The 54,912-nt window shown below is 68.2% G+C and carries 54 protein-coding genes and 1 tRNA gene (2 of these 55 running past the window's edge); 39 read left to right on the plus strand and 16 right to left on the minus strand.

All coding sequences use genetic code 11. From position 1 onward, the window contains the following. Nucleotides 1-2,127, minus strand: the 5' portion of a protein-coding gene (locus tag ACFOM8_RS13125; RefSeq protein ID WP_377762022.1) for an indolepyruvate ferredoxin oxidoreductase family protein. 1,263 nt of this gene lie to the left of the window's left edge; 2,127 of the gene's 3,390 nt are visible here — the first part of the coding sequence; it begins with the start codon at nucleotides 2,125-2,127; the stop codon falls past the left edge of the window. 150 nt (nucleotides 2,128-2,277) lie between these two features. Between ACFOM8_RS13125 and ACFOM8_RS13130 the strand changes: the two genes are divergently transcribed. The 10 genes from ACFOM8_RS13130 to ACFOM8_RS13175 all read left to right on the plus strand — a co-directional run bounded on the left by ACFOM8_RS13130 (nucleotide 2,278) and on the right by ACFOM8_RS13175 (nucleotide 12,327). Then, a complete protein-coding gene (locus ACFOM8_RS13130; RefSeq protein ID WP_377762024.1) occupies nucleotides 2,278-3,192 on the plus strand; it encodes a LysR family transcriptional regulator in 915 nt (304 codons plus the stop codon). A 300-nt stretch (nucleotides 3,193-3,492) separates the two neighbouring features. Further along, nucleotides 3,493-5,673: a phosphoribosylformylglycinamidine synthase subunit PurL gene (purL, locus tag ACFOM8_RS13135; RefSeq protein WP_377762026.1), complete on the plus strand. Its 2,181-nt coding sequence runs from the start codon at nucleotides 3,493-3,495 to the stop codon at nucleotides 5,671-5,673. Further along, nucleotides 5,670-6,812, plus strand: a complete 1,143-nt coding sequence (locus tag ACFOM8_RS13140) for a bifunctional 2-C-methyl-D-erythritol 4-phosphate cytidylyltransferase/2-C-methyl-D-erythritol 2,4-cyclodiphosphate synthase (protein WP_377762028.1) — start codon at nucleotides 5,670-5,672, stop codon at nucleotides 6,810-6,812. The genes purL and ACFOM8_RS13140 overlap by 4 nt, the downstream gene beginning before the upstream one ends. A 3-nt stretch (nucleotides 6,813-6,815) precedes the next feature. Continuing rightward, nucleotides 6,816-7,313 carry a phosphatidylglycerophosphatase A family protein gene (locus tag ACFOM8_RS13145; protein ID WP_377762029.1) on the plus strand — a complete coding sequence of 166 codons (498 nt, stop codon included), beginning with the start codon at nucleotides 6,816-6,818 and terminating at the stop codon, nucleotides 7,311-7,313. After that, entirely contained in the window at nucleotides 7,310-7,780 is a 471-nt protein-coding gene (locus tag ACFOM8_RS13150) for a CinA family protein (protein WP_377762031.1), read from the plus strand. Before ACFOM8_RS13145 ends, ACFOM8_RS13150 begins: the two co-directional genes overlap by 4 nt. A 76-nt stretch (nucleotides 7,781-7,856) precedes the next feature. After that, nucleotides 7,857-8,468 (plus strand): holin-associated N-acetylmuramidase, encoded by a 612-nt coding sequence (locus ACFOM8_RS13155; protein ID WP_377762032.1) that lies wholly within the window; start codon nucleotides 7,857-7,859, stop codon nucleotides 8,466-8,468. Then, nucleotides 8,459-8,980, plus strand: coding sequence for a holin family protein (locus tag ACFOM8_RS13160; protein WP_377762034.1), 522 nt, complete (start codon nucleotides 8,459-8,461; stop codon nucleotides 8,978-8,980). The genes ACFOM8_RS13155 and ACFOM8_RS13160 overlap by 10 nt, the downstream gene beginning before the upstream one ends. Before the next feature lie 102 nt (nucleotides 8,981-9,082). Beyond that, nucleotides 9,083-11,044, plus strand: coding sequence for a heme lyase CcmF/NrfE family subunit (locus ACFOM8_RS13165; protein ID WP_377762036.1), 1,962 nt, complete (start codon nucleotides 9,083-9,085; stop codon nucleotides 11,042-11,044). Beyond that, complete coding sequence (locus ACFOM8_RS13170) at nucleotides 11,041-11,496, plus strand: cytochrome c-type biogenesis protein (RefSeq protein WP_377762038.1); 456 nt, start codon at nucleotides 11,041-11,043, stop codon at nucleotides 11,494-11,496. The genes ACFOM8_RS13165 and ACFOM8_RS13170 overlap by 4 nt, the downstream gene beginning before the upstream one ends. Nucleotides 11,497-11,556: 60 nt before the next feature. After that, nucleotides 11,557-12,327: an enoyl-CoA hydratase-related protein gene (locus tag ACFOM8_RS13175; protein WP_377762040.1), complete on the plus strand. Its 771-nt coding sequence runs from the start codon at nucleotides 11,557-11,559 to the stop codon at nucleotides 12,325-12,327. Here the strand turns inward: ACFOM8_RS13175 and ACFOM8_RS13180 are convergent, their stop codons facing one another. From ACFOM8_RS13180 to ACFOM8_RS13190, 3 genes are all read right to left on the minus strand, one after another. Continuing rightward, nucleotides 12,328-13,059, minus strand: a complete 732-nt coding sequence (locus ACFOM8_RS13180; protein ID WP_377762042.1) for a DNA mismatch repair protein MutT — start codon at nucleotides 13,057-13,059, stop codon at nucleotides 12,328-12,330. Next, nucleotides 13,008-13,415: a DUF983 domain-containing protein gene (locus tag ACFOM8_RS13185; protein WP_377762044.1), complete on the minus strand. Its 408-nt coding sequence runs from the start codon at nucleotides 13,413-13,415 to the stop codon at nucleotides 13,008-13,010. The genes ACFOM8_RS13180 and ACFOM8_RS13185 overlap by 52 nt, the downstream gene beginning before the upstream one ends. Before the next feature lie 97 nt (nucleotides 13,416-13,512). Beyond that, nucleotides 13,513-14,898 carry a diguanylate cyclase gene (locus ACFOM8_RS13190; RefSeq protein ID WP_377762046.1) on the minus strand — a complete coding sequence of 462 codons (1,386 nt, stop codon included), beginning with the start codon at nucleotides 14,896-14,898 and terminating at the stop codon, nucleotides 13,513-13,515. Between the two features lie 101 nt (nucleotides 14,899-14,999). Between ACFOM8_RS13190 and ACFOM8_RS13195 the strand changes: the two genes are divergently transcribed. From ACFOM8_RS13195 to ACFOM8_RS13205, 3 genes are read left to right on the plus strand one after another with little or no spacing between them, the layout of a single operon-like run. Further along, the gene (locus ACFOM8_RS13195; protein ID WP_377762047.1) at nucleotides 15,000-15,287 is read left to right on the plus strand and encodes a DUF3572 domain-containing protein; all 288 of its coding nucleotides are present in this window, start codon (nucleotides 15,000-15,002) and stop codon (nucleotides 15,285-15,287) included. A 51-nt stretch (nucleotides 15,288-15,338) separates the two neighbouring features. Further along, nucleotides 15,339-15,851, plus strand: coding sequence for a heme NO-binding domain-containing protein (locus tag ACFOM8_RS13200; RefSeq protein ID WP_377762049.1), 513 nt, complete (start codon nucleotides 15,339-15,341; stop codon nucleotides 15,849-15,851). Continuing rightward, nucleotides 15,848-16,855 (plus strand): GGDEF domain-containing protein, encoded by a 1,008-nt coding sequence (locus ACFOM8_RS13205; RefSeq protein WP_377762050.1) that lies wholly within the window; start codon nucleotides 15,848-15,850, stop codon nucleotides 16,853-16,855. The genes ACFOM8_RS13200 and ACFOM8_RS13205 overlap by 4 nt, the downstream gene beginning before the upstream one ends. Here the strand turns inward: ACFOM8_RS13205 and tpiA are convergent. The 3 genes from tpiA to ACFOM8_RS13220 all read right to left on the minus strand — a co-directional run bounded on the left by tpiA (nucleotide 16,830) and on the right by ACFOM8_RS13220 (nucleotide 18,500). After that, entirely contained in the window at nucleotides 16,830-17,576 is a 747-nt protein-coding gene (gene tpiA / locus ACFOM8_RS13210) for a triose-phosphate isomerase (protein WP_377762052.1), read from the minus strand. The two genes, ACFOM8_RS13205 and tpiA, sit on opposite strands and share 26 nt — an antisense overlap. Before the next feature lie 83 nt (nucleotides 17,577-17,659). Further along, complete coding sequence (locus tag ACFOM8_RS13215; protein ID WP_377762054.1) at nucleotides 17,660-18,031, minus strand: HesB/IscA family protein; 372 nt, start codon at nucleotides 18,029-18,031, stop codon at nucleotides 17,660-17,662. 115 nt (nucleotides 18,032-18,146) lie between these two features. Then, nucleotides 18,147-18,500 (minus strand): SUF system Fe-S cluster assembly protein, encoded by a 354-nt coding sequence (locus tag ACFOM8_RS13220; RefSeq protein WP_377762056.1) that lies wholly within the window; start codon nucleotides 18,498-18,500, stop codon nucleotides 18,147-18,149. A 133-nt stretch (nucleotides 18,501-18,633) separates the two neighbouring features. Here ACFOM8_RS13220 and tgt point away from each other — a divergent pair, with 133 nt between their 5' ends. From tgt to ACFOM8_RS13235, 3 genes are all read left to right on the plus strand, one after another. Further along, nucleotides 18,634-19,764 (plus strand): tRNA guanosine(34) transglycosylase Tgt, encoded by a 1,131-nt coding sequence (tgt, locus tag ACFOM8_RS13225; RefSeq protein ID WP_377762058.1) that lies wholly within the window; start codon nucleotides 18,634-18,636, stop codon nucleotides 19,762-19,764. Nucleotides 19,765-19,873: 109 nt separating this feature from the next. Then, nucleotides 19,874-21,043: a ribonuclease D gene (gene rnd, locus ACFOM8_RS13230; RefSeq protein WP_377762129.1), complete on the plus strand. Its 1,170-nt coding sequence runs from the start codon at nucleotides 19,874-19,876 to the stop codon at nucleotides 21,041-21,043. A gap of 4 nt (nucleotides 21,044-21,047) precedes the next feature. Next, a complete protein-coding gene (locus tag ACFOM8_RS13235) occupies nucleotides 21,048-22,025 on the plus strand; it encodes a GNAT family N-acetyltransferase (protein ID WP_377762059.1) in 978 nt (325 codons plus the stop codon). Here the strand turns inward: ACFOM8_RS13235 and ACFOM8_RS13240 are convergent. After that, on the minus strand, nucleotides 22,022-22,747 hold the full coding sequence (locus tag ACFOM8_RS13240) for a PAS domain-containing protein (protein ID WP_377762061.1): 726 nt from the start codon (nucleotides 22,745-22,747) through the stop codon (nucleotides 22,022-22,024). The two genes, ACFOM8_RS13235 and ACFOM8_RS13240, sit on opposite strands and share 4 nt — an antisense overlap. Nucleotides 22,748-22,991: 244 nt before the next feature. Here ACFOM8_RS13240 and gmk point away from each other — a divergent pair, with 244 nt between their 5' ends. The 10 genes from gmk to ACFOM8_RS13290 all read left to right on the plus strand — a co-directional run bounded on the left by gmk (nucleotide 22,992) and on the right by ACFOM8_RS13290 (nucleotide 33,323). After that, a complete protein-coding gene (gene gmk, locus ACFOM8_RS13245) occupies nucleotides 22,992-23,621 on the plus strand; it encodes a guanylate kinase (protein ID WP_377762063.1) in 630 nt (209 codons plus the stop codon). Next, the gene (locus ACFOM8_RS13250) at nucleotides 23,618-24,139 is read left to right on the plus strand and encodes a gamma carbonic anhydrase family protein (RefSeq protein WP_377762065.1); all 522 of its coding nucleotides are present in this window, start codon (nucleotides 23,618-23,620) and stop codon (nucleotides 24,137-24,139) included. The genes gmk and ACFOM8_RS13250 overlap by 4 nt, the downstream gene beginning before the upstream one ends. Beyond that, entirely contained in the window at nucleotides 24,136-25,248 is a 1,113-nt protein-coding gene (locus ACFOM8_RS13255; protein WP_377762067.1) for a sensor histidine kinase, read from the plus strand. The genes ACFOM8_RS13250 and ACFOM8_RS13255 overlap by 4 nt, the downstream gene beginning before the upstream one ends. A 597-nt stretch (nucleotides 25,249-25,845) precedes the next feature. Beyond that, on the plus strand, nucleotides 25,846-26,607 hold the full coding sequence (gene rpiA, locus ACFOM8_RS13260; RefSeq protein WP_377762069.1) for a ribose-5-phosphate isomerase RpiA: 762 nt from the start codon (nucleotides 25,846-25,848) through the stop codon (nucleotides 26,605-26,607). Further along, on the plus strand, nucleotides 26,604-28,001 hold the full coding sequence (gene gorA, locus ACFOM8_RS13265; RefSeq protein ID WP_377762071.1) for a glutathione-disulfide reductase: 1,398 nt from the start codon (nucleotides 26,604-26,606) through the stop codon (nucleotides 27,999-28,001). Before rpiA ends, gorA begins: the two co-directional genes overlap by 4 nt. A 105-nt stretch (nucleotides 28,002-28,106) precedes the next feature. Continuing rightward, nucleotides 28,107-29,342 carry an FtsH protease activity modulator HflK gene (gene hflK, locus ACFOM8_RS13270; RefSeq protein WP_377762073.1) on the plus strand — a complete coding sequence of 412 codons (1,236 nt, stop codon included), beginning with the start codon at nucleotides 28,107-28,109 and terminating at the stop codon, nucleotides 29,340-29,342. Further along, nucleotides 29,342-30,583 carry a protease modulator HflC gene (locus ACFOM8_RS13275; RefSeq protein ID WP_377762075.1) on the plus strand — a complete coding sequence of 414 codons (1,242 nt, stop codon included), beginning with the start codon at nucleotides 29,342-29,344 and terminating at the stop codon, nucleotides 30,581-30,583. The genes hflK and ACFOM8_RS13275 overlap by 1 nt, the downstream gene beginning before the upstream one ends. Nucleotides 30,584-30,753: 170 nt before the next feature. Beyond that, nucleotides 30,754-32,307 (plus strand): Do family serine endopeptidase, encoded by a 1,554-nt coding sequence (locus tag ACFOM8_RS13280; protein ID WP_377762077.1) that lies wholly within the window; start codon nucleotides 30,754-30,756, stop codon nucleotides 32,305-32,307. Between the two features lie 88 nt (nucleotides 32,308-32,395). Then, nucleotides 32,396-32,929 carry a 2'-5' RNA ligase family protein gene (locus tag ACFOM8_RS13285; protein ID WP_377762079.1) on the plus strand — a complete coding sequence of 178 codons (534 nt, stop codon included), beginning with the start codon at nucleotides 32,396-32,398 and terminating at the stop codon, nucleotides 32,927-32,929. 70 nt (nucleotides 32,930-32,999) lie between these two features. After that, on the plus strand, nucleotides 33,000-33,323 hold the full coding sequence (locus ACFOM8_RS13290; RefSeq protein WP_377762081.1) for a 2Fe-2S iron-sulfur cluster-binding protein: 324 nt from the start codon (nucleotides 33,000-33,002) through the stop codon (nucleotides 33,321-33,323). On the opposite strand, the gene hisA is transcribed toward ACFOM8_RS13290, so the two are convergent. Then, nucleotides 33,324-34,040 (minus strand): 1-(5-phosphoribosyl)-5-[(5-phosphoribosylamino)methylideneamino]imidazole-4-carboxamide isomerase, encoded by a 717-nt coding sequence (gene hisA / locus ACFOM8_RS13295; RefSeq protein ID WP_377762083.1) that lies wholly within the window; start codon nucleotides 34,038-34,040, stop codon nucleotides 33,324-33,326. Between the two features lie 140 nt (nucleotides 34,041-34,180). On the opposite strand from hisA, the gene ACFOM8_RS13300 reads away from it, so the two are divergent. Together ACFOM8_RS13300 and ACFOM8_RS13305 are read left to right on the plus strand one after the other, a co-directional pair. Beyond that, complete coding sequence (locus ACFOM8_RS13300; protein ID WP_377762085.1) at nucleotides 34,181-34,564, plus strand: DUF2147 domain-containing protein; 384 nt, start codon at nucleotides 34,181-34,183, stop codon at nucleotides 34,562-34,564. A 116-nt stretch (nucleotides 34,565-34,680) separates the two neighbouring features. Beyond that, entirely contained in the window at nucleotides 34,681-35,511 is an 831-nt protein-coding gene (locus ACFOM8_RS13305; RefSeq protein WP_377762088.1) for a M48 family metallopeptidase, read from the plus strand. Nucleotides 35,512-35,559: 48 nt separating this feature from the next. Here the strand turns inward: ACFOM8_RS13305 and ACFOM8_RS13310 are convergent, their stop codons facing one another. The 4 genes from ACFOM8_RS13310 to choX form a co-directional block, all read right to left on the minus strand. Beyond that, a complete protein-coding gene (locus ACFOM8_RS13310; RefSeq protein WP_377762090.1) occupies nucleotides 35,560-36,723 on the minus strand; it encodes an NAD-dependent epimerase/dehydratase family protein in 1,164 nt (387 codons plus the stop codon). A gap of 106 nt (nucleotides 36,724-36,829) precedes the next feature. Further along, nucleotides 36,830-37,858: a choline ABC transporter ATP-binding protein gene (gene choV, locus ACFOM8_RS13315; protein WP_377762092.1), complete on the minus strand. Its 1,029-nt coding sequence runs from the start codon at nucleotides 37,856-37,858 to the stop codon at nucleotides 36,830-36,832. Beyond that, on the minus strand, nucleotides 37,855-38,703 hold the full coding sequence (gene choW, locus ACFOM8_RS13320) for a choline ABC transporter permease subunit (RefSeq protein ID WP_377762094.1): 849 nt from the start codon (nucleotides 38,701-38,703) through the stop codon (nucleotides 37,855-37,857). Before choW ends, choV begins: the two co-directional genes overlap by 4 nt. Before the next feature lie 44 nt (nucleotides 38,704-38,747). Further along, the gene (gene choX, locus ACFOM8_RS13325; protein WP_377762096.1) at nucleotides 38,748-39,689 is read right to left on the minus strand and encodes a choline ABC transporter substrate-binding protein; all 942 of its coding nucleotides are present in this window, start codon (nucleotides 39,687-39,689) and stop codon (nucleotides 38,748-38,750) included. Nucleotides 39,690-39,773: 84 nt separating this feature from the next. Here choX and betI point away from each other — a divergent pair, with 84 nt between their 5' ends. The 3 genes from betI to betA are packed head-to-tail and all read left to right on the plus strand — an operon-like array spanning nucleotide 39,774 to nucleotide 43,408. After that, nucleotides 39,774-40,340 carry a transcriptional regulator BetI gene (betI, locus tag ACFOM8_RS13330; RefSeq protein WP_377762098.1) on the plus strand — a complete coding sequence of 189 codons (567 nt, stop codon included), beginning with the start codon at nucleotides 39,774-39,776 and terminating at the stop codon, nucleotides 40,338-40,340. Then, a complete protein-coding gene (betB, locus tag ACFOM8_RS13335) occupies nucleotides 40,337-41,782 on the plus strand; it encodes a betaine-aldehyde dehydrogenase (RefSeq protein WP_377762100.1) in 1,446 nt (481 codons plus the stop codon). Before betI ends, betB begins: the two co-directional genes overlap by 4 nt. A 9-nt stretch (nucleotides 41,783-41,791) precedes the next feature. Continuing rightward, entirely contained in the window at nucleotides 41,792-43,408 is a 1,617-nt protein-coding gene (gene betA, locus ACFOM8_RS13340) for a choline dehydrogenase (RefSeq protein ID WP_377762102.1), read from the plus strand. 59 nt (nucleotides 43,409-43,467) lie between these two features. On the opposite strand, the gene ACFOM8_RS13345 is transcribed toward betA, so the two are convergent. After that, complete coding sequence (locus tag ACFOM8_RS13345; protein WP_377762104.1) at nucleotides 43,468-44,208, minus strand: DsbA family protein; 741 nt, start codon at nucleotides 44,206-44,208, stop codon at nucleotides 43,468-43,470. A gap of 201 nt (nucleotides 44,209-44,409) precedes the next feature. Here ACFOM8_RS13345 and ACFOM8_RS13350 point away from each other — a divergent pair, with 201 nt between their 5' ends. The 3 genes from ACFOM8_RS13350 (at nucleotide 44,410) to ACFOM8_RS13360 (ending at nucleotide 49,371) form a co-directional block, all read left to right on the plus strand. Next, on the plus strand, nucleotides 44,410-45,546 hold the full coding sequence (locus tag ACFOM8_RS13350) for a pyridoxal phosphate-dependent aminotransferase (protein WP_377762131.1): 1,137 nt from the start codon (nucleotides 44,410-44,412) through the stop codon (nucleotides 45,544-45,546). Then, entirely contained in the window at nucleotides 45,543-46,739 is a 1,197-nt protein-coding gene (locus ACFOM8_RS13355; RefSeq protein ID WP_377762105.1) for an N-acetylmuramoyl-L-alanine amidase, read from the plus strand. Before ACFOM8_RS13350 ends, ACFOM8_RS13355 begins: the two co-directional genes overlap by 4 nt. Before the next feature lie 82 nt (nucleotides 46,740-46,821). Then, nucleotides 46,822-49,371, plus strand: coding sequence for a penicillin-binding protein 1A (locus ACFOM8_RS13360; protein WP_377762107.1), 2,550 nt, complete (start codon nucleotides 46,822-46,824; stop codon nucleotides 49,369-49,371). On the opposite strand, the gene ACFOM8_RS13365 is transcribed toward ACFOM8_RS13360, so the two are convergent. Beyond that, nucleotides 49,365-49,877 (minus strand): MgtC/SapB family protein, encoded by a 513-nt coding sequence (locus ACFOM8_RS13365; RefSeq protein WP_377762108.1) that lies wholly within the window; start codon nucleotides 49,875-49,877, stop codon nucleotides 49,365-49,367. The genes ACFOM8_RS13360 and ACFOM8_RS13365 overlap by 7 nt on opposite strands. A gap of 140 nt (nucleotides 49,878-50,017) precedes the next feature. Between ACFOM8_RS13365 and prfB the strand changes: the two genes are divergently transcribed. The 3 genes from prfB (at nucleotide 50,018) to ACFOM8_RS13380 (ending at nucleotide 52,837) form a co-directional block, all read left to right on the plus strand. Continuing rightward, the gene (gene prfB / locus ACFOM8_RS13370; protein ID WP_377762110.1) at nucleotides 50,018-51,145 is read left to right on the plus strand and encodes a peptide chain release factor 2; all 1,128 of its coding nucleotides are present in this window, start codon (nucleotides 50,018-50,020) and stop codon (nucleotides 51,143-51,145) included. A gap of 474 nt (nucleotides 51,146-51,619) precedes the next feature. Further along, entirely contained in the window at nucleotides 51,620-52,708 is a 1,089-nt protein-coding gene (locus tag ACFOM8_RS13375; protein WP_377762112.1) for a patatin-like phospholipase family protein, read from the plus strand. A gap of 53 nt (nucleotides 52,709-52,761) precedes the next feature. Next, nucleotides 52,762-52,837 (plus strand) — tRNA-Val (locus ACFOM8_RS13380). Here the strand turns inward: ACFOM8_RS13380 and ACFOM8_RS13385 are convergent. Beyond that, nucleotides 52,825-53,319, minus strand: a complete 495-nt coding sequence (locus tag ACFOM8_RS13385) for a hypothetical protein (protein WP_377762114.1) — start codon at nucleotides 53,317-53,319, stop codon at nucleotides 52,825-52,827. The two genes, ACFOM8_RS13380 and ACFOM8_RS13385, sit on opposite strands and share 13 nt — an antisense overlap. A 42-nt stretch (nucleotides 53,320-53,361) precedes the next feature. Here ACFOM8_RS13385 and ACFOM8_RS13390 point away from each other — a divergent pair, with 42 nt between their 5' ends. Further along, nucleotides 53,362-53,595 (plus strand): hypothetical protein, encoded by a 234-nt coding sequence (locus ACFOM8_RS13390; protein ID WP_377762115.1) that lies wholly within the window; start codon nucleotides 53,362-53,364, stop codon nucleotides 53,593-53,595. Continuing rightward, nucleotides 53,564-54,912 carry the 5' portion of a phage terminase large subunit gene (gene terL, locus ACFOM8_RS13395; protein WP_377762117.1) on the plus strand. 112 nt of this gene lie beyond the right edge of the window, so only the first 1,349 of its 1,461 coding nucleotides appear in the window; the start codon lies at nucleotides 53,564-53,566; the stop codon falls past the right edge of the window. Before ACFOM8_RS13390 ends, terL begins: the two co-directional genes overlap by 32 nt.

Raw genomic sequence — 54,912 nt, forward strand, 5'->3', positions numbered from 1 at the left:
GCCGCTGATCGCGGGCAGGGCGGGCAGGGGCAGGTCGGGGATGTCGAAGGCTTCGGCCTGCGGTTTCTTCAGCTTGCCGCCCTGAACGGTGACGAAGCTGGGGCAGAAGCCCTTGAGGCAGGAATAGTCCTTGTTGCAGGACGACTGGTCGATCTGGCGCTTGCGCCCCAGTTCGGTGTCCAAGGGCACGATCGACACGCAGTTCGACTGGACGCCGCAGTCGCCGCAGCCTTCGCAGACCTCGGGGTTGATCCAGACGCGGCGGTCGGGGTCGGGGAAGGTGCCGCGCTTGCGGCGGCGGCGTTTTTCGGCGGCGCAGGTCTGGATGTAAAGGATCGCGCTGACGCCCTCGGTTTCCGCCAGTTCGCGCTGCACGGCCATCAGTTCGGCCCGTTCCTCGAAGCGCAGGCCCGCCGGGAACTGCTTGGGGTCCACGTCCTCTTTCTCGTCATAAACAACCACCAGGGGCTTCACGCCCATGGCGACCAGTTCGGCTGCGATCTGCTGGGCCGTCAGCCCGCCTTCGTTCGGCTGGCCGCCGGTCATGGCGACCGCGTCGTTGAACAGGATCTTGTAGGTGATGGTGGTTCCCGCCGCGATGGCCGCGCGGATCGCCAGCGATCCCGAATGGTTGTAGGTGCCGTCGCCCAGGTTCTGGAAAACGTGCCTGGTCTTGCTGAACGGCGCCTCGCCCACCCAGTTCACGCCTTCGGCGCCCATATGGGTGAAGCCGGTGGTTTCCCGGTCCATCCACTGTACCATGTAGTGGCAGCCGATTCCCGCATAGGCGCGGCTGCCGTCCGGCACCTTGGTCGAGGTGTTGTGCGGGCAGCCCGAACAGAACCAGGGCGTGCGGGTCGCGATCTCGGGGGCGTTGTCGGCGCGGCGCACCTCGGACAGGCGGGTGAGGCCCGCCTTGATGTGGTCGGTGCCGCGGCCTTCCTCGATCAGGATCTCGCCGATCTTCTGGGCGATCATCACCGGGTCAAGGGCGTAACGGGTGGGGAACAGCTCGGCCCCGGTGCGGTCGTGCTTCCAGCCGTGGACGCGGCGGCCGTGGCGGTTGTCGAAGATCGCTTCCTTCAGCTGCACCTCGATCAGCTTGCGCTTTTCCTCGACGCAGACGATCAGTTCCAGCGTTTCGGACCATTCCTGGAAGGATTTCATGTCCAGGGGCCAGGTCTGGCCGACCTTGTAGGTGGTCAGGCCCAGCCGTTCGGCCTCGGCCTCGTCGATGCCCAGCAGGGACAGGGCATGGACCAGATCCAGCCAGTTCTTGCCCGCCGCGACAAAGCCGATCTTGGCGCCGGGCTTGCCCCAGATCTTGCGGTCGATCTTGTTGGCGCGGCCAAAGGCCTCGGCGGCCCAACGCTTGTAGTCGATCATCCGCGCCTCGGACGCGACGGGCGTGTCGTGCAGGCGGATGTTCAGCCCGCCTTCGGGCATCTGGAACTCGGGGGCGACAAAGGACAGCCGGAAAGGATCGCCGTTGACGACCGAGGTCGCCTCGACCGTGTCCTTCATGGTCTTCAGGCCCGTCCAGACGCCCGCAAAGCGCGACAAGGCAAAGGCGTAAAGCCCGTAATCCAGGATTTCCTGCACCCCCGCCGGCGACAGCACCGGGATATAGCGGTCGATCATCGCCCAGTCCGACTGGTGCAGCACCGAGGAGCTTTCGCCGGTATGGTCGTCGCCCATGGCCATCACGACCCCGCCGAACTTCGACGTGCCCGCCATGTTGGCATGGCGCATCACGTCGCCCGAACGGTCCACGCCCGGACCCTTGCCGTACCACAGCGCGAAAACGCCGTCGTATTTGCCCTCGCCGCGCAGTTCCGCCTGCTGGCTGCCCCAGATGGCGGTGGCGGCCAGATCCTCGTTCAGGCCGGGCTGGAACAGGATGTTCCGTTCCGACAGCCGCTTGCCTTCGCGCATCATCGCCAGATCGACGCCCCCCAGCGGCGATCCGCGATAGCCGGTCACAAAGCCCGCCGTGTTCAGCCCCGCCGCCCTGTCGCGGGCGGCCTGCATCAGCATCAGCCGGACCAGAGCCTGCGTGCCGTTCAGAAGCACCTGCGGCTTTGCCAGATCGAAGCGGTCGGCTAGCGAGAATTCCTGCTTGCTCATTCCAATATCTCCTCCACCGGTCCCCAGTATAGGTCAGCTTTGCTGACCGACCAAAGGAAAAAATGCCGCGGCGGCTTTCTCTTGCCGGGATGCGGCATTCGGGATAGGTCTGCAAAAAACGCATGGCTGACACGGCAGGATTGTAACAGCATGGACTGGGACAAGCTCAGAATATTTCACGCCGTTGCCGACGCGGGCAGCCTGACCCATGCCGGCGACACGCTGCATTTGTCGCAATCCGCCGTCAGCCGGCAGATTCGCGCGCTGGAAGAATCGCTCGGGACGACGCTGTTCCACCGCCACGCCCGGGGACTGATTCTGACCGAGCAGGGCGAACTGCTGTTCGAGGCCACCTCGGCCATGGCGCGCAAGCTGGACACGGCAGCCGCCCGCATCCGCGACAGCGAGGAGCATGTCTTCGGCGAGTTGCGCGTCACCGCCGCCGTGGGCTTCGGGACGCTGTGGCTGGCCCCGCGGCTGGTCAAGCTTTACGAGAAATACCCCGACCTCAAGATCGACCTGATGCTGGAGGAACGGCTGCTGGACCTGCCCATGCGCGAGGCCGATGTGGCCATCCGCATGAAAGAGCCCAGCCAGTCCGATCTGATCCGGCGCCGGTTGCTGAACATCCGCATGCGCCTGTACGCGACGCAGGATTATCTGGAAAAGGCCGGCGTTCCCCAAACCATGGCCGACCTGTCCACGCACCGGCTGATCTGCCAGAAGCCCGACCAGCCGCAGGTCGCGGCGGGGGCGCGGCTGGTCCAGGAAATCATGGCCCAGAACATCGGATCCACGCTGACGGTGAACAATTACTTCGGCGTGTTGCAGGCGGTGCTTGCCAACCTGGGGATCGGCGTGCTGCCCGATTATCTGACCGCCGACCACAAGCAGCTGGTCCGCGTGCTGCCCGATGTCGAATCCGGCGAGGTGCCGGTGTTCCTGGCCTATCCCGAGGAGCTGCGCCAAACCCGCCGGGTCGCCGTGTTCCGCGATTTCGTGCTGGAGGAAATCCAGGATTACCGCCGCCGCCAAAGCGAGGCGCTGATCACCGCCGCGAAATAGCGGCTGTCGCTATGCAAACTGTGGCAAAAAGACAACTTCCGCGTGCAGCTATTCGGCAACTGCATGTCCGCTATGCTGCGGTTGCGGCATGATCCCTCTTGAACCGTTAACGCCCTGCCCATAAATCGGGCTTCGAAGGCGATGGTCAGCGTAATCGCTCATCACCTTCTACCTCCCTGTTGGACTTAGGCCGGGCCTCGTGCCCGGCTTTTTTTTGCCCGCGTCCTCCGGGCGGTCCCTTCCCATGCCGTGCGTCACGTCCTAGAAGGCGCCAAACCTCTCGCGCAGGAAGGCACCACGATGCAGGAACCGACGATCACCCCCGACCTGATCGCCGCGCACGGGCTGAAGCCCGACGAATACGACCGCATCCTGGACATCATCGGGCGCGAACCCACCTTTACCGAGCTGGGCATCTTCAGCGCCATGTGGAACGAGCATTGTTCCTACAAATCCTCGAAGAAATGGCTGCGCACCCTGCCGACCAGCGGCCCCCAGGTGATCTGCGGCCCGGGCGAGAACGCGGGCGTGGTGGACATCGGCGACGGTCAGGCGGTGGTCTTCAAGATGGAAAGCCACAACCACCCGTCCTATATCGAGCCGCACCAGGGCGCCGCGACCGGGGTGGGCGGCATCCTGCGCGATGTCTTCACCATGGGCGCGCGGCCCATCGCCGCCATGGACGCGCTTTCCTTCGGCCGCCCCGAACACCCCAAGACCGCGCATCTGGTCAAGGGCGTGGTCGAGGGCATCGGCGCCTATGGCAACGCCTTCGGCGTCCCGAACGTGGGCGGGGAAGTGCGTTTCCACCGCAGCTATGACGGCAACTGCCTGGTCAACGCCTTCGCGGCGGGCCTGGCCGACGCGGACAAGATCTTCTATTCCGCCGCATCGGGCATCGGAATGCCGGTGGTCTATCTGGGCGCCAAGACGGGGCGCGACGGCGTTGGCGGCGCGACCATGGCCTCGGCCGAGTTCGACGACACCATCGAGGACAAGCGCCCCACCGTGCAGGTGGGCGATCCCTTCACCGAGAAATGCCTGCTGGAAGCCTGCCTCGAACTGATGCAGACGGATAGCGTCATTTCCATCCAGGACATGGGCGCGGCGGGCCTGACCTGCTCCGCCGTCGAGATGGGCGACAAGGGCGGGCTGGGCATCAAGCTGATCCTCGACGCCGTGCCGCAGCGCGAGACGGGCATGACCGCCTACGAGATGATGCTGTCGGAATCCCAGGAACGGATGCTGATGGTTCTGAAGCCCGAGAAGGAGGCCGAGGCCCGCGCCATCTTCGAGAAATGGGATCTGGACTTCGCCATCGTGGGCGAAACCATCGCCGAGGACCGCTTTCTGATCATCCACGGCAACACGGTCAAGGCCGACCTGCCGCTGTCCAAGCTGTCCTCGAACGCGCCGGAATACGACCGGCCCTGGGTGGAAACCCCCGCCGCCGGAGCCATGCCGGACCTGCCCGCGATCACGCCGATCAAGGCCCTGCGCGCGCTGATCGGCTCGCCCAACTACGCCCACAAGGGTTGGGTTTGGGAACAATACGACACCCAGGTCGGCGCCGACACGATCCGCCGTCCCGGCATGGGCGCGGGCGTGGTGCGGGTCCACGGCACGGACAAGGCGCTGGCCTTCACCAGCGACGTGACGCCGCGCTATGTCAAGGCGAACCCCTTCGAGGGCGGCAAGCAAGCCGTGGCCGAGGCTTACCGCAACCTGTCGGCCGTGGGCGCGCTGCCGCTGGCCACGACCGACAACCTCAACTTCGGCAACCCGGAAAAGCCCGAAATCATGGGCCAGTTCGTTGGCGCCGTCAAAGGCATCGGCGCGGCCTGCGCGGCGCTGGATTTCCCCATCGTGTCGGGCAACGTGTCGCTTTACAATGAAACCGACGGCAAGGGCATCCTGCCCACCCCCACCATTGGCGGCGTGGGTCTGATCGACGACCTGTCGAACCTGATCGCCGGCCTGCCGTCGGAAGGCGACGTGGCCATCGTCATCGGCGAGACGCGCGGCCATCTGGGCCAGTCGGCGCTTGCCGCCGAGGCCTGGGGGATCGAGGAAGGCGACGCGCCCCCCGTCGATCTGGCGGCCGAACGCAGGCACGGCGAGTTCCTGCGCGCCAACCGCGCCCTTGTGACATCCGCGACCGACCTGTCCGACGGCGGCCTGGCGCTTGCCGCCTTCGAGATGGCCGAGGCGGCGGGCATCGGCATCCGCCTGGACAGCGGCGACATCGCGCGGCTGTTCGGCGAGGATCAGGCCCGCTATCTGGTCGCCTGCACCGCCGAAGGCGCGGACGCGCTGCTGAAGGCCGCCGAGGCCGCGGGCGTTCCTGCGGCCCAGGCGGGCGTCTTTGGCGGCATGGCCGTGCAGATGGGCAGCGATGCGGGCGATCTGGCGGAATTGTCGGGCCTGTATCGCACCGCCTTCGCCAAGGCGATCCGGGGCGACATGCCCGACCACGCATGACGGTCAAGGCTCCGGCGGGTTACGCCGCCATCGTCACCGCCGCGGGCCGCGGCACCCGCGCGGGCGGCGAGCCGAAGCAATGGCGCGACCTGGCCGGCCGCAGCGTGCTGGCCCGGTCGCTGGAGGCTTTCGCGGGCTTCGGCCGCGTGGTGCTGGTTGTCCATCCCGACGACATGGCCCGCGCGATCCGCGATTTCGCGGGCGGCGTGACCATCGTGACGGGGGGCGACACGCGCGCGGCCAGCGTCATGGCGGGGCTGCAAGCTCTGGAAGGCCAGGCCACGCATGTCCTGATCCACGACGGCGCGCGGCCTCTGGTCAGCGATGCCGTGATCGGGGGCGTGATCGACGCGCTGCAAGCGGGCGCGCCCGCCGCCGCCCCGGCGCTGCCCGTGACCGACGCCCTGTGGCGCGGCCAGGACAGCGCCGTGACCGGCACCGCCCGTCGGGAAGGCCTGTTCCGCGCGCAAACCCCGCAGGGTTTCACCCTGGACCAGATCTCCGCGGCACACCGCCTGCACCCGGACAATGCCGCCGACGATGTGGAACTGGCCCTCAAGGCCGGGATCGCGGTTGCGATCACCCCGGGGTCCGAGGACAATCTGAAGATCACCTTTCCCGCCGATTTCGCGCGGGCCGAACGCATCCTGGGGGGCGCGATGGATATTCGCCTTGGCAACGGTTACGACGTTCACGCCTTCGGGCCGGGCGATCATGTCTGGCTGTGCGGCGTGCGGATCGCGCATGACGCGGGCTTGGCAGGCCATTCCGACGCCGATGTGGGAATGCACGCCCTGACCGACGCCCTTTACGGCGCATTGGCCGAGGGCGACATCGGCCGCCATTTCCCGCCGTCCGATCCGCAATGGAAAGGCGCCGACAGCGCGATCTTCCTGCGCCACGCCGCCGATCTGTTCCGCAGCCGCGGCTTCGCGCTCGGCAACGCCGACGTGACCCTGATCTGCGAGGCCCCGAAGATCGGCCCCCATGCCGCCGCCATGCAGGCCCGCCTGGCCGCGATCATGGATGTCGAGGCCAGCCGCGTCAGCGTCAAGGCCACCACCTCGGAACGGCTGGGCTTCACCGGGCGGCGCGAAGGCATCGCCGCCATCGCCACCGCCGCGCTGACGAAAGCCTGACCCATGATCGCCATGATCACCACCGTTTTCGGCATCGGCCGCCTGCGCCCCGCGCCCGGCACCTGGGGGTCGGCCGCCGCCGTCCTGCTGGCCGTTCTGGTTTGTCAGGCCGGGGGCGCGCTGCTGATCCCCTTGGGCGCGGTTCTCGCGGCACTGATCGGCTTCTGGGCCGTCCCGCAGGCGCTGCGCGCGACCACCGACGAAGATCCGTCCGAAATCGTCATCGACGAGGTGGCGGGCCAGTGGCTGGCCATGTCCTTCACCGTGATCCCGTTGTGGCGGCACGGGATCCCGATCCTCGACGCCTGGCCCGCCTTTGTGGTGCCCTTTCTGCTGTTCCGCCTGTTCGACATCTGGAAGCCCTGGCTTGTGGGCCGTGCCGACCGGCAGGGCGGGGCCGTCGGCGTGATGATGGACGACCTGTGGGCCGGGCTGTTCGCGGGCCTGGGGTCCGCCGCGCTTGCCGGCCTTTACCATGCCGTGCTGGAGCCGATGCTGTGAGCCTTGCCGCCGATGTCCTTGACGCCGCCCGCGCGCGCGGCGTGATGATCGCCACCGCCGAAAGCTGCACCGGCGGCCTGATCGCGGGCGCCCTGACCGAGGTGCCGGGATCGTCGGACGCGGTGGACCGGGGTTTCGTCACCTATTCCAACCCCGCCAAGCGGCAGATGCTGGGCGTGCGCCCCGAAACGCTTGACGCGCATGGCGCCGTCAGCGAACAGGTCGCGGCCGAGATGGCATCCGGCGCGCTGCGCCATTCGGATGCTGGCATCGCCGTCGCGGTCACCGGCATCGCCGGTCCCGGCGGATCCGAACACAAGCCCGAAGGCCGCGTCTGCTTCGGCATCGCCGAACCCTTCGGCACCCGCACCGAAACCGTCGAGTTCGGCGCCATAGGCCGCCGCCAGGTTCGCGCCGCGACCGTGGATCACGCGTTGCAGATGCTGCTGGACGCGTTGCGCCGCTAGCAACGCCCGGTGGGTTAACGGCCCCTTAACGCCGCCCGGCCACCCTTGTGCCTTCTTTTGCAGGACGGGGGTGTCTATGCCAAGCGTTGAGGAAATCGCGGCCCAGATCGTCGCGCGGGAAGGCGGATACGTGAACGATCCCGACGATCCGGGCGGGGCCACGAACTACGGCGTCACCGTGGGGACCATGAAATCGCTGGGCCTGGACCTGAACAAGGACGGGCGCATCGACGCCGCCGATGTCAGGATGCTGACCCGCGCGCAGGCCCAGCAGATTTTCGTGGACCACTACTTCAAGCGCCCGCGCCTGGCCGAACTGCCCGAAGCCGTGCAGGCCAGCGTCTTCGACATGTATGTGAACGCGGGCGCCAACGCCGTGAAGATCCTGCAACGGCTGGTCGCGCGCATGGGCTTTGCGGCGTCCGCCGACGGCGTGGTCGGCCCGCAGACCATCGCGGCGGCCCACGACGCGGCGGCGGCGGCACCGGATCATTTCGCCGACGCCTACGGGATCGCGCGGCGCAACTACTACTACGCGCTGGCCGACCAGCGCCCCGCCAGCCGCAAATACGCCCGCACCAGGGCGGGCGGCAAGGGCGGCTGGATCACCCGGGCCGAGGAGTTCATCAGCCCCCGCTATCGCCTGACCGAGGCCGAGCATCGCGAAAGGACCGCCAAATGGGCATGATCGACCGCTTCATCGGCCTGGGCCAGGGCGTCACCGCACTTGGCAGCGCCGCGACCGGCATGGCCGAGGTCTTTACCCAGAACGCCACCCGCAAGATGGAGCTTGAGGAGGAAGCCTATGCCCGCGCCATCGGCCAGCTGGGGCAGGAATTCCAGGCCGTGCGCACTGGCTTTTTCGACAGCTTCGTGAACGGCCTGAACCGCCTTCCCCGGCCGCTTCTGGCCCTGGGAACGATGGGCCTGTTCGTTTATGCCATGGTCGAACCGCAGGGCTTCAGCCTGCGCATGGTCGGCCTGCAACAGGTGCCGGAGCCGCTTTGGTGGCTGCTGGGCGCCATTGTCGGCTTCTATTTCGGCGCACGCGAGGCGCATCATTTCCGCCACCGCGTCTGGCCCGCGCAGCAGGTGCAGACCAGCGTCACGACGACCGGCCAGGTCGCGGTCCAGCGTCCCGAGGACGATTTCGCCGACAATGCCGCGTTGCGGGACTGGCTGGCGACCCTGCGCGAATAGGCCGCAGCCCGTGGCCCACAAAAGAACGGGAAGCGACCAAGGGGGGACTTTTCCCCCCTTTTGCATGGCCCTATGCTGGGCGGAACCCAAGGAACCGCCGCCATGACAGCAGAATTCGGCCATTTCGCCCTGATCCTCGCCTTTGCGGTCTCGCTGTTTCAAACGGTGGTGCCGATGGTCGGGGCCTCGAAAGGCTGGGGGGGCTGGATGGACAGCGCCCGTCCCGCCGCCGTGGCGCAGTTCGGGCTTGTGGGCCTGTCCTTCGCCGCGCTGACGGTGGCCTTTGTCACCTCGGACTTCTCGCTGAAGCTGGTTTACGAGAATTCGCACACCGCCAAGCCGATGCTTTACAAGATCAGCGGGGTTTGGGGAAACCACGAAGGGTCGATGCTGCTGTGGGTGCTGATCCTGGCGCTGTTCGGGGCGGCGGCGGCGGCCTTCGGCGACAACCTGCCGCCGGCGCTGCGGGCGCGGGTGCTGGCGGTGCAGGCGTCCATCGGCGCGGCGTTCTATGGCTTTATCATCTTCACCTCGAACCCGTTTCTGCGGCTGGCAAGCCCGCCCTTCGACGGGCGCGACCTGAACCCGCTGCTGCAAGACCCCGGCCTGGCGTTCCATCCGCCGTTCCTTTACCTGGGCTATGTGGGCCTCTCGATGGCCTTTTCCTTCGCCGTCGCCGCCCTGATCGAGGGGCGGGTGGACGCCGCCTGGGCGCGGTGGGTGCGGCCCTGGACGCTGGCCGCCTGGGTGTTCCTGACGGTCGGCATCGCGCTTGGCAGCTGGTGGGCCTATTACGAGCTTGGCTGGGGCGGCTTCTGGTTCTGGGATCCTGTGGAAAACGCCAGCTTCATGCCCTGGCTGCTGGCCGCCGCCCTGCTGCATTCCGCCATCGTGGTCGAAAAGCGCGAGGCGCTGAAAAGCTGGACGATCCTGCTGGCGATCATGGCCTTTGGATTTTCCATGATCGGGACGTTCATCGTGCGGTCGGGCGTGATCACATCGGTCCACAGCTTTGCCAGCGATCCGGCGCGGGGGGTGTTCATCCTGGGCATTCTGGTCGTGTTCACCGGCGGCGCGCTGACGCTTTATGCCGCCCGCGCCACGCAGATGACGGCCAAGGGCGTCTTTGCGCCGGTGTCGCGCGAAGGGGCGCTGATCCTGAACAACGTCCTGCTGGCGGTGGCGGCCTTTGTGGTCTTCATCGGCACCATGTGGCCGCTGATCGCCGAGCTTTTGTGGGCGCGCAAGCTGTCGGTCGGCGCGCCTTTCTTCAACAAGGCCTTTACGCCCTTCATGATCGTGCTGGCGGTGGCGCTGCCTTTGGGCGCGATCCTGCCGTGGAAACGGGCGGCCCTGGGCCGGGCCGTCCGGCCCTTGTGGCCCGCCCTGGCGCTGACCGGGGCGGTGATGGCGCTTGTCTGGGCGGTTTCCACCGGACGCTCGGCGATTGCCGTCATCGGCGCGGGCCTGGGCGCCTGGATGATGTTCGGGGCGATCGCCGAACTGATCCACCGCACCGGCCAGTCCGGCCTGTCGCGCCTGGCCCGCCTGCCGCGCGCCGACTGGGGCAAGGCCACCGCCCATGCGGGCCTGGGCGTGACCTTTATCGGCATCGCCCTTTTGACCGCCTGGCAGGTCGAGGACGTCCGCGTGGCCCAGGTCGGCCAGCCCTTCCGGGTCGGCGGCTATGACATCACCCTGGCCCGCGTGGACGAGGTGGAAGGGCCGAACTACATCTCGACCACGGCCAGGCTGGAGGTCGCGCGGGACGGGCGTCCCGTGGCGGTGCTGCATCCCGAAAAGCGCGTTTATCCGGTCCAGGCCATGCCCACGACCGAAGCCGCCATCGACAACGGCATCTTCCGCGACATCTATCTGGTGATCGGGGACGCGCAGGCCGACGGCGGATGGGCGGTGCGCATCTACATTAAGCCCTTCGCCAACTGGATCTGGGCGGGGGCGCTGCTGATGGCGCTTGGCGGGTTGATCAGCCTGTCCGACCGCCGTTATCGCGTCGCCGCGGGCGCCCGCCGCGCGCCCGCGAAAACGGTGGCCGCGGAATGAGGCGGCTTGTTCTTCTGATCGCCCTGTTGCTGCCCTTGTCGGCCTGGGCCGTGCAGCCCGACGAGGTGCTGCCCGATCCTGCCGCCGAGGCGCGGGCGCGCGAGATCGGCCAGATGCTGCGCTGCCCGGTTTGCCAGGGCGAGAATATCGACGAATCGAACGCACCGGTCAGCCGCGACCTGCGGCTTTATGTCCGCGAACGCATCGTGGCGGGCGACAGCAATGACGAGGTGATCGACGCGGTGGTTGACCGGTTCGGCGAATTCGTGCTGTTCCAGCCCCGCGCCCGGGGCGGCAATCTGGTGCTGTGGCTGGCAGGCCCCGTCATGCTGCTGGCGGCGCTGCTGGGGGCCTGGCGGTTCTTGCGCAGCCGCGCGACCGCCCGTCCCGAGGAAACGGAGGCGCTGAGCCGGGCCGAGCGTGACCGCCTGGACCAGATCATGCGCGACTGACGCCGGGTCGCGCTTTTCCCCCGGCCGTTTTGCGTCATGATGCCCCGCAAGGGGGACGCCATGATCTATGAAACCATCCAATCCGCTGTCCGCGAGGGCGTTGCCACGCTGACGCTGAACCGCCCGCAGGTGATGAACGCGCTGAGCAGCCGGATGCGGGCCGAGATCACGGACGCGGTCGCGACCCTGCCCGAGGACGCCCGCTGCCTGGTCATCACCGGGGCAGGGCGCGGCTTCTGCTCGGGCCAGGATCTGACCGACCGGGCGGCGGCGGCGGATCTGGAAGGCACGCTGCGCGACGAATACGAACCCATGCTGCGCGCGATCCGGGCCTGCCGCGTTCCGGTGATCGCGGCGGTCAACGGCGTGGCGGCCGGGGCGGGGGCGAACCTGGCGCTGGCGGCGGATGTGGTCATCGCCGCCGAAAGCGCCACCTTTATCCAGGCTTTCGCGCGCATCGGGCTGGTTCCCGACGCCGGCGGCACCTTTGTGGTTCCGCGCGCGGTGGGAATGGCGCGGGCCATGGGCATGATGCTATTCGCCGAACCCGTGGGGGCGCGGCAGGCCGCCGATTGGGGGCTGATCTGGGAAGCCCTGCCGGATGCGGATTTCGCGGCCGGCGTGGACGCGCGCGCGCGGCAGTTGGCGCAGGGTCCGACCGCCGCCTATCGCGCGATCCGGGAAGCGGTTGCGGCCTCGACGCGGAACGACCTGGACGCGCAGCTTGCGCTGGAGGCGCGGCTGCAAGGCGCGGCGGGCCGGACGGCGGATTTCGTCGAAGGGGTGACGGCCTTTCTGGAAAAACGCCCGGCGCGGTTCTGCGGGCGCTGATCAGGCAATCTGCGCGAAACGGGGTGCAGCCGTGCGGTTGTCGAAAAAGGGCACCGTATCGGGCACCGGCACCGGCGCGTCGGAGGCCAGGCCCGCGATCAGGTCGGCCAGTTCGGCCAGCACCACCTCGGTAATGAAGGGCAGGTCCAAGGCGCGCGCCGCGGGCAGGGGCACCCAGTGCAGGTGCGAAAGCTCGTCGCAGGCGCGGCTGAAATCGTCGGGGTCGGTGGCAAGGCAGGCGGCATCGGCCACGAAGAAATGCGCATCGAACCGGCGCGGCCGGCCCGGCGGCGTGATCGCGCGGAACAGATAGGTCAGGGGGGCGGCATCGGGGGCAAGTCCGGCCTCGGCGAAGCCCGGCCAGAGGCTCGGGCCCGGGCGGCCGATCAGCTGGCCCGTTTCCTCGGCCAGTTCGCGCAAGGCGGCGGCGGCGATGGCGTCGGGATCGGGCGCGTTTCCGGGCCGGGGTTCCCGCGCAAGACGGCTGCGATGCGGCTCGGCCAGGGGGGCGGCCAGCGTCGCCGCGGTGTCCGTCGGGTCCACAGCGCCGCCCGGAAAGACGTATTTCGACGGCATGAAGACCGCGCCCGCACCGCGCATTCCCATCAGCACCGAGACCCCCGCCGCCGTTCTGCGCAGCAGGATGATCGTCGCGGCGTCCCGGATGGGGGTGCGGTCGGTCACGCCGGCGTCGCCGGTTCCGCGCCGAAGCCGTGCATCCGCCGGGCCCATTGCAGGCCAACAAAGGCGCCCTTGATGCGCGGCAGCAACAGCAGCGACAGGATCACCGCGCCCAGGCCGAAGGTCCAGACCATCGTCATGGCCGAAGGCCGCCAGGCGACATAGCAGGCCAGCAGCAACGGCGCCCCCAGATGCGAGACCAGCAGGATCGTCAGATAGGCCGGGCCGTCGTCGGCGCGCTGGTGATGCAGGGCTTCGCCGCAGGCCGGGCAGTGATCGGCGACCTTCAGGAAGGACCGGAACAGCTTGCCCTCGCCGCAGGCCGGGCAGCGGCCCATCGCGCCGCGCAGCATGGCCTGGCCCGTCGGCCGTTCGGTCGGATCGCTGGGGCCGAGGTGTCGGGGCATGGCAATCTCCGGGAAAGAACGGAGCCAATGTAGGCGCTGCCCGGCGGTCCTGCCAGCCCCCGGAACGGCAAAAGCCTGCGCCTTTGGTCGCAGGCCGTCAGTGAACGGGCTGCATCGGCGCCATCAGCACGCGGTTGCGGCCCAGCGACTTGGCCGCGATCATCGCCCGGTCGGCCCGCTCCAGGGCGATCTCGGCCAGCACTTCGGGGCGGCTGATATGGAAGGGCGCCTGTTCCAGCGCCACGCCGATCGAGACGGTCGCCTGCACCTGACCCCCGCCCGAGATGCGCGGCAGCAGCGTCGGGCGCGCCTCGACCGCGCGGCGGATCTCCTCGGCCAGGCGGAAGGCATCGGGTTCGGTGGTGTCGGGCAGCACGACCAGGAACTCCTCTCCGCCGAGGCGGGCGGTCAGGCCCCGGTTCGCGACGGTTTCCTCGACCCGGCGGGCGATGTCGCACAGAACCGCGTCGCCCGCGGCATGGCCGAAATTGTCGTTGATCGTCTTGAAGCGGTCCAGATCCAGCGCCATGACCGCAAAGCCGGACTGCCGCCGCATGGCGCATTGCGCGATCTCGGCCAGTTGGGGATGGGCGTAGCGGCGGTTGTAAAGGCCGGTCAGCGGATCGGTCATGGCCCAGGCCATGTTGCGCTTCATCTCCTCGCGCCGGTTGTCGGCCCGGCGCTTGCGGTCCAGCTGGTTGCGCAGCGCCAAGGCCGCGATTTCGGCGTTGTTGTCGCCGGCGGGGTCCAGGGGCAGCACCTCGCTTGCGCCCAGATCCAGCGCGATGGCGCACAGATCCTCGCGCTCGGGCGCGACAAGCACGGCAAAGCCCGCCTCCTTCGAGCCATTGCGCGACCGCAGTTCCGACAGCAGCCGCAGCCCGTCGCCTTTGCGGTCTATGTCGGCGGCGATGATGTAAAGGTCCGCGCCGTCGCCATGGGACGCCGCGCTCAGCGTCTCGTCAGGGCTGGAGATCGCAAAGCGGCAGTTCAGGCGCGGTTGCAGGATGTGCCGCCAGCGTTGCGCCCGCGCGGGCTGGTCGGCCACAAGGACGACATTGCCCGAGGGCGCATGGGCAAAGCCCGAGGCGGCCTCGGCCATGGCGAAGTTCGGCACGTCGCCGGTCTCGGAGTCGCGCAAAAGGCCGCGCACGCGGGCCAGCAGCATCTGCTCCTCGACCCGGGGGTCCAGCACGGCCGAGGCGCCCGCCTCCAGCGCCTCGACCCGGCGCTGGCCGTCGGCAAGCGCCAGCACGGGCGTGCGGGGCCGCTCCACCCCGACAAGCTGGAAGAACTCGGCCAGCGGCAGATCGAAAAAGCCCGGCCCAAGCAGAACCAGGTCGGGGCGTCCCGACCGCAGCTGCGACACCAGTTCCTCGGTCGTGGCGGCCGACAGGACATCATAGCACGCCCCCGACAGCCTGACCTTCAGGGTGATCCGGCTTGTCGCGCTGCTTTCTGCAATGAGGATACGCGCAGTCATGAATGACGCCCCCTTTCGACGGCCTTTCGGAAGATTGTCATTGAATCCTTAACAAACCGTTTCCAAACAGTCGGAGAGCGAGTCGGAACAAGGCGCAGGCGATGACATATACGCGAGAATCCGCTCAGGAGCTGGCAACGTCCGCCCTGCTGTACCTGGCCGGGCGGCCCGACCTGGTCGAGGAGTTCCTGGGCGCGACCGGGCTTCGGCCGCAGGATCTGCGCCGGGTGGCGAGCAGCCCCGACATGGCGCTGCACGTTCTGGACTATCTGCTGGAGGACGACCGGCGGGTCATGGATGCCGCGGCCGGGCTTGGGATCGCCCCGGGCGAGCTGATGCACGCGCGCACGGCCCTGGCCGGTCCCGGCAGCCATGGCTGGCAGGTCTGAGTTTGCGATTTGTTCACCTCTTGCGTCTAGACAGGGCGCCGGAGGTGACGCATGCACGATCTGGTCAACCGCGCGATCGAGAGATTTCTGCAAGACGAATCGGTCCAGGGGATCGAGGCCGGGCTGCTGCCTCCCCGTCTGATGCTTCGGGACGCGGCAGAGCAACTGGGCAAGCCCGCCGACGAGCTGATCGAGGATCTGGGCGCCTGGCTGGTGCGGCAGGACGAGATCTGGCGGCTTCTGCGGTTCTGCGGCAGCGATTTCCTGGACTTCCTGCTGCGGCTGGACGAACTGCCCGAACGCATCCGCCTGATCACCGATGACGTGGATGTGCCGGAAATCGCCCTGTCGCGCGGCGCGGATGGTCTGGTCTGGGTCACGATCGGGGGCGGCTCGCCGGTCTGGACGGCGCTGCTCAGCGGCTTGCTGCGGGCGATGGCCGACGACTACGGCACGCTTTGCGTGATCACCCGCAGCGCCGAAGGGATCTGCATCGACGTGTCGGACGCAGCCTTTGCCGAGGCGCGGACCTTCCGCCTTTCCGCCCGGACCGGCCAGGCATGACCCGCGCCCTGACCCTGGGGCAGGATGCGCTGGACCGGCTGATGCCCATGCACCTGTGCCTGGCCGAGAACGGCGCGATCCGTTTTGCCGGGCCGACCATGCAAAAGCTGCTGCCCGCCGGCGCGCGGGTGGCCGAGGACATCTTTGTCGAGGCGAAGGGCGGCGGGACGGGCCGCGTGATGTCCCGGATCCGGGCCGCCGGGCCGGGCGGGCGGCTGTCCCTGCGATTGCGCCGCCACCGCCCGATCGTGCTGCGCGGCCATGTCGTGGAGCCAGGCTTCGGGGAGCTGCTTCTGAACTTCGGATTCGGGGTGTCGCTGTCCGATGCCGTCGCGGCTTTCGGCCTGACCGAGAACGACTTCGCCCCCACGGAGCTGGCGCTGGAGCTGATGTTCCTGCAAGAAGCGAACCGCGCCATCCAGGGAGAGCTGGCGCGTTTCAACCGCCATCTGATGCTGGCCCGCCAGGATGCGGAGCGGGAAGCCCATACCGATCCCCTGACCGGCGTGCTGAACCGGCGCGGGCTGCTGGCCGCGATGCGGGGCGCGCTGGATCCGCGCGGCGGCCAGGGCTTTGCGCTGATCCATCTGGATCTGGACAACTTCAAGCCGGTGAACGACCGATTGGGCCATCCGACCGGCGACCGCCTGCTGCGCGACGTGGCGCAGGTGCTGGGCCGAATGACCCGTAGCCGCGACCATGTGGCCCGGATCGGCGGCGACGAATTCGTGCTGATCCTGGGCGGATCCTGGACCTGCCAGGCGCTGACGGGCATCGGGCAGCGGATCATCCGAGGGATCGAGCAGGTCTCGCCGGGGGATTGCGGCGTATCGGCCAGCCTGGGGATCGTCCTGTCGGCGGGCTATGGCCCGGACGAGATCGACCGGATGCTGAACGATGCCGATGTCGCGCTGTATCGGTCCAAGAACGCGGGCAAGGGGCGGGTCTCGGTGGCGCCCCTTCCCGTGGACAACGCCCTCAGGCCGCTTCCAGGGCCGCGATGATGGCGCCGAAATCCGCGGCCTTCAGGCTGGCACCGCCGACCAGAGCGCCGTCCACATGGGGAATGGCAAAGATCTCGGCCGCGTTGCCCGGCTTGACGCTGCCGCCGTAAAGCAGCCGGACCGCCGCGCCGTCCCCGATCTTGCCCGCCAGGCGTTCGCGCATAAGGGCGTGGACCTCGGCGATCTGGTCGTTGGTGGGGGTGCGGCCCGTGCCGATGGCCCAGACCGGCTCATAGGCGATCACGGTGTTCGCGGCCGTGGCCCCCCCGGGGATCGAGCCGTCCATCTGCGCGGCGATCACGTCCAGCGTTTCCCCGGCGTCGCGCTGCGCTTCGGTCTCGCCCACGCAGATGATCGCGGTCAGCCCGGCGGCGCACGCGGCGGCGGCCTTGGCCGCGACCGCCGCGTCCGTTTCGCCATGATCGGCGCGGCGTTCGGAATGGCCCAGGATCACGTAGGCGGCCCCGACATCCTTCAACTGCCCCGCCGCGATGTCGCCCGTATGCGCGCCCGAGGGCTTGGCATGGCAGTCCTGCCCGCCAAGCGCGACCGGCCCGCCGCCGATCCGCCGCTTCATGGGGTGCAGCAGCACGGCGGGCGGGCAGACCAGAACCTCGCAGCCGGGGGCGGGGTGCGCCGCGATCAGGGCGTCGATCTCGGCCAAGGCGGCCAGATCGCCGTTCATCTTCCAGTTTCCGGCTGCCAGTTTGCGCGGTGCCATGCCATTCCTCCAAAGCTTTGCCGGTGGCTTAGGATGACGGGCAAGGCTGCGCAATCATGATAGCGCCGCAACCGGGCCGGAAATCATTCCCCGGCGCGGCTGCCTTCCAGCGGCTCGAACCGGACCGATTCGCCGCAGCCGCAGGCATCGGTCACATTGGGGTTGCGGAACCGGAAGCCGGATTCCAGCACCCCGTTCTCGTAGTCGATCTCGGTTCCGAACAGGAACATCTGCGCCTTGGGCGCGATCACCACGCGGGCCGCGCCTTGTTCCACGACTTCCTCGTTCGGCCCGGCGGCCTCGACCAGATCCATGGTGTATTCCATGCCCGCACAACCGCCCTTCTTCAGTCCGATCCGCAGGCCGAAGGCGTTCCGCCCCGCCATCAGCCGGGCGATCTGGCGTTCGGCGGCGGGCGTGATGGTGACCGGAACCGATCCGGGAATGGCAAACATGGCGCGTTTCCTTTTGTCCGCCCCAGAAGATAAGCCCGCGCGCCGGGTCCATCAAGACGCGGGCTTTCCACCTTTGTCCAAAACCCCCTCGGGGCTTCGAAGCGCCCCGGCCGATCTACATGAAGCCCAGTTCCAGCCGCGCCTCGTCGGACATCATGTCCATGCCCCATTGCGGCTGAAAGGTCATCTCGACATCGACCTGCTTCACGCCCGGAACGGCCTCGACCGCGTCGGCGACCCAGGAGGGCATCTCGCCCGCGACGGGGCAGCCGGGCGCGGTCAGGGTCATCACGACGCGAACCTCGCTCTGGTCGTTGATGTTGATCGTGTAGATCAAGCCCAGATCGAAGATGTTGACCGGGATTTCAGGGTCGTAGACGGTCTTGCAGGCCTCCACGACGCTGTCGTACAGCGGATGGTCGGTGGTCGAGGGCGCGATCAGCGGGGCGCCTTCCTGCAATTCGGTCATGGCGGGATCCTGGGCGTGTTCCTGTCGATTTCGCCTTCATATAGGCGCGCGCGCCCCTCAGGTCCAGAGAGAGCGGATTGCGGAGCCGGCCTCCCTTCGCTAGACACGGCCGGTTCCAGCGGCAGGCACCACCATGAGCGAGCGTTTCCACTTCACCCTTCACGCGACCGACGGACGGGCGCGGACCGGCACCATCCGCACGCCGCGGGGCGAGATCCGCACGCCCGCCTTCATGCCCGTGGGCACCGCCGCCACCGTCAAGGCGATGTTGCCGGAATCGGTGCGCGCGACGGGGGCCGACATTCTGCTGGGCAACACCTATCACCTGATGCTGCGCCCCGGCGCGGAACGCATCGCCCGGTTGGGCGGGCTGCACCGCTTCATGAACTGGGACGGGCCGATCCTGACCGATTCGGGCGGCTTTCAGGTGATGTCGCTGGCCGCCCTGCGCAAGCTGACCGAGGATGGCGTCACCTTTTCGTCCCATATCGACGGGTCGCGGCATCTGCTGTCGCCCGAAACCAGCATGGAGATCCAGCGCCTGCTGGGCAGCGACATCGTGATGTGCTTCGACGAATGTCCGGCCCTGCCCGCCGCGCCCGAGGACGTGGCGAAGTCCATGCGCCTGTCGATGCGATGGGCGCAGCGGTCGCGCGACGCCTTCGGCGATCGTCCGGGCCACGCGCTGTTCGGCATCATGCAGGGCGGCGTCACGCCCGAACTGCGCCGGGAATCGGCGGAAGCCCTGACATCCATCGGCTTTGACGGCTATGCCATCGGCGGCCTGGCCGTGGGCGAGGGGCAGGAGGCGATGTTCGGCGTCCTGGATTACGCGCCCGGCTTTCTGCCCGCCGACAAGCCGCGCTATCTGATGGGCGTGGGCAAGCCCGACGACATCGTGGGCGCCGTGCAGCGGGGGGTGGACATGATGGATTGCGTGCTGCCGTCCCGGTCGGGGCGCACAGGGCAGGCCTGGACGCGGCGCGGTCCGGTCGCCATCAAGAACGCGCGCCACGCCGACGACCCGCGCCCGCTGGACGAGCATTGCACCTGCCCGGCCTGCACCGGCTATTCCCGCGCCTATCTGCACCACGTCTTCCGCGCGGGCGAGATGATCAGCGGCATGCTGCTGACCTGGCACAACCTCCATTACTTCCAGGAACTGATGGCGGGCCTGCGCGGCGCCATCGCCGAAGGGCGGCTGGACGATTTCGTGGCCGATTTCCATGCAATCCGGGCGCAGGGCGATATCGCGCCGCCGTGATCCGTCAGCGCGGTTGACCAAAAACGCTTTCCATCGCGGAAACTTGGGCTTATCCGTTTCCAATTGGCGGACGAACCGCCCGGTTTGAAAGACTCTCATGAGCGACGAAATAACCATCATCACCAGGACCGAGGATCTTGCCCGCTTTTGCGAGGCCGCGAAATCCGCCCCATACGTCACCGTCGATACCGAGTTCCTGCGCGAGCGGACCTATTGGTCCAAGCTGTGCCTGATCCAGCTGGCCCTTCCCCCCGCATCGACCCCCAAGACCCCGGGGGGCGAGGCCGTGCTGGTCGATCCCCTGGCCGACGGGTTGTCGCTGGAGCCGCTTTACGGCCTGTTCCGCCACCCCGGCACCGTGAAGGTGTTCCACGCCGCCCGCCAGGATCTGGAGATCTTCTTTCACGACGCGGGCCTGTTCCCGCAGCCCTTGTTCGACACGCAGGTCGCGGCGATGGTTTGCGGCTTTGGCGAGCAGGTCGGCTATGAAACCCTGGTGCGCAAGATCGCGCGGGCGAACCTGGACAAGTCCTCGCGCTTCACCGACTGGTCGCGCCGCCCCCTGTCGGACGCCCAGGCGGCCTATGCGCTGGCCGACGTGACGCATCTGCGCGTGATCTACGAATTCCTGGCGGCCGAGCTGCGCAAGAACGGCCGCGAAAGCTGGCTGGCCGAGGAAATCGCGGTTCTGGAAGACCCCGAAACCTATATCACCCGCCCCGAGGAAGCCTGGCTCAAGGTCCGCACGCGCACAAACTCGCCCCGCTTCCTGGCGATCCTGCGCGAACTGGCGCGCTTCCGCGAGGCCTATGCCCAGGAACGCGACATCCCCCGCTCGCGCGTGTTCAAGGACGATGCCATGATCGAGGTCGCCTCGACCAAGCCCGCGACCGAGGCCGATCTGGGCCGGTCCCGCCTGCTTCTGCGCGAGGCGCGCAAGGGCGAGATCGCGGGCGGGATCCTGGCCGCCGTGAAGGCGGGGCTGGAGACGAGGGATCTGCCCCAGGCCAAGGCCGAGGAACCCGGCAAGCCCGGCAATGCCGCGCTGTCGGACCTTTTGCGCGTGCTGCTCAAGGCCAAGGCCGATGCGGCGGGGGTGGCGCCCAAGCTGATCGCCTCGTCCGCGGAGCTGGACGCCATCGCCCAAGGCGAACGCGACCTGCCCGCGCTGAAGGGCTGGCGGGCCGAGGTCTTTGGCCAGGACGCCCTGCGCCTTGCGGCCGGAGAGATCGCGCTGTCCGCCAAGGGCGGTTCCGTGCGCGTCGTTGCCGTGGGCTAGGGCAATGCCCGCGCCGCTGATCCTGACCCGTCCGCGGCCCGAAGACGCCCCCGCCATTGCCGAGGCGCTGTCGGACTGGCAGGTGGCCCGCTGGCTGACCGCCGTGCCCTGGCCTTATCGTCCGGCGGACGCGGCGGCCTTCATCGACGATGCGGGGCTGGACGAACACGCCGTGCGCCAAGGCGACCGGCTGGTCGGCATGGTGCGCGCCTCGGGCAGTTTCGGCATCTGGATGGCGCCCTTTGCGCAGGGGCGGGGGTTGGCCGAACGCGCTGCCGTGCTGGCCTTGTCGCGCCGCTTCCGGGGCGGCGGCGCCTGGATCGAGGCGAACCACTTGCAGGACAACACGGCCTCGGCCGCGCTGCTGGGGCGGCTTGGCTTTCGGCCCACGGGGCAGGTGATGCTGTGGTCGCAGCCGCAGGGGCGCCATCTGCCCGGCCTGTCGCTGCGGCTGACGCGCGAGGATTTCGCCCGCCGCCATGCCGTCCGCCTGGCAACGCCCCGCCTGCTGATCGAACCGTTCCGGGCGGACGACCTGCCCGACCTGCACCGCATCGCCACGCTTCCCGATGTCGCCTCGAAGCTTCTGCTGTTTCACCCGGAAATGACGCAGGACCAGATGGCGCCGCTGTTCCGGTCCGACGGGTTGCTGCCGCCGATGCGGCTGACCGTGCGCCATGGGGGGCGCGTGGCCGGGTCCATCGGCATCAGCGCGGGCGATCCGCCGCGGATCTTCTATTTCCTGGATCCCGCCCTGGCGGGGCAGGGCCTGGGCGAGGAGATGGGCCGTGTTTTCCTGGCCGAAATCCAGGCCCGCTTCGATCCCCCCGAACTGCTGGCGGATGTGTTCCTGGACAACCAGCCGTCGCGGCGCTTGCTGAAGAACCTGGGCTTTCAGCGGGACCAAGACCAGATGCTGACCTCGCTGGGCCGCAGCGCGCCCGCGCCCGCCGCGGTTTACCGCTGGCGCAGGCGCCCTTAGCTCTGGTTCGTGCCGGTGGGCTGCGCGGCCTGGGGCAGGGCGATGACCTTGAACAAGGCCCGCCGCGATTCGGGGCTGTCGGTCCGCCTGGCGGGGCGTTCCCCGGTCGTCAGCGGCAAAGGCTTCAGGCCGCGCCGGTCCCCCCCCTCAAAGCCCGAGGGCGAGGGCGCCAGCGTCTTGCCGCCCTTCAGGATCGGCATCACTTCGTCCTGGGTCAGGTCGAACCGGCGGGGCGCAATGCCGACCTGGCCTTCGGCGATGATGCAGCCGAGCGCCCGGGTCACGTCGCCCAAATCCGATGTCAAGGGCAGCAGCAGCATCCGCGCCGACAGTTCGGGCCGGGCATAGTCGGCCTTGGCGTGCAGCGTCATCTGCGCCAGCTGGGGCGCGCGGAACACCGATTCCAGCACATCGGACAGCCGCCCGCGCGAACTGGGATTGGCCAGCGAACAGAAGGCCATGCCGCGCACCTCCATGCCCATCAGGTCGATCAGGTGCTGGCCCGCAAGGCGGAACCGGGCGGCGCCCGGCGCGATGCGTTCCAGAATAAAGGCATAGTCCAGCGCGCGGCGGATGCCCTGCGGTTGGATGTCCGACCGGGCCGGAACCGCGCGCGACCCCCTCAGGCTGTCCCAATAGGCGTGCACGTCGCCGAGGATCCGGGCAGGCTGCGTCGGACTGAAGTCCGCAAGATGCAAGATCTGGCCCGTCCGATCCGCCACGGGCGGATGCGACGCTGCGTCGTCCTGGCAGTTCGACAATGTCGTACCCTCGTTACCAATACGCATCCAGACACACGGATGCATTGTTACTCCAAGAGCATGATAAACATAACTTCGCGTCGTGCCGAGTCGTTTTCCTAACGAATGGTTAAATCCCTTCGGATGAGCCGGGCGGCGGCCCGGGTCTTGACCGCCCGGCGGTGCTGGTCCATCCCCCCGTCACGCCATCAAGGAAAGACGCCTCATGGACCGCACCGGCCTGCTGATCATCCTGTCATCGCCTTCGGGGGCGGGGAAATCGACGCTGGCCCGGCGGCTGATGGACTGGGATCCCAGCCTGCGCTTTTCGGTATCCGCCACCACGCGCCCGCCGCGTCCGGGCGAGGTCGAGGGGCAGCATTACTATTTCACCACCCCCGGCGCCTTCCGCCAGATGGTCGAGCAGGGCCAGATGCTGGAATATGCCGAGGTGTTCGGCAACCTTTACGGCAGCCCCCGCGCCCCGGTCGAGGCCGCGATGCGCGACGGGCGCGACACGCTGTTCGACGTGGACTGGCAGGGCGGCCAGCAGATCCGCGCCTCGGCCCTGGGCGGGCATGTGGTGTCGATCTTCGTGCTGCCGCCGTCCTTGCCGGAACTGGAACGGCGCCTGCGCGCGCGCGGGCAGGACAGCGACGCGGTGATCGCCTCGCGGATGGAGAAAAGCCGGGCCGAGATCAGCCATTGGGCCGAATACGATTACGTCCTGATCAACGACGACCTGGACGAGACCGAACACCGCCTGCGCGCCATCCTGACCGCCGAACGGCTGCGCCGCGACCGGCAGGGGGGCCTTGGCCGCTTTGTCAAGAACCTGATGGAGGAGGACGCATGATCTGGAACCTGGACGGCATCGCCCCGCGCATCGCGGCGGATGCCTGGACCGCGCCCGACGCGCAGGTGATCGGCAATGTGGTGCTGGAGGAAGGCGCCTCGGTCTGGTGGGGCGCGGTGCTGCGCGGCGACACCGAGGAAATCCGGGTCGGGCGCGGCAGCAATGTCCAGGATCTGTGCGTGCTGCACACCGATCCGGGCTGTCCGCTGGTGATCGGCGCGGATTGCACGGTCGGCCATCGCGCGATCCTGCACGGCTGCGCCATCGGCGACGGCGCGCTGGTCGGCATGGGCGCCACGATCCTGAACGGCGCGCGGATCGGCGCGGGCGCCCTGATCGGCGCGGGCGCCCTGATCGCCGAGAACAAGGAGATCCCGCCCGGCGCCCTGGTCATGGGCGCGCCGGGCAAGGTCGTGCGGATGCTGGACGAGGACGCGCGGGCGGGGCTGCTGCGGTCCGCCGAACGCTATCGCGCCAACGCCGCGCGGTTCCGCGCCGGGCTGCGGCAGGCCGGATGACGCCGGACGCGCATCGCCGGGCCTCGGATCTGCTGGAGGGCGTGCCGGTGCCGATGCTGGCCGTCGACGGCAAGACCCGCACCATCGGCGCCAATCGCGCGGCGGTGGCGCTGTTCGGAGGCGGCGACCTGCTGAACCGGCCCTTTGTGACGGTGGTGCGCCATCCGGCGGTTGTCGCGGCGGTGGACTGGGTGCTGGATCCCGACCGTCATCCCGCGCCGGTGCCCGATCCGTCGCTGCCCGCGCTGGCCGATGGCGTGGTCCGGCTGCACGCGGCGATCCTGGCCGACGGGCGCGACATCGCGGCGGACATCACGGTGGCGCGGCTGCCCTCGCCCCTGGGGCGGGGCGCGACCATCGCCGTGCTGGACCGGTCCGAAGCCGAGGAAGCCGAGCAGATGCGCCGCGACTTCGTGGCCAATGTCAGCCACGAGCTGAAAACGCCGCTGACCGCGATGATCGGCTTTATCGAAACGCTGCGCGGTCCGGCCCGCGACGACGCCCGCGCCCGCGACCGCTTCCTGGACATCATGGAACGCGAGGCCGCCCGCATGAACCGCCTGGTCAGCGATCTTCTGTCCCTCAGCCGCGTCCAGGCCGAGGAACGCCGCCGCCCCTCGGGCCAGGTCGATCTGGCGCTGCTGCTGCGCGGCGTGCTGGCGACGATGGACCCCGCCGCCAAGGCCGCGGGCGTCACCGTCGAGACGCAGGGCATCGCGGGCAGCCGGCGCGTGCCGGGCGATCCCGACCAGCTGGTGCAGGTGTTCCAGAACCTGATCGAGAACGCGCTGAAATACGGCGGCCAGGGCGGCTACCTGGGCGTTTCCATGCGCCGGATCGACCACGAGCCCCTGCTGCGCGGCCCCGCCTGGGCGGTCGAGATCCGCGACCGGGGCGAAGGGATCGAGGGAATGCACCTTCCCCGCCTGACCGAGCGTTTCTATCGCGTGGACACCCACCGGTCCCGCGCCCAGGGCGGCACCGGCCTGGGCCTGGCCATCGTCAAGCATATCGTGAACCGCCACCGGGGCCGGCTGCGCATCGACAGCGCCAAGGGCCAGGGCAGCGCGTTCACGGTGATCCTGCCGGAAGGCGTAAGCCGGAGCTAGGCTTTGCCGGAGGTCACGGCGGCATAGGCGGCCCCATGGCCGGCACGGCGATGATCGGTTTCCCAAGGACTTGCGCGAAGGCCCCGGCCAGGCCCGGCAGGCAGGCGCCAGCCAGGGTTCGACCGGCGCGGTTCGCGTCCCGGCCTCATGGACATGCCGGGCGACAGCGACGGAAACGACCGGTAGCGCCTGCGTTCCGATGCTGGCCTTCGGACTGGCCCTGGCTGGTCTCGGCTTGCTTTCGGGCGCTTTCCGGGCAGCGGGGATCGGATCAGGCCGCCAATCCTCGACAACGCCCGCCGTGCCGCAGCCGATGCACGGGTCGTGCCGCCGCGTGCCGCCGCGGCCGGTTCCGCCGCAGGCCATGCACCCCGCCCCGGGCGACTTCAGCGGGCCGGACGGCCGCCATCGACGTAACCCCAAGGCCAGCAACAAGGACATGGCCGCGACGCGTCCATCGCGGGCATCCGCGGCAGGCGGGATTGCAATTCGCACGATCCCACAGTTTCCTGAAACATCAAGGCTGTTCTGGCGCAGACCTCTCGCCCTTTCGCGTCCCTTGTCCTATAAGCCTTGCAACGATGAACGGAGGTTCCCATGCCGCAGCACCCCGAACCCGATCCCGCCAAGCTGGCCGCCGCCCGCGCCGCCGTGGCCCTTGTGCGGAACGGCATGAAGCTGGGCCTTGGCACCGGATCGACGGCCAGCGTCATGGTCCGCGAACTGGCCGCGCGGGCGCGCGCCGAGGGGCTGTCGCTGCGCTGCGCCGCCACCTCGAAGGCCACCTGCGAGCTGGCCGAAAGCCTGGGGCTCGCCATCGAAAGCCTTGACGAGATCGGCTGGCTGGACATGACCATCGACGGCGCCGACGAGGTCGATCCCGACCTGCACCTGATCAAGGGCGGCGGCGGCGCGCATCTGCGCGAAAAGATCGTGGCGGCGGCCAGCAAGCGGATGGTGGTGATCGCCGATCCGACAAAGGTCGTGGAACAGCTGGGCGCCTTTCCCCTGCCGGTCGAGGTCTTGCGGTTCGGGTTCGAGACCACCCGCACCCTGATCCGACGCGCCCTTGACGATCTGGACCTCGGCGACCGCGAGGTGCTGCACCGCCTCAAGGGCAGCGAGCCCTGGGTCACGGACGAGGGCAACTGGATTCTGGACCTGCACCTGAAATGCATCCCCGATCCCGTCGCGCTGGCCCGCGCGCTGGCGGCCATTCCGGGCGTGGTGGAACACGGGCTGTTTCTGGGCATGTGCAGCCTTGCCATCATCGGCAAGCCCGACGGCACGGTTGTCCGGCTTGACCGCAATGCCGACATCGACGCCGACATGCTGGCGGGCGAGGGGGACCAGCCATGAGCTTCGACTATGACCTGTTCGTGATCGGCGGCGGCTCGGGCGGGGTCCGCGCGGCGCGCATCGCGGCGGGCGAACACGGCGCCCGCGTGGCCCTGGCCGAGGAAAGCCGCATGGGCGGCACCTGCGTCATCCGCGGCTGCGTTCCCAAGAAGCTGATGATCTTCGCGTCCCAGGCCGGGCTGATGGCCGCCGAGATGCGCGGCTATGGCTGGGACGGGGCCGGGGCGGGCCGCTTCGACTGGGAGGTGTTCCGCCACAAGCTGGATGCCGAACTGACCCGGCTGGAGCTGATCTACACCGCGAACCTGGAAAAATCCGGGGTCGAGATCTTTCACCGGCGCGCCACGGTTGTCGATGCCCACACGGTCGCGCTGGCCGATGGCGCGCGCAAGACCGCCAAGCACATCCTGATCGCGGTCGGCGGCCGCCCCGCGCTGCCGGGCATCCCGGGCGAGGAGCTGGGCCTGATCTCGGACGACCTGTTCACGATGGACAGACTGCCGGGCCGCGTGCTGCTGGTCGGCGGCGGCTATATCGCCTGCGAATTCGCCACCATCCTGGCGGGCCTGGGCTGCGAGACGGTGCAGGCCTATCGCGGCGACGCGGTGCTGCGCGGCTTCGACCGGCAGGCCCGCGACATGGCGACGGTGCAGCTGAGCGACATCGGCATCGACCTGCGGCTGAACGTCGTCCCCACCGCGCTGGAGCGGGCGGGCGAACGCATCGGCGTCACCTTCAACGACAACAGCCGCGAGGATTTCGACGCGGTGATCTGGGCCACGGGCCGCGCGCCCTATACGGCCGATCTGGGGCTTGAGAACACCGGCGTCCATCTGCGCCCGAACGGCGCCGTTGCCGTGGACGAATGGTCGCAAACGGCGGTGCCCTCGATCTTCGCGGTGGGCGACGTGACCGACCGGGTGAACCTCACCCCCGTGGCGATCCGCGAAGGCCACGCCTTTGCCGACACGGTTTTCGGCGGGCGGCCGCGCAAGGTCGGCCATGCCACCATCGCCAGCGCGGTTTACCTGCGCCCCCACGAGGTGGCGCAGATCGGGCTGACCGAAGAACAGGCCTGCGCGCGCTGCGATGTCGATGTTTATGTCACGGTTTTCCGTCCGATGCGGTCGATGTTCGCGGGCAGCAATGCCAAGGTGATGATGAAGCTGCTGGTCGATCCCGGCACCGACCGGGTTCTGGGCTGCCACATCTTCGGCCCCGACGCGGGCGAGATGATCCAGCTGGCCGCGATCCCCATCACCATGGGCGCGACCAAGGCCGATTTCGATGCGACCATGGCTGTCCACCCGACCGCGGCCGAGGAACTGGTCACGATGCGCCAGCCCGCCCGGCGGCACCGGCTGGAAATTCCTGCACAGGCTGCAACGGCCTGACAATTGCGACAGATCGGCGCGGGCGGCGGACCGTCGGGTTGACTTTTCCCGCCGCTGCACCAGTTTTCAAGCAACGGAATTCCGAAGAAGAAAGAAGGACCACGGATGGCAAGTCAGGGCCCTTGGGGCGGCGGAAGCGGCGGAGGAGATGACGAGGATCGCGACAAGCGTCCGGCGAACCGCCCCTGGGGACAGCAGCAACCGCCACGGGGTCCGCAGCGCCCCGGCGGCCCGCAGCAGATGCCCGAGATCGAGGAGCTGATGAAAAAGGGCCAGGAACGCCTGCGCGTTCTGATGGGCGGGCGCGGCAGCGGCAATGGCCCGAACGGCGGCGGACGCCGCGGTCCTTCGGGCGGACCGGGCTTGCAGATGAACCGCTCCACGCTGACCATCGGCGGGCTGGTGCTGGTCGCGCTTTGGGCATTCGCCAGCTTTTACCGGGTCCAGACCAACGAACGCAGCGTCGAGTTCCTGTTCGGCCGCGCGGTCGATGTCGGGACCGAGGGTCTGAACTTCGCCCCCTGGCCGGTCGTCACCGCCGAGGTGATCCCCGTCACCAACGAACGCGTGACCGAGATCGGCACCGGCCGCGAAGGCGAGATGGACAACGGCCTGATGCTGACCCGCGACCAGAACATCGTGGACATGGAATACCAGGTCGTCTGGAACATTTCGGACCCCGAGAAATACCTGTTCAACCTGGCCGATCCCGCCGACACCATGCGCGCCGTGGCGGAATCCTCCATGCGCGACATCATCGCGCGCAGCGAACTGGCGCCGATCCTGAACCGCGACCGCGGCGTGATCGCAAACGACTTGCAGACCTCGGTGCAGGAAACGCTGGACGCCTATCAGTCGGGGATCAACGTGATCCGCGTCAACCTGGACCGCGCCGACCCGCCGTCCGAGGTGATCGACGCCTTCCGCGAGGTGCAGGCCGCCCAACAGGAACGCGACCGCCTGGAGAAAGAGGCCGATGCCTATGCCAACCGCGTGCTGGCGCAGGCCCGCGGCGACGCGGCGGCGACCCTGGAACAGGCCGAGGCCTATCGCGCCCAGGCCGTCAACACCGCCCAGGGCGAGGCCGCGCGCTTTAATTCGATCTACGAGGAATACGTGAAGGCGCCCGAAGTGACCCGCCGCCGGATGTATCTGGAAACCATGGAAAACGTCCTGGGCCGGGTGGACAAGGTCATTATCGGCGAGGGCGTGGACGGCCAGGGAACGGGCGTGGTTCCCTTCCTGCCGCTGGATCAGCTGCGCCGCAGTGGCCAAAGCAATACCGGTACCGGCACGAACACCGGCACGAACACCGGCACCAACACCGGAGGAAACAACTGATGGCCGCGCGTCGCATCACCCTGTCCACGCTGGCCATCCCGCTGCTGATCGTGGTGGCCGTGCTTGTCGCGGCGTCCCTGTTCATCGTGGATGAACGCGAAAAGGCCCTGGTTCTGCGCCTTGGCCGCGTGGTCGATGTCAAGGAGGAGCCGGGTCTGGGCTTCAAGGTGCCGTTCCTGGACAATGTCGAAAAATACGACGGCCGCATCCTGGGCCTGCCCACCGTTCCGCTGGAGGTCACGCCGCTGGACGACCGCCGCCTGATCGTGGACGCCTTCGCCCGCTGGCGCATCACCGACGTGGTCCGCTTCCGCCAGGCCGTCGGCGCGGGCGGCATCCAAGGCGCGCAGGGCCGGCTGGAGCCGATCGTGCGCAACGCCATCCGCGAGGTGCTGGGCACGGTGCCGTCCACCAGCGTGCTGTCGGACGACCGCACCGCCCTGATGAACCAGATCCGCGACGAGGCGCGCGCGAACTCGGAAGGCTTGGGGGTCGAGATCATCGACGTGCGCCTGACGCGCACCGACCTGCCCGAGCAGAACCTGAACGCGACCTATGCCCGGATGCGCGCCGAACGCCAGCGCGAGGCCGCGGACGAGATCGCGCGCGGCGGCGAGGCCGCGCAGCGCGTCCGCGCCGCAGCCGACCGGACCGTGACGGAACTGACCTCGGAAGCGTCCAAGCGCGCCGAGATCGTGCGCGGCGAGGCCGACGCGCAACGCAACGCCATCTATGCCGACGCCTTCGGCCGCGACCCCGAGTTCTTCGCCTTTACCCGGTCGATGACCTCGTATGAACGCTCGCTCAGGGGCGAGAACAGCGCCCTGGTCCTGCAACCGAACGGCGAGTTCTTCAGCTATCTGCGCGACGACGGCGCAGAGCGGGCGAACCCCGCGCCCACGCCGGTCCCGGCGGGCAATTCGGCCGGGGCGGCTGCCGTGCCGCCCGCGCAGACGGACGAGGAACTGGTGACGCCCACCGTCACCGACCGCGAGGGCAACCGCCTGGGCGAAAGCGCGGGCGTGACGCTGACGCCCGTGCCGGAAATGCTGACCACGCCGCCGCAGGAAAGCGAGGCCGTGACCGCCCCCATCGCCGGTGACGCTCCGCCGGTGGAACCGGGCCAGGCGCCGGCCACCGATCCGGCCGCCGATCCGGCCGCCAATCCGGCCGTCGGAGACGCGGCCGCACCTGCGACAGACGGGGCCGATCCGGCTTCCCCGGCCGAACCGACGGAATAAGAATGAAAGGGGCGGGTGGCAGCATCCGCCCTTTCTGAAATGAAAGTCACGATCAGTTCACTGCCCGAGAGCGTGGTTTATTTGCAACGCCGCCCTATTTCTTCTTCATAACACCAGCGGTCCCCGGCCCTTCGTCGGACCGACGAACTGCGAAAGATGAGGACATCCGCATGAAGACGTTTTCTCCTCGGCACCTTCTGACCGCTTCGGCCCTGGCCGTGACCGTCGGCCTGGGATACGCGGCCGCGCAGGACGCGCAGCCCGACATCTCGCCCGAGGCGAGCCAGCAGGCGCAAGAGGCGGCGAACAACAACGAACCGCTGTCTGCCCCTGCGACGGGTTCGTCCCAGGTCATGCCCGACAGCTTCGCCGATCTGGTCCAGCAGGTCGCGCCCGCCGTCGTGAACATCACCACCAGCGCCGTGGTCGCCCAGCCGACCGGCGGCGAAGGGGGGCCGATGTTCCCCGAAGGCAGCCCGTTCTCGGACCTGTTCCGCGACTTCGGCATTCCCGGCGTGCCGGGCCAGCCCGGTCCCGGCGGTCCCCGGATGCCGCAGCGGTCGAACGCGCTCGGCTCTGGCTTCGTCATCTCGTCCGACGGCTTCATCGTCACGAACAACCACGTGATCGAGGGCGCCGACGAGATCGAGGTCGAGTTCTATTCGGGCGAGGTGCTGGCCGCCAAGGTCGTGGGCACCGACCCGAACACCGATGTGGCGCTGCTCAAGGTCGAAAGCGACGAGGCGCTGCCTTTTGTGAAGTTCGGCAACTCGGACGAGGCGCGCGTGGGCGATTGGGTGCTGGCGCTTGGCAACCCCCTGGGTCAGGGCTTCTCGGCCAGTTCGGGGATCGTGTCGGCGCGGAACCGCGAATTGTCGGGCACCTATGACGATTATCTGCAAACTGACGCCGCCATCAACCGCGGCAACTCGGGCGGCCCGCTGTTCAACCTCCAGGGCGAGGTCGTGGGCGTCAACACCGCGATCCTGTCGCCCAACGGCGGGTCGATCGGCATCGGCTTCTCGATGGCGTCGAACGTCGTGTCCAGCGTGGTCGAGCAGCTGCGCGAGTTCGGCGAAACCCGCCGCGGCTGGCTGGGCGTCAAGATCCAGGACGTGACCCCCGACATGGCCGAGGCGCTTGGCCTGACGGCGGAAAGCGGCGCGATGGTGACGGACGTTCCCGAAGGCCCCGCGAAGGAAGCGGGAATGCGCGCGGGCGACGTGATCACCAGCTTTGACGGATCCCCGGTCGAGGATACCCGCAGCCTGGTCCGCCGCGTGGCCGAGGCGCCTGCCGGCGAGCCGGTCGAGGTGGTGGTGCAGCGCCAGGACGGGCCGGTCACGCTGTCCGTGACCCTGGGCCGGCGCGAGACGGCGGAAGGCACCGGCGGTTCCCCGCAAGCGGAAGGCAACGCCACGCCCGAGGACATCCTGGGCATGTCGCTGTCGGTCCTGACCCCCGAGATGGCGCAAGAGATGGGTCTGGACGGCGACGTGAGGGGCCTGGTGATCCGCGAGATCGATCCGGCCAGCGAGGCCGCCGAAAAGGGTCTGGCCCCAGGCGACATCATCACCGAGGCGGGCCAGCAGCCCGTTGCCTCGATCCGCGACCTGAACGCCCGCATCGACGAGGTGCGCGAGGCGGGCCGCAAGTCGCTGCTGGTGCTGGTGCGCCGCAACGGCGAGCCGCGCTTCGTGGCGCTGCCGGTCGGCGAAAGCTGAAGGCGCCGGCTTCCTGCGCATGTCTGACCAAGGCGGCTCGCATGCGCGGGCCGCCTTTTTCCATTCCGGTTCCACAAGGCGACCGCCCATGTCCGACGACGCGCCGCTGATCCTGACGCTCGGGTTTGACGATGCCAGCTTTGACCGTTTCCAGGCCATGCGGCAGCGGCATTTCCCGCCCGCCCGCAACCACATCCCGGCGCATCTGACGCTGTTCCACCACCTGCCCGGCGCCCGCATCGGCTGGATCACGCAGGAACTGGCCCGGACGGCCCGGAACACGCCGCCGATGACAGGCCTTGTGACGGGCCTGCGGTTCCTGGGCAAGGGCGTGGCCTACGATCTCGACTGCCCCGAGATCGGGCGGCTGCGGGCGGCGTTGTCCGGCATCTTCGCCGACCACCTCGGCGCGCAGGACCGCCAGCGGATCAGGCCGCATGTGACTATCCAGAACAAGGCCGCCCCGGATGATGCCCGCAAGCTGTTCGACGACCTTTCCGCAGGCTTTCGACCCTTTCCCTTCGCTGCGACCGGCCTGCTGCTGTGGCGCTATCGCGGCGGGCCTTGGGACGCGGCGGGGCGGTTTGCCTTTGAGGAACCGGGCGGGACAGGGCGCCCCTGATGCCTTGCGCCCCTTTTCTTCGCGGGGCCGATGGCCTATCTGCCCCCTGCACAGCAAAGGACACTCAGCCATGGCCCGCATCACCTATATCGAGCACAACGGAACCCGCCACGAGGTGGACGTGAAGCCCGGCATGACGGTGATGGAAGGGGCGCGCGACAACGGCGTGCCCGGCATCGACGCCGATTGCGGCGGGGCCTGCGCTTGTTCGACCTGCCATGTTTACGTGGATCCGGCCTGGGTGGACCAGCTTCCCCCGAAAGACCCGATGGAGGAGGACATGCTGGACTTCGCCTATCAGCCCGACCCCGGACGGTCCCGCCTGACCTGCCAGATCAAGGTCACCGAGGCCCTGGACGGCCTGGTCGTCCAGATGCCCGAACGCCAGATCTGATCAGCGCAGCAGCGCCAGCGCCTCGGCCAGGTCGATGGCGCCGTCATACAGCGCCCGGCCCGAGATCGCGCCCGCGATCACCCGCGTTTCCGCCAGCGCCCGAAGATCGTCCAGCGAGGACACCCCGCCCGAGGCGATCACCGGAATGCCGACGGCGCGCGCCAGGGCTTCGGTCGCGGCGATGTTGGGGCCCTGCATGGCGCCGTCGCGGTCGATGTCGGTATAGATGATGGCCGCGACGCCCGCGTCCTCGAACCGGCGGGCGAGGTCGGTCGCCGTCACCTCGGTTTCGGTCGCCCAGCCACGGGTGGCCACGCGGCCCGCGCGCGCGTCGATGCCGACCGCGATCCGGCCCGGAAAGCGCACCGCCGCCTGGCGCACCAGGTCGGGGTTCTCGACCGCCACGGTGCCCAGGATCACCCGCGACAGCCCCTTTTCCAGCCAGCCCTCGATGGTCGCCAAGTCGCGGATGCCGCCGCCAAGCTGGGCGGGGATGTCGATGGCGGCCAGGATCGCCTCGACCGCCGCGGCGTTCACGGGGCGGCCCGCGAAGGCGCCGTTCAGGTCCACCAGGTGCAGCCATTCCGCCCCCGCGTCCTGAAAGGCCCGCGCCTGCGCCGCCGGGTCGGTGCCGAAGACGGTCGCCGCCTCCATCTCGCCGCGCAGCAGGCGGACGCAATTGCCGTCCTTCAGGTCGATGGCGGGGTAAAGGATCATGGCGCTCTCCGGTGTTCGCAGGTCGCGCCCGCTTTGCCACGGGGACGCGCGGAACGGAAGGGCGGGCGCGACCTCACGTCAGGCTTGCCAGAAGCCTTGTGCCCCGCGCAGCATCCCCACATTCTTGAGGGAGGAAACCCATGCGCCACATCATCGCCGCTGCAATCTTGGCCCTGGCCGGCACCGCCGCCACGGCCGACCCTATCGAGGGCGTCTGGCAGACCCAGCCGGACGAGGGATCGTTCGCCCATGTCACCATCAGCCCTTGCGGCGGGGCGTTCTGCGGCACCATCAGCCGGACCTTCCAGGGCCAGTCCGAGTTCCAGTCGCCGAACCTGGGGCGCCAGATCGTCATCGACATGGCCCCCCAGGGCGGCGGCGCCTATGCCGGCAAGGTGTGGCGCCCGGCCAACAACAAGATCTACAACGGCAAGGCCAGCGTCCAGGGCGACCGGATGAGCCTGTCGGGCTGCGTCGCGGGCGGGCTGATCTGCAAGAGCCAGACCTGGGCGCGGGTGCAGTAAGGATTTCTTCATAAAGGAAACCGCACGGTTTCTATAATAATTTGAGGGACTTGGTGATTGATCGCGCGCATTCGGGCGGCTAGTCGAATGGCATTTGCATAGCTCAGGACCATTCCATGACTTCTGCCCGGATTTTGCGCGCCGCCTTGGCCTTTGGCCTTGTCGCTTCGGTTTCGGCCTGCGGCACCACCTATTCGCTGCCCGATGTGGACAATTCCGCGAATGCCAGGGCATCTGCCATGTTCGCCGAGGCCAAGGCCGCTCCGCCGCGCCGGCATGCCCCTGTCGGCACCGCAGAAGCACGATTCGCCCGCGTGGCAGCGCATGTCCAGCCGGTCGCCGAACGACTTTGCAAGACGGAGCTGGCGGCCAAGGGCGCCAACTGTGGCGTGGCGTTGCAGCTTGACCGGCAACTGGCCGAACGGAACGCCTATTTCACCTATGACGGACCCGGCAACAGCAATCCGGTGATCCGGTTCAGCCTGCCCCTGTTGCAGGATGTCGAAAACGACGACGAGGTCGCCTTTATCCTTGGCCATGAATACGGCCACCTTATCGGCCAGCATATTGTCAAGCGGCAGCAGCAGGCAGCGGCCGGTGCGCTGATCCTGGGCGCACTGACGGCCTATGGCAATGCGCAGGCGGCTTCGGCAGGTCAAAGCTATGACCCGAATGCCGTCAGCCGGAACATGGAAATCGGCGCGGCGGTGGGGCAGGTCGCCTATTCCCAGACCTACGAACTGGAAAGCGATATGCTGGGCACGCGGATCGCGGCTGCGGCCGGATACGATCCGGTCAAGGGCGCCCGTTACTTTGCCCGCGATGAGGCGGCACGGTCCGACAGCGGCACGCTGTCCTTCTGGGGAACGCATCCTGCGGATGCCAAGCGGATTGCCGTCGTTCTGGCCACCGTCGATCAGATGAAGGCCGCCGCTGCAAGCGAGTAGGCAAGGCCGCTGCGCCTATCGCTCTGGACCGGCGTGATGCCGCCCGCCTTAGGCCGTCCGCCATTGCGACACGCAGGGGATCTTTTCCCGGTCGCAGCGGTCGGCGTATTTGCGGGCGATCTCCTGAACCTCGGCCAGCAGTCCGTCGGCCAGCTTGATCGGCTCCAGCCCCAGGCCAAGGAAGCGGTCGTTGGCGACATGCAGGTCGTTCTCGTCCGCCTCGTTGCGGGGGTTCTTGAGGAAAGCCACCTCGACCCCGGTCTGGTCGGCGATCATCCGGGCCAGATCGCGGACGCGGTGCGTTTCGGTCATCTGGTTCAGGATGCTGACCCGGTCCCCGCGCGCGGGCGGGTTCATCAGCGCCAGCTCGATGCAGCGGCAGGTGTCCTGGATGTGGATAAAGGCGCGGGTCTGCCCGCCCGTGCCATGCACCGTCAGCGGATAGCCGATGGCCGCCTGCATCAGGAAGCGGTTCAGCACCGTGCCGTAATCGCCGTCATAGTCGAAGCGGTTGATCAGCCGGTCGTCCAGGCGCGTTTCCTCGGTCTGGGTGCCCCAGACGATGCCCTGGTGCAGGTCGGTGATCCGCACGCCGTCGTTCTTGTTGTAATAAAAGAAGAACAGCTGATCCTGCGTTTTGGTCATGTGATAGATCGACCCCGGGTTCGCGGGATACAGGATTTCCTGCGTATGGGGGCCGTTCTCGGTTTCCACCACGACGTTCAGATAGCCTTCGGGGATCTTCATGCCCGCCGTGCCATAGCCATAGACGCCCATCGTGCCCAGGTGGACCAGGTGGATGTCCTGGCCCGATTCGACGATGGCCGCCAGCACGTCATTGGTGGCGTTCAGGTTGTTGCTGACGGTGTAACGCTTGTGCCAGCTGGATTTCATCGAATAGGGCGCGGCGCGCTGTTCGGCGAAATGGATCACCGCATCGGGCTGTTCGCGCTGCAACAGGGTCAGCAGGCGGTGGTAATGCTCGCCCACCGTGAAGTTCTCGACCCGGATGGAGTGGTTGGTCAGCTCGTGCCAGGCCCGCACGCGCTCGCCCAGGGGGCGGATCGGGGTCAGGCTGCTGACCTCAAGCTCCACGTCGATCTTGCGGCGCGACAGGTTGTCCACGATGATCACGTCATGCCCGCGCGCCGAAAGATGCAGCGCCGTCGGCCATCCGCAGAAGCCGTCTCCGCCCAGAACGATGATCTTCATGAACCTGCCTTTATAGGACCGCGTTTCGCCGCCTTGTAGAATGACGGCATGGCGGATGCCATAGCTGCCACGCTGCTGACATGCGGCTGTCGCAATCGGCCGCCTGTCAGCCGCGCGGGTCGATCAGCCGGGCCAGCACCGCGTCGCGGGTGATGCAGCCGCCGCCCTGGACGGGCAGGGCGGTCCGGTCGGCCAGCAGGCCCATGACCTCGCGCACCGGCATGTCGCGCGGGACGGGATCGTTCCCCAGGTCTTCCGCCGCCGGACCAGGCTGGACGACATCGGCGGCGGTCAGCACGCCGAGCGGGTTCATGTGGGCCACGAAATCGGCGACGTATTCGCTGACCGGGTTGGCGATGATGTCGCGGGCGGTGCCGATCTGGACGATGCGCCCGCCTTCCATCAGGGCGATGCGGTTGCCCAGCTTGAACGCCTCGTCCAGGTCGTGGCTGACGAAGATGATGGTGCGCTGCGTCTTGGCCTGGAGTTCCAGCAATTCGTCCTGGAGGCGGGTGCGGATCAGCGGGTCCAGCGCGCTGAAGGGCTCGTCCATCAGCAGGATCGGCGCCTCGGTCGCGAAGGCGCGGGCCAAGCCCACGCGCTGCTGCATGCCGCCCGACAGGTCGCCCACCTTGCGTTCGGCCCAGTCGGTCAGGCCCACTGTTTCCAGCTGCCGGTCCACGCGCGCATTGCGGTCGGCGGCGGGCATTCCCGCCAGTTCCAGCCCCAGTCCCACATTCTCGCGCACGGAGCGCCAGGGCAGCAGGCCGAACTGCTGGAACACCATCGCCACATGGCGCAGCCGGATGTCGCGCAAGGCGCGTTTCCCCGCCCCGCTGACCGAGATCATGCCGTTGCCGTCCCAGACCCGCACCTCGCCCCGGCAGACGTGGTTCAGCGCGTTGACCGCGCGCAGCAGCGTGGACTTGCCGGAACCGGACAGGCCCATCAGCACCAGGATCTCGCCCTGCCGGACGGTCAGGGAACAATCGTGGACGCCCAGCACCTGGCCGGTGGCCGCGCGGATTTCGCCGCGTTCCTTGCCCTGATCCATCAGCGGCAGGGCGGCCTCGGGGCGGTCGCCAAAGACGATGGAAACCCGGTCGAACTCGACCGCATTGGGAACGGTGTTCATCTGCGACCCTCCATCCGCAGCATCCGGTCCAAAAGGATCGCGACAACCACGATCACGAAGCCGGATTCGAAACCAAGCGAGGTGTTCACGCTGTTCAGGGCGCGGACCACCGGCACGCCAAGGCCGGACGCGCCCACAAGCGCGGCGATCACGACCATCGACAGCGACAGCATGATCGTCTGGTTCAGCCCGGCCATGATCTGCGGCAGCGCGCTTGGCAGTTCCACCTTCCACAACAGCTGGCGCGGGGTCGCGCCGAAGGCGGTTGCGGCCTCGACCAGGGCCGGGGGCGTGGAGGCGATGCCGAGCTGGGTCAGCCGGATCGGCGCGGGCAGCACGAAGATCACGGTCGCCAGCAGCCCCGGCACCATGCCGATACCGAAAAAGACGATGGCCGGGATCAGGTAAACGAAGGTCGGCAGCGTCTGCATCAGATCCAGCACCGGGCGCATCCACGCATAAAGGCGCGGCCGGTGCGCGGCGGCGATGCCCACCGGGACGCCGATCGCCATGCAGACCAGGCAGGCCGCCAGCACAAGGGTCAGCGATTGCAGCATCTCGTCCCAATAGCCCTGGTTCAGGACGAACAGCAGGCCCAGCACGACCAGCAGGCAGGTCTTCCAGCTGCGCTGCAAGGCCCAGGTCAGCGCCGCGGCCAGCAGGATGAACAGCAGGGGATGGGGCGCCTCGAGCCCGGCAAGGATGCGGCCGATCAGCCATTCCAGCGCGCCCGAGATGGTGTTGAACAAGCCGGCCGCATTGGCGTTCAGCCAGTCGAAGACGTCCTTGGCCGTCCGTCCGACGGGTATCTTGTTGTCGGTCACAAGCGCCGTCAGCTGCTCCATGCGGTCTCCTTGGGATGTGATTGGCGTGGATGGCGGCCCGGCGGTCAGCCGGACAGCGCCTCGGTCAGGGCGGCCTGCGCGTCGTTGCCGTCAAAGGTCGTCACGCCCTCCAGCCAAGGCATCGCGGCGTCGGGATTGGCGGACAGCCATTCCTTGGCGGCGGCCATCGGATCCTGGCCGTCGTTCAGGATCTTGCCCATCACCTCGTTTTCCATGGGCAGGGTGAATTCCAGGTTTTGCAGGAACTTGCCCAGGTTCGGGCATTCGGTGACGAAACCCTGGCGGGTGTTCGTGCGCACCTCGGCCCCGCCCAGGTCGGGGCCGAAGATCTCGTCCCCGCCGGTCAGGTAGGTCATGTCGAACTGGGCGTTCATCGGATGCGGCTCCCACCCCAGGAAGACGACCGGCTGGCCGGCGGCATCGGCGCGGGCGACCTGGGCCAGCATCCCCTGTTCGCTGGATTCGACCACCTCGAAGGTGCCCAGGCCGAACTTGTCGTTCGCCACCATCTCCAGCAGCAGGCGGTTGCCGTCGTTGCCCGGCTCGATCCCGTAGATCTGGCCCGACAGCGCGTCCTTGTGTTCGGCGATGTCGGCGAAATCGGCGATGCCCAGGTCCGCGCCCGCCTTGTTGGTGGCCAGCGTGTATTTCGCGCCCGTCAGGTTGGTGCGCACCGTGTCCACCGTGCCCGCGTCGCGATAAGGGGCGATGTCGGCCTCCATTGTGGGCATCCAGTTGCCCAGGAAGATGTCCACGTCGTCGGTGGACAGCGCGGTATAGGTCACGGGCACCGACAGCAGCTTGGTTTCCGTCTCGTATCCGATCGCCCGCAAGACGGTCGAGGCCAGCGCGGTTGTCGCGGTGATGTCGGTCCAGCCCACGTCGGAAAGGACCACCTGCCGGCAATCCTCGGGTTCGGCCGCAGGGGCGGGACCGGCAAGGGCCGTGGCGATTGCCAGGGCCGCGGTCAGGCTTTTGCGGATCATGCAACACTCCCAGTTCTTGATTGGTTGATCAATTAACGATACACGGGCTTCGAATAGCAACAGTTTCTTTGCGCAGGTGCCGCCTTGCCCAAGATTGGGGCCGAGCCTATCCGAAAAGCCGCGTTAATCAACGCCACGATCTTCGAGGTCGGGCGAACGGGGTCCTTGGACGTGACCGTGGCGCAGATCGCCAGGCGGGCGGGCATGTCGCCCGCCCTGGCGCATCACTATTTCGGATCGAAGGAACAGATCTTCCTGTCCGCGATGCGCTACATCCTGCGGGTTTATGGCCGTTCGGTCGCCGAACGGCTGCCGGGAAACGGGGCGCGGGGACGGTTGAACGCCATTGTCGGGGCCAGTTTCGCGCCGCAGAATTTCCAGCGCGAAACCGTCAGCGCCTGGATCAATTTCTATGCATTGGCGCTGATCAACCCCGAGGCGAGGCGGCTTTTGCGCGTTTATCACCGCCGCCTGCGGTCGAACCTGATCCTGGCGCTGCGGCCCCTGGCGGACGATCCGGCCCGCGTGGCCGGGACGGTGGGCGCGCTGATCGACGGCGTTTACCTGCGCGCGGTGCTGAGCCCCGGCGGAATCGCCGCGGAAGCTGCCGAAAAGATGATCTTCGATTACCTGGACGAGGCCCTGTCGTGACCCTCAACGCCCAACCCGCAGCCAGCCTGTTCATCGACGGCGCCTTTGTCGAGGGCGAGGGTGCGGCGCTGCCGGTCCTTTATCCCTACACGGGCGAGCAGATCGCATCCCTGCGCGAGGCATCCGCGAATCAGGTGGCCCTAGCCTGCCAGGCGGCCGCGCGCGCGCAGCCCGCCTGGGCGGCGATGATGCCCGCCGACCGGGGCCGGGTGCTGTCGCGCGCCGCCGCGATTATCCGAGAGCGCAACAAGGAACTGTCGCGGCTGGAAACGCTGGACACCGGAAAGCCGATCCAGGAAACCCTGGTGGCCGACTGGGCGTCCGGCGCCGCCGCGCTGGAATATTTCGGCGGCCTGGCCGCGACCGTCACCGGCCAGATGATTCCCCTGGGCCGCGATTGGGCCTATACCAGGCGCGAGGCCCTGGGCGTCTGCGCGGGGATCGGGGCCTGGAACTATCCCAGCCAGATCGCCTGCTGGAAGGCCGCGCCCGCCTTGGCGATGGGCAATGCGATGGTCTTCAAGCCCTCCGAGGAAACGCCGCTGGGCGCCTTGAAACTGGCCGAGATCCTGCTGGAGGCGGGCGCCCCGCCTGGCATCTTCAACGTCGTGCAGGGGCGCGGCGCGGTCGGCGCGGCGCTGGTGACCGACCCGCATGTCGCCAAGGTCTCGCTGACCGGATCGGTGCCCACGGGCCGCCGCGTCTACGCCGCCGCCGCCGAGGGAATGCGCCACGTCACGATGGAGCTTGGCGGCAAGTCGCCGCTGATCGTCTTCGACGACGCCAGCCTCGAGGACGCGGTGGGCGCGGCGATCCTGGCGAATTTCTACTCCTCGGGGCAGATCTGCTCCAACGGCACGCGGGTGTTCCTGCAACAGGGCATCGCCCCGCGGTTCCTGGACCGGCTGGCCGCGCGGCTGGCGACGATCCGCGCGGGCGACCCCCTGGACCCCGACACGCAGTTCGGCCCGATCATCAACGCCACGCAGGCGGCCAAGATCCGCGCGGCCATCGCGGCGGGCCGGAACGCAGGCGCGCGCCTGGTCTGCGGGGGGCTGGGCGAGGGGGCCTTCATCCCCCCCACCGTCTTCGCCGACGCTACCGACGATATGGGGATCACCCGCGACGAAATCTTCGGCCCCGTGATGACCACGCTGACCTTCGCCGACGAAGCCGAGGCCGTGGCCCGCGCCAACGCCACCGGCTTCGGACTGGCAGCCGGGGTTTTCACCCGGGATCTGACCCGCGCGCACCGGGTCGTGGCGGGTCTGGAAGCGGGCACCTGCTGGATCAACGCCTATAACCTGACGCCGGTGGAAATGCCCTTCGGCGGGATGAAACTGTCGGGCCTGGGCCGCGAGAACGGCACCGCCGCCATCGAGCACTACTCGCAACTCAAGACCGTCTATGTCGGCATGGGGGCCGTCGAGGCGCCTTACTAGGGGGATGCCATGAGTGTTGATTACGTCATCGTCGGCGCCGGATCCGCCGGTTGCGCGCTTGCCTATCGCCTGACGGAAGCCGGGCACAGCGTCGCCCTGATCGAATACGGCGGCAGCGACATCGGCATCTTCATCCAGATGCCCGGCGCGCTGTCGTACCCGATGAACATGCCGCGATACGACTGGGGTTTTTCCAGCCAGCCGGAACCGCACCTGGGCGGGCGCAGGTTGGCGACGCCGCGCGGCAAGGTGCTGGGCGGGTCGTCGTCGATCAACGGCATGGTGTTCGTGCGCGGGCACCGCAAGGATTACGACCACTGGCGCGACAGCGGCGCGGCGGGATGGGGCTATGCCGACGTGCTGCCCTATTTCAAGCGAATGGAGACCTGGCACGGCGGCGCGTCGGAATGGCGCGGCACCGACGGCCCGCTGCATGTCACGCGCGGGCGCCGCCGCAATCCGCTGTTCGACGCCTTTATCCAGGCCGGGCAGCAGGCGGGCTGGCCCTACACCCCCGACTACAACGGCGAAAGCCAGGAAGGCTTCGGCCCGATGGAGGCCACGATCTGGAAGGGCCGCCGCTGGTCCGCCGCCAATGCCTATCTGCGCCCGGCGCTGAAAACCGGGCGGCTGACCCTGATCCGCGGCCTGGCCCGCCGCATCCTGTTCCAGGACAAGCGCGCCCATGCGGTCGAGATCGACCGCATGGGCCGGATCGAGACCATCCGCGCGGGCCGCGAGATCATCGTTTCGGCCAGTTCGATCAACACGCCGAAACTGCTGATGCTGTCGGGTATCGGTCCCGCCGACCACCTGCGCCAGCACGGCATCACGCCCTTGGCCGATCGTCCGGGCGTGGGTGCGAACTTGCAGGATCACCTTGAAATCTACATGCAGTACAAGGCGCTGAAGCCGATCACGCTGTATACCTATTACAACCTGCTGGGCAAAAGCCGGGTGGGCGTGGAATGGCTGCTGCAAAAGACCGGCCTTGGCGCGTCGAACCAGTTCGAAAGCTGCGGCTTCATCCGGTCCTCGGACGCGGTGGACTATCCCGACATCCAGTATCATTTCCTGCCGCTTGCCGTGCGCTATGACGGCAAGGCGGCGGCGCAGGGCCACGGGTTCCAGGCCCATGTCGGCCCGATGCGGTCGAAATCGCGCGGCACCGTGCGGCTGGCCTCAGCCGATCCGGCAGCGGCGCCCGAAATCCGCTTCAACTACATGTCCCATCCCGACGACTGGGCTGAATTCCGCGCCTGCGTGCGCCTGACGCGGAAAATCTTCGACCAGCCCGCCTTCGCGGAATACCGGGGCGACGAAATCCAGCCCGGCGCGCAGGTGCAAACCGATGACCAGATCGACGCCTTTATCCGCGACCACGCCGAATCGGCCTATCATCCCTGCGGCACCGCCCGCATGGGCGCGGCGGACGATCCCATGGCCGTGGTCGATCCCGACCTGCGGGTGATCGGGGTCGAGGGCCTGCGCGTGGCCGACAGTTCGGTCTTTCCGCGCATCACCAACGGCAACCTGAACGGCCCCTCGATCATGGTCGGGGAAAAGGCGGCCGATCACATCATGGGCCGCATCGCCCGATCCGACAACCGCATGGCCGCCGAATAGCCGCGTCTTCTTTGCCCAAATACCCCCGCCGGAGGCACCCGCCCGCGCAGCAAGGCGCGTCAGCCGTTCGCTTCGCGCGCGGCTGCCACGGTCGCCTCCAGCCCGTCCGCCGGCATTCCGCGCAGCAGCGTGTCGCCGATCACGAAGGTCGGCGTCCCCATGATCGCCATGCGTTCAGCCAGCTGCCGGTTCTCGCGCAGCACCGCCGAAACGGATTCGGTGTTCATGGCGTTCAGCACCTCGTCCCCGTCCACGCCGATCTCGGCCGCGATGCCCTTCAGCGCCTCGGGCGAGGGGGCGCCGCGCATCGCCATCAGCGCGTCGTGGGCCTGAAGGTAAGCCTCGTCCCCGCCGATCTGCTTGACCGCGACCGCAAACCGCGCCGAGGTTTCGCTGTCCGGTCCCAAAATCGGAAACTCTTTCAGGATCAGGCGGATATTGCCGTCATTCTCGACGACGTCCTGAACCTGGCCGTTGAACTTGCGGCAATAACCGCAGCGATAGTCGATGAACTCGACCATCGTCACATCGCCGTCCGGGTTGCCGCCGATCCAGCTGTGGCCATCGTCGAAGATCGCGTCCCGATTGGCGGCGACCAGGGCCACGTCGTTCTGGGCTTCGGTCGCGGCGCGGCGTTCTTCCAGGACGTTGATGGATTCGATCAGCACCTCGGGATTGGCCATCAGGTATTCGCGCACCGCGTCCCCGAAGGCGGCCGTTTCGTCTTCGGACATGGCCTTGATGTCGAAGGCCAGGGCGGGGGTCGCGGTCAGAAGCAGCGCGGCGATCAGGCGTTTCATCGAAATCCTCGTGGAAATCCTCGTGGGCGGGTCGCCCCAAGCTTGCCGCGCGCGGCCGGGCTTGGCAAGGAACCGGCTGACAAAGCTGCGTGACCGGCCCGGATCCAGGGGGCTTTCCGGGCGGGCATTGCAGGCGTAAGACGGTCAAAAAGACAAAAGGCCCCTAGATAAAGACAAAAGGCGCCGAGGATGAGCAGAGCCATGAGGAAATCCGCCCGCGGACAGGTCGACCCCTTTATCGTCATGGACGTGATGGAGGCAGCTGCCCGCGCCGAGGCGAACGGGCGCCACATCATCCATATGGAGGTGGGCCAGCCCTCGACCCCCGCCCCCGAAGGCGCGCGCCGCGCCCTGGCCGCGGCGCTGGAACAGCCGCTGGGCTATACCGTGGCGCTTGGCCTGCCGGCGCTGCGGCAGGGGATCGCGGATCTGTATCGCCGCTGGTATGGGGTCGATCTGGATCCGGCCCGCGTGGTGGTGACGCCCGGCAGCAGCGGGGCCTTTATCCTGGCGTTTTCCGCGCTGTTCGACGCGGGGGACCGGGTGGCGATGGGCTATCCCGGCTATCCCAGCTATCGCCAGATCCTGCGGGCCATGTCGCTGGAACCCGTGGGCATCCCGACCCGCCCCGAGGACCGCTATCAGCCGCGCCCCGAGGCACTGCCCGAGGGCTGCGCGGGGCTGATCCTCGCCTCGCCCGGCAACCCGTCGGGCACGGTGCTGCGCAGGGACGAGTTGCGCGCGCTGTCCGATGCCGCCCGGGCCAAGGGCATGGCGCTGATTTCCGATGAAATCTATCACGGCCTGTCCTATGGCGACCGCTGCCATTCCGCCCTGGAGGCGACGGACGAGGTTTTCGTCATCAACTCCTTCAGCAAGTATTTTTCCATGACCGGCTGGCGGGTCGGCTGGATGGTCGTGCCCCCGGATCACGTCCGCACGGTGGAACGGCTGGCGCAGAACATGTTCATCTGCCCGCCCCATGCCAGCCAGGTCGCGGCGCTTGCGGCGCTGGATTGCGCCGGGGAAGCCGACGCCAACCTGGCCGTCTATGCCGAAAACCGCCGGTTGATGCTGGAGGAACTGCCCAAGGCGGGCTTCGACCGCATCGCCCCCCCGGAAGGGGCATTCTACATCTATGCCGACGTGTCGCACCTGACCGGCGATTCGCTGGCCTTCGCGGCGGAGATCCTGGAAAAGGCGGGCGTCGCGGTCACGCCGGGGCTGGACTTCGACCCCGAACGCGGCGCGCGGACCCTGCGCTTTTCCTATGCCCGCTCGACGGCCGACATCGCCGAAGGACTGCGCCGCCTGGCGGAGTTCATGGCAGCGCGATGAGATGGTGGCTGCTGATCCTGACGCTGCTGTCGCCGCCCGCCTGGGCCAACGAACCGGCGCGTCTGGATCTGGGCGGGTCGGCATTGGTCGCGGCCGGGCGCGGCTGGGGCGGGCCGAGGCCGCTTGAGCTGCGGCTGGCGCTGACCAGGGCGGTGCCTTACCGCGTCTTCCTGATCGGCGATCCGGTGCGGCTGGTCGTGGATCTGCAAGGCGCCGACCTGGGCCCGGCCCGGCCCGAGGATCTGTTCGGCGCCGATCTGGCCTCGGCGATCCGCTGGGGCAAGAACGGCGAGGGCTGGTCGCGCATCGTGGTCGAACTGCCCGGCCCCTACCGCATCCACGGCGCGGGCCAAACCGCGCGGGCGCCGTTGTCGCAGATCACCGTTGCACTGGCGCCGGTCGATGCCGGGGACTTCGCGCCCGACCGCTCGGCCACGGCGGCCTTGCGCGACCTGCCCGAACCGGCCGAGCTGCCGCCGCCCGCGCCCGACGACCGCTTCACCGTTGTGCTGGATCCGGGGCATGGCGGCTTTGATCCCGGCGCGCTGGCCGAGGGCGAAAGCGAGGCGAATCTGGTTCTGGTCTTTGCGCTGGAACTGCGCGCGGCCTTGCAGGCCCGGGGCGTGGATGTGCAGCTGACGCGGGGTGACGACAGTTTCGTGTCGCTGGAACGGCGCATGACCGCCGCGCGGCAGGCGCGCGCGGATCTGTTCATCTCGCTTCACGCCGATGCGCTGCCGGAAGGGCAGGCGGCGGGCGCGACGGTTTATGTCTGGAACCCCGACGCCGACGGCCGCGCCGACGAACAGCTTGTGCTGCGGCATGGTCCCGACGACCTGCTGGCGGGCCTGGATCTGACGGGCCAGGACGACGCGCTGACGGGCGTGCTGATGGACTTCGCCCGCACCGACACGCAGCCCCGGTCCCGGAACTTTGCCGACTGGCTGGTGTCGCGCATGTCGCTGATGGGCATCGGGATGCATGGGCGGCCCGTGCAGCGGGCCACCTATTCGGTGCTGAAATCGCCGGACATCCCTTCGGTTCTGCTGGAACTCGGCTTCATTTCGGACCATGACGACCGGGCGAACCTGCTGAACCCCGAATGGCGCGCCCGCATGGTCCGGGTGGTGGCCGAGGCCGTCACCGGCTGGGCGCGCGACGAGGCCGCCCGGGCCACGATGCTGCGCCGATAAGGGCGTCGTCGCCCAGTGTTGTTTTGACCGGGCCGCGACGCGGCGCTATGACAGGGGCCAAGTCCACGAAAGGCCCCCGCCCTTGCTGCGCCCCATTCTGTCCTTTTTCGGTGCCATCTTCTCGTGGTTCGTCACCGCGAGCTTCTTTATCGCGCTGACCCTGGGCGCGATCTTCTGGATCTATTCGCGCGACCTGCCCAGCCACGAGACCCTGGCCCAATACACGCCCAAGACCATCAGCCGGATCTATTCGGGCGAGGGGATGCTGATCGACGAATTCGCCGAGGAGCGCCGCCTGTTCGTTCCCATCGAGGAGATTCCCGATCTGGTGAAGCACGCCTTCATCAGCGCCGAGGACAAGAACTTCTACAATCACCCCGGCTATGACGTGCGCGGCATCGTCGGGGCGGCGTATCAGGCCGTTGCGTCGCGCGGGTCGTCGGTGCGCGGCGCGTCCACGATCACGCAGCAGGTGATGAAGAACTTCCTGCTGTCGTCCGACCGCAGCGTGGAACGCAAGGTCAAGGAACTGATCCTGGCGTCGCGTCTGGAACGCACGCTGTCCAAGGACCAGATCCTGGAACTGTATCTGAACGAGATCTTTCTGGGCCAGAACAGCTTCGGCGTCGCCGCGGCGGCCCAGACCTATTTCAACAAGTCGCTGGCGGAACTTGCCCCGCACGAGGCCGCGATGCTGGCCGCCATGCCGCAGGCGCCGGGCCGCTATCATCCCGTCCGCGCCAAGGAGCGGGTGACCGAGCGGCGCAACTATGTGCTGCGCGAGATGTGGCAGAACGGCTATATCGACCAGGCCGTCTACGAGGCCGAGGCCAAGCTGCCGCTGAAATCGGTGCAGAACGGCGATTATCCGGCCTTTCAGCAGCAATTGCCGCCGCGCGATTATTTCACCGACGAAATCCGCCGCCAGCTTTCCGCGCAGTTCGGCAACGAGGAATTCTTCGGCGGCGGCCTGACCATCCGCGCCACCCTGAACCCCGACCTGCAAGGCGCCGCCGCCGACGCGCTGCGCGAGGCGCTGGAGGATTACGACCGCAGCACCGGCATCTGGCGCGGCACCCGCCAGACGGTCCCGGCCGGGCAGCTGGAGGACGAGGCCGCCTGGCGCGGCGCCCTGTGGCAGGCGCAGGTTCCGCGCGACATTCCAGGCTGGCGCCCCGCCGTGGTGCTGGAACTGGGCGAGACCGACGCCCGCATCGGCATCGAGGGCATCGAGGAGGACGCCGACGGCCACTGGATTCCGGCAGCCGACGTGCAATGGGCGCGCAAGCGCGGCCCCGACGGCAGGCTTGGCCCGCGCGCCCGGGTGGCGGGCGATCTGGTCGCCGTGGGCGACGTGGTGCTGGTCCGCGCGATGACGCAGGACAACGACGGCAGCTTCATCCGCTGGACCCTGCGCCAGGTGCCCGAGGTTCAGGGCGGCTTCATGGCCATGGACGTGAACACCGGCCGCGTGATGGCGATGCAGGGGGGCTTTTCCTACCAGTCCTCGGTCTTCAACCGGGCCACGCAGGCACAGCGCCAGCCGGGGTCGTCCTTCAAGCCCTTTGTTTATGCCGCCGCGCTGGACAACAACTATACCCCCGCCACCATTGTCGTGGACGAGCCGATCAGCATCAACACGCCTTTCGGATTGTGGGAACCCAAGAATTCGTCGGGCAGGCATTACGGGCCCACGCCCCTGCGCACCGGCATCGAGATGTCCAGGAACCTGATGACCATCCGCATCGCCCAGGACATCGGCATGGAGCGGGTGGCGGAATATGCCGAACGCTTCGGCGTCTATGACGACCTCAAGCCGTTCCTGGCCAACGCCCTCGGCGCGCAGGAAACCACGCTGTTCAAGATGGTGGCGGCCTATGCCATGTTCGCCAACGGCGGCGAGCGGGTGGAACCCACGCTGGTGGACCGCGTGCAGGACCGGCGCGGACGCACGATCTATCGCCACGACCAGAGGGTCTGCGAAACCTGCGGCCGGCAGGCGCTGCCGGCGGGGCAGGGGCCGGTGATCGACACCAACCGCGAACGGGTGATGGACGCGGTGACGGCCTATCAGCTGACCTCGATGCTGGAAGGGGCGGTGGAGCGCGGGTCGGGCAGCGGGGTGGATCTGCCGGTGCCCATCGCGGGCAAGACGGGCACCACGAACGACGCCAAGGACGTATGGTTCATCGGCTATTCGTCGAACATCGTCGCGGGCTGCTATCTGGGCTATGACCAGCCGCGCAGCCTGGGCGAGAACGCCTATGGCGGAACGCTTTGCGTGCCGGTCTTCAACGCCTTCATGCGCAAGGCGGTGGCCGAATTCGGCGGCACCGATTTCGCGGTCCCGCCCGGGGGCTATTGGGTCAAGATCGACCGCACCACCGGGCAGCGGCTGTCGGACGACGCGACGGGGCCGAATGTGGTGGCCGAATATTTCCGCGACGGCACCGATCCCGACTGGGGATCGCCGCTGATCGTGTCGGGCTTCGGCGACGGCGAGGTCATCCTGCCCTGGGAGGCCGGGGCCGGATCGGGATCGGGAACCGCCATCACCACCTCGACCGGGGAACGCAAGGTGATCCCGCGCCAGACGGATTTCGGCACCATGTCCTCGGGCGGGCTTTACTGATCGGTGCTGCCCCGCGGGCTGTCCGGCTTGCCTCCGCCATGCGCGGGCGTGCTGATCACGCGCACCATCCACAGGATCACCACCGCAAGCCCGGTGCCGATCACCGCCAGCAACCCGTCGCCGGTCCCCGAGGCAAGGCCCACGGCCCCCGCCAGCCACATCGACGCGCCGGTGGTGACGCCGCGCACGCTGCCGCCGCTGAAGATGATGGAGCCGGCGGCAAGAAAGGCCACCCCCGCCGTCACCGCCTCGATCAGGCGCAGGGGGTCGATCCGCAGCACGTCCTGTTCCCTGGCGGGGAAGTGCGCCAGTTCCATGGCCACGATCGTGAACATCGCCGCCGCAAGCGCGATCAGCATATGCGTGCGCAGCCCGGCCGCGCGGGCGCTGATCTCTCGTTCCCAGCCGATCATGGCGCCAAGCACAACCGCCAGGCCAAGCCGCATGGCGACGCCGGACAGCGGCAGCGATTGCAGGGGCTGGAACAGATCCAGGATCGGGTTCATGACGGAATGCGACGGTTTCGTGACGATTGCCCAACCTAAGCCGGGGCGCGGGGTTGCAGCAAGGGGGGCCGCCGCCCTTGCCGCGCGCGGCCCGCCGCGTTATCACCCCTGACCTGACGCCAGCCTTAAGGATCCTGCCCATGCGCGCCGAGACGCAGTCCACCATCGAGGCCATCAAACGCTCTCTGACCCTGCTGGGCCAGCGGATGGACTGGCAGACCGCGCCCCACCGGCTGGAGGAGATGAACGCCATGATCGAGGCGGGCGACCTGTGGTCCGACCCCGCCCGCGCGCAGAAGCTGATGCGCGAACGCCAGGCCCTGTCGGACGCCATTGAAACCTATCGCCGCATCGACGCGGATCTTTCGGCCAATGCCGAGATGGTCGAACTGGCCGAGGCCGAGGGCGACCCCGAACTGGTGGCCGAGGCCGAGGCGAACCTGAAGGCGCTGGCCGAAATGGCCGCGCAAAAGGAACTGGAAGCCCTGCTGAACGGCGAGGCCGACGCGAACGACACCTTTCTGGAAATCAACGCGGGCGCGGGCGGCACGGAAAGCTGCGACTGGGCGTCGATGCTGGCGCGCATGTATGTTCGCTGGGCCGAGAAGAAGGGCTACGAGGTCGAGCTTCTGTCCGAGACGGCCGGGGACGAGGCGGGCATCCGTTCCGCCGCCTACAAGGTCAGCGGGCACAACGCCTATGGCTGGCTGAAATCGGAATCGGGCGTGCATCGGCTGGTCCGCATCAGCCCCTACGACAGCGCGGCGCGGCGGCACACGTCGTTTTCGTCGGTCTGGGTCTATCCCGTCGTGGACGACAACATCGAGATCGACATTCCCGACCGCGACATCCGCATCGACACCTATCGGTCCTCGGGCGCGGGCGGCCAGCACGTCAACACCACCGACTCGGCGGTGCGGATCACCCACCTGCCGACCGGGATCGTGGTCACGTCCTCGGAAAAGTCGCAGCACCAGAACCGCGCCAACGCCATGGCCGCGCTGAAGTCGCGCCTGTATCAGATGGAACTGGACCGCCGCAACGCCGAGATCAACGCCCAGCACGCCGCCAAGGGCGAGGCCGGCTGGGGCAACCAGATCCGGTCCTATGTCCTGCACCCTTATCAGATGGTCAAGGACCTGCGCACGGGCGAGGAAACCAGCGACACCCAGGGCGTTCTGGACGGCGACCTGGATGCCTTCATGGCGGCGACCCTGGCCCTGGATGTGGCGGGAAAAAGCCGGGCCGAGGCCAACGCCGAGGACTGACAGCGCGGGGCGGGCGCCGGACGGTCCGCCGGACAGCCCCGGCCTCCGGCCCGATCACGGTCGGCGCCCGGACCGGATCGGGGCGCGCATCGCGGCCGGCAGATAGTCCGGCGCCTCGGGCGGGCCGATGTCATGATGGCGCCGCCAGGCCGGTCCCGCAGCGGGGCGCCGATGTCCCGGCCTGAGTCCCGGCCTGACACGAAGATCCCGCGCAGCGCCCGAGGCGGCAGGTCGAAGAAGGCCGGACCCGTTGCGGCGTCATCCGGGCGCGCCAGCACTCCGGCGCCGCCCCGGCCGCGCGGTCAAGCGTGATGTCCTGGGGCACCGGCCCCCTTTGTGCGCAGGCCGGACAGCCAGGCGCGTCGTTCGCCGGGCCTGGGGCGACGGGGATAGGGCATCGGCACGGCGCCGGTCCGGCGGTGTTCCGCGAACGGCTTGCGGCTGGTGCGAAGCCGCTTATGCTGCATCCGCAACATGGACCCGGACGAGACGGCGATGGACGAAAAGCGCATCAACCTGGCCTTGCAGGGCGGCGGCGCGCATGGCGCCTTTTCCTGGGGCGTGCTGGACCGGCTGCTGGACGAGGACTGGCTGACGATCTCGGCCGTCAGCGGCACCTCGGCAGGCGCCCTGAACGGGGCGGCGCTGAAGGCCGGGCTGTCGCGGCAAGGGGGCCGGGCGGGACGGCTGGCGGCGCGCGCGAACCTCGACCATCTCTGGGCGCGGGTCGGACAGATCAGCGACAACCGCATCGTGCGCTGGATGCACTCGCTGATCCCCACCCCGCGCGGCCTGGACCGGCTGACCGAGATGTTTTCGCCCGCGGCCTGGCTGGACAGCGTGACGCGCATCTTCAGCCCCTATGACTATGGACCCTTCTACGTGAACCCGCTTGCCTCGGTGCTGCGCGAACTGCCCCATCCCGATTTCAGCAACACGCGCGGACCCCAGCTGTTCGTGGCGGCCACCAATGTGCGGACCGGGCGCATCCGGGTCTTCACCAACGCGGCAGCGACGCCCGACGCGGTGATGGCCTCGGCCTGCCTGCCCAACCTGTTCCGCGCGGTCGAGATCCGCGACCCCGAGACCGGGCATCTGGAGGCCTTCTGGGACGGCGGCTTCACCGGCAACCCGGCGATGTTCCCGCTTTATGCCCAGCACCTGCCGCGCGACATCGTGATCGTGAACATCAATCCCCTGCTGCGCGAGGGAATCCCGCGCACCCCCGCCATGATCGCCGACCGCGTGAACGAGGTCAGCTTCAACGCGTCGCTCATGTCCGATCTGCGCGCGATCAACTTCGTCAAGCGCCTGTTCGCCGAGAACCGGTTGCAGAACCGTGCGATGAAGAACCCTCTGGTCCACATGATCCTGGACGACGTGCTGATGAACGACCTGACCGCGCGGTCCAAGCTGATGCCCGCCCCGGGCCTGCTGGCGCGCATGAAGCTGGCGGGCCAGACCGCCGCCGACAGCTTTCTGCGCGACCACGCGGATGCCTTGAACCAGCGCGACACGGTTGACCTGCCCGCGCTGTTCGCGGGATCGGGCGTCGTCGGCTAGCCCCAAATCGGCACTGGTCACGGCGTTTGCGGGGCGCTAGAAGGCAACCCGGCGGGCGGTTAGCTCAGTTGGTAGAGCGCCTCGTTTACACCGAGGATGTCGGGGGTTCGAGTCCCTCACCGCCCACCATTTTTCCAACGATTTAAAGGGTCGGAAATCTCGTCGTCGGGCGTGTTCCCAATCCATTCGGGCGTGTTCCCAATCTCGGGGATCAGCAGCAGCGTCTCGCTGTTCATGTGCTTAACCTCCGCACGTCTTGCGTAGTGCCGCGCCATCTTCTCGGACAGGTGCCCGAGCATGGATTTCACCCGCGCAATCCCGCCGAACAGGGCAGGGTTCCGGGCGACCGCGTTGGTGATCTGCGTGGCGTTCGTGTGCCGCAGCCCGCGGAACGTCGGCGCGAAAGCCCCCTCCTGATACTCGTCGTTCCGGTCCGGGCGCAGGCCGAGGCGGATCAGATCGCTGCGCCAGGAGGCCCCGAAGCCACTGGCCGTCCAGGGTCGGCCCCGCGAATCGGTCAGCAGCGGGCGGCGCACGTCGATGATGCCCGTGCGCGCGGCTCGTTCCGCGTCCAGGATCGCCAGCACCACCGGATGCAGCGGCACCGGCACCGCGTTGCCGGTCTTGCCTTGCCGCAGATACCAGATCGCAAGGTGATCGCCGAGGTGGGCGAGAAGCTGTTGGACAAGATCAGGAAGGGCGACACCGCGTCGATCTTCTTCTTCCTCAAGACGCAGGCGGGCTGGCGGGAGACGAACAAGCTGGAGGTCAGCGGTGCGGACGGCGGGCCGGTGCAGACGCTGGACGTGTCGAAACTGTCCGACGCGGCGCTCGCGGAAATGCTGGCGGTGGCCGATGCTCAAAAAGAGGAACTTCCCGGCGGTTGATCTGATCGCGCTGGAACGTGAGGCCTGCCGCCGCTCGCTGGCGACCTTCGCGCAGCGCGCCTGGCACGTGCTGGAGCCTGCCACGCCGCTGCGCTGGGGCTGGGCTCTGTCTGCAATGTGCGACCACCTGCAAGCGGTTTCGCGCGGTGAAATCACCCGCCTGCTGATGAATGTCCCGCCCGGCACCATGAAGTCGCTGCTGACGGGCGTGATCTTTCCGGCCTGGGAGTGGGGGCCGGCGGGAAAGCCCGAGAAGCGGTTCCTCTCGACCGCGCACATGCAGACGCTGGCAATCCGCGACAACCTGAAATGCCGCCGCCTGATCCAGTTGGAGTGGTTCCAGTCCCGCTGGCCGGTCCAGCTTCAGGACGACAACAACGCCAAGCTGCGCTTCGAGAACACCGCAACCGGCTTCCGCGAGGCCATGGCCTTCACGAGCATGACAGGCGCACGGGGCGACCGGGTGCTGCTGGACGATCCTCTCTCGGCTGCGGACGGGAACAGCGATGCCGCGCTCCTGGCGGCGGAACTGGCCTTTCTCGAAACCCTGCCGACCCGGATCAACAACGACCATTCGGCGATCATTGTCGTGATGCAGCGCCTGCACGAGAGAGACACATCCGGGCTGATCCTGTCCAAGGGCCTGCCCTACACGCACCTGTGCCTGCCGATGCGCTTCGAGCCTGACCGGCGTTGCGAAACGAACATCGGCTTCCGCGACCCGCGCATCAAGGACGGCGAACTGCTGTTCCCCGAGCGGTTCCCGGAAGCGCAGGTGGCCGAACTGGAACGCACCCTTGGCAGCTATGCCACGGCGGGCCAGCTTCAACAACGCCCCGTCCCGCGCGGCGGCGGCCTGTTCAAGCGCGAGTGGTTTGGCACGATCCCGGCCCTGCCGGTCGGCTGCCGTTTCGTGCGCGGCTGGGATCTGGCCGCGACAGAGGACGCCGAGGCCGCCGCGACGGCGGGCGTGCTCATGGCGCAGGCCCCGGACGGGCGGTTCATCGTCGCCGACGTGGCCCGCGCGCAGCTTGGGCCGATGGGCGTCGAGCGGCTGATGCGCGCCACGGCGGAGCAGGACCGGGCGGCGCACGGCGCGGTGCGCGGGTCGTTTCCGCAGGATCCGGGACAGGCCGGCAAGGCGCAGGCGCAACACCTGCTGCGGCACGTGCTGACGGGCTTCGACTATCACTTCTCGCCCGAAAGCGGCGACAAGGAAACCCGCGCGCTGCCGCTGGCGGCGCAGGCCGAGGCGGGCAACGTGTTCCTGCTGGAAGGTCCGTGGAACGCACAGTTTCTGGACGAGATCGCCCTGTT

The sequence above is a fragment of the Paracoccus angustae genome, from assembly GCF_042648745.1.
Classification (GTDB): domain Bacteria; phylum Pseudomonadota; class Alphaproteobacteria; order Rhodobacterales; family Rhodobacteraceae; genus Paracoccus; species Paracoccus angustae.

What these genes read in the sequence shown, in the direction of transcription:
- ACFOM8_RS13130 (WP_377762024.1), top strand. Translation starts at nt 2,278, where the DNA reads ATGGACTGGGACAAGCTCAGAATATTTCACGCCGTTGCCGACGCGGGC.
- purL (WP_377762026.1), top strand. Translation starts at nt 3,493, where the DNA reads ATGCAGGAACCGACGATCACCCCCGACCTGATCGCCGCGCACGGGCTG.
- ACFOM8_RS13140 (WP_377762028.1), top strand. Translation starts at nt 5,670, where the DNA reads ATGACGGTCAAGGCTCCGGCGGGTTACGCCGCCATCGTCACCGCCGCG.
- ACFOM8_RS13145 (WP_377762029.1), top strand. Translation starts at nt 6,816, where the DNA reads ATGATCGCCATGATCACCACCGTTTTCGGCATCGGCCGCCTGCGCCCC.
- ACFOM8_RS13155 (WP_377762032.1), top strand. Translation starts at nt 7,857, where the DNA reads ATGCCAAGCGTTGAGGAAATCGCGGCCCAGATCGTCGCGCGGGAAGGC.
- ACFOM8_RS13160 (WP_377762034.1), top strand. Translation starts at nt 8,459, where the DNA reads ATGGGCATGATCGACCGCTTCATCGGCCTGGGCCAGGGCGTCACCGCA.
- ACFOM8_RS13165 (WP_377762036.1), top strand. Translation starts at nt 9,083, where the DNA reads ATGACAGCAGAATTCGGCCATTTCGCCCTGATCCTCGCCTTTGCGGTC.
- ACFOM8_RS13170 (WP_377762038.1), top strand. Translation starts at nt 11,041, where the DNA reads ATGAGGCGGCTTGTTCTTCTGATCGCCCTGTTGCTGCCCTTGTCGGCC.
- ACFOM8_RS13175 (WP_377762040.1), top strand. Translation starts at nt 11,557, where the DNA reads ATGATCTATGAAACCATCCAATCCGCTGTCCGCGAGGGCGTTGCCACG.
- ACFOM8_RS13180 (WP_377762042.1), bottom strand. Translation starts at nt 13,059, where the DNA reads ATGGGCCCGGCGGATGCACGGCTTCGGCGCGGAACCGGCGACGCCGGC.
- ACFOM8_RS13185 (WP_377762044.1), bottom strand. Translation starts at nt 13,415, where the DNA reads ATGCCCCGACACCTCGGCCCCAGCGATCCGACCGAACGGCCGACGGGC.
- ACFOM8_RS13190 (WP_377762046.1), bottom strand. Translation starts at nt 14,898, where the DNA reads ATGACTGCGCGTATCCTCATTGCAGAAAGCAGCGCGACAAGCCGGATC.
- ACFOM8_RS13195 (WP_377762047.1), top strand. Translation starts at nt 15,000, where the DNA reads ATGACATATACGCGAGAATCCGCTCAGGAGCTGGCAACGTCCGCCCTG.
- ACFOM8_RS13200 (WP_377762049.1), top strand. Translation starts at nt 15,339, where the DNA reads ATGCACGATCTGGTCAACCGCGCGATCGAGAGATTTCTGCAAGACGAA.
- ACFOM8_RS13205 (WP_377762050.1), top strand. Translation starts at nt 15,848, where the DNA reads ATGACCCGCGCCCTGACCCTGGGGCAGGATGCGCTGGACCGGCTGATG.
- tpiA (WP_377762052.1), bottom strand. Translation starts at nt 17,576, where the DNA reads ATGGCACCGCGCAAACTGGCAGCCGGAAACTGGAAGATGAACGGCGAT.
- ACFOM8_RS13215 (WP_377762054.1), bottom strand. Translation starts at nt 18,031, where the DNA reads ATGTTTGCCATTCCCGGATCGGTTCCGGTCACCATCACGCCCGCCGCC.
- ACFOM8_RS13220 (WP_377762056.1), bottom strand. Translation starts at nt 18,500, where the DNA reads ATGACCGAATTGCAGGAAGGCGCCCCGCTGATCGCGCCCTCGACCACC.
- tgt (WP_377762058.1), top strand. Translation starts at nt 18,634, where the DNA reads ATGAGCGAGCGTTTCCACTTCACCCTTCACGCGACCGACGGACGGGCG.
- ACFOM8_RS13235 (WP_377762059.1), top strand. Translation starts at nt 21,048, where the DNA reads ATGCCCGCGCCGCTGATCCTGACCCGTCCGCGGCCCGAAGACGCCCCC.
- gmk (WP_377762063.1), top strand. Translation starts at nt 22,992, where the DNA reads ATGGACCGCACCGGCCTGCTGATCATCCTGTCATCGCCTTCGGGGGCG.
- ACFOM8_RS13250 (WP_377762065.1), top strand. Translation starts at nt 23,618, where the DNA reads ATGATCTGGAACCTGGACGGCATCGCCCCGCGCATCGCGGCGGATGCC.
- ACFOM8_RS13255 (WP_377762067.1), top strand. Translation starts at nt 24,136, where the DNA reads ATGACGCCGGACGCGCATCGCCGGGCCTCGGATCTGCTGGAGGGCGTG.
- rpiA (WP_377762069.1), top strand. Translation starts at nt 25,846, where the DNA reads ATGCCGCAGCACCCCGAACCCGATCCCGCCAAGCTGGCCGCCGCCCGC.
- gorA (WP_377762071.1), top strand. Translation starts at nt 26,604, where the DNA reads ATGAGCTTCGACTATGACCTGTTCGTGATCGGCGGCGGCTCGGGCGGG.
- hflK (WP_377762073.1), top strand. Translation starts at nt 28,107, where the DNA reads ATGGCAAGTCAGGGCCCTTGGGGCGGCGGAAGCGGCGGAGGAGATGAC.
- ACFOM8_RS13275 (WP_377762075.1), top strand. Translation starts at nt 29,342, where the DNA reads ATGGCCGCGCGTCGCATCACCCTGTCCACGCTGGCCATCCCGCTGCTG.
- ACFOM8_RS13280 (WP_377762077.1), top strand. Translation starts at nt 30,754, where the DNA reads ATGAAGACGTTTTCTCCTCGGCACCTTCTGACCGCTTCGGCCCTGGCC.
- ACFOM8_RS13285 (WP_377762079.1), top strand. Translation starts at nt 32,396, where the DNA reads ATGTCCGACGACGCGCCGCTGATCCTGACGCTCGGGTTTGACGATGCC.
- ACFOM8_RS13290 (WP_377762081.1), top strand. Translation starts at nt 33,000, where the DNA reads ATGGCCCGCATCACCTATATCGAGCACAACGGAACCCGCCACGAGGTG.
- hisA (WP_377762083.1), bottom strand. Translation starts at nt 34,040, where the DNA reads ATGATCCTTTACCCCGCCATCGACCTGAAGGACGGCAATTGCGTCCGC.
- ACFOM8_RS13300 (WP_377762085.1), top strand. Translation starts at nt 34,181, where the DNA reads ATGCGCCACATCATCGCCGCTGCAATCTTGGCCCTGGCCGGCACCGCC.
- ACFOM8_RS13305 (WP_377762088.1), top strand. Translation starts at nt 34,681, where the DNA reads ATGACTTCTGCCCGGATTTTGCGCGCCGCCTTGGCCTTTGGCCTTGTC.
- ACFOM8_RS13310 (WP_377762090.1), bottom strand. Translation starts at nt 36,723, where the DNA reads ATGAAGATCATCGTTCTGGGCGGAGACGGCTTCTGCGGATGGCCGACG.
- choV (WP_377762092.1), bottom strand. Translation starts at nt 37,858, where the DNA reads ATGAACACCGTTCCCAATGCGGTCGAGTTCGACCGGGTTTCCATCGTC.
- choW (WP_377762094.1), bottom strand. Translation starts at nt 38,703, where the DNA reads ATGGAGCAGCTGACGGCGCTTGTGACCGACAACAAGATACCCGTCGGA.
- choX (WP_377762096.1), bottom strand. Translation starts at nt 39,689, where the DNA reads ATGATCCGCAAAAGCCTGACCGCGGCCCTGGCAATCGCCACGGCCCTT.
- betA (WP_377762102.1), top strand. Translation starts at nt 41,792, where the DNA reads ATGAGTGTTGATTACGTCATCGTCGGCGCCGGATCCGCCGGTTGCGCG.
- ACFOM8_RS13345 (WP_377762104.1), bottom strand. Translation starts at nt 44,208, where the DNA reads ATGAAACGCCTGATCGCCGCGCTGCTTCTGACCGCGACCCCCGCCCTG.
- ACFOM8_RS13350 (WP_377762131.1), top strand. Translation starts at nt 44,410, where the DNA reads ATGAGGAAATCCGCCCGCGGACAGGTCGACCCCTTTATCGTCATGGAC.
- ACFOM8_RS13355 (WP_377762105.1), top strand. Translation starts at nt 45,543, where the DNA reads ATGAGATGGTGGCTGCTGATCCTGACGCTGCTGTCGCCGCCCGCCTGG.
- ACFOM8_RS13365 (WP_377762108.1), bottom strand. Translation starts at nt 49,877, where the DNA reads ATGAACCCGATCCTGGATCTGTTCCAGCCCCTGCAATCGCTGCCGCTG.
- prfB (WP_377762110.1), top strand. Translation starts at nt 50,018, where the DNA reads ATGCGCGCCGAGACGCAGTCCACCATCGAGGCCATCAAACGCTCTCTG.
- ACFOM8_RS13375 (WP_377762112.1), top strand. Translation starts at nt 51,620, where the DNA reads ATGGACCCGGACGAGACGGCGATGGACGAAAAGCGCATCAACCTGGCC.